At 39.5% G+C, this 57,671-nt stretch carries 58 protein-coding genes (2 of these 58 running past the window's edge); 44 read left to right on the top strand and 14 right to left on the bottom strand.

Annotation, left to right across the window (positions count from 1 at the left end):
- The 3 genes from UN64_RS04305 to csaB all read left to right on the top strand — a co-directional run.
- On the top strand, positions 1-341 hold the end of the coding sequence (locus UN64_RS04305) for a glycosyltransferase family 4 protein (protein WP_077360030.1). Its footprint begins 730 nt before the window's first position; 341 of the gene's 1,071 nt are visible here — the last part of the coding sequence; its start codon lies beyond the left edge, outside the window; it ends in the stop codon at positions 339-341.
- Between the two features lie 130 nt (positions 342-471).
- Positions 472-2,400, top strand: a complete 1,929-nt coding sequence (locus UN64_RS04300) for a DUF5693 family protein (protein ID WP_077360028.1) — start codon at positions 472-474, stop codon at positions 2,398-2,400.
- Positions 2,397-3,470 carry a polysaccharide pyruvyl transferase CsaB gene (gene csaB / locus UN64_RS04295; RefSeq protein WP_077360026.1) on the top strand — a complete coding sequence of 358 codons (1,074 nt, stop codon included), beginning with the start codon at positions 2,397-2,399 and terminating at the stop codon, positions 3,468-3,470. The genes UN64_RS04300 and csaB overlap by 4 nt, the downstream gene beginning before the upstream one ends.
- A gap of 236 nt (positions 3,471-3,706) precedes the next feature.
- Here the strand turns inward: csaB and UN64_RS04290 are convergent, their stop codons facing one another.
- Positions 3,707-5,593 (bottom strand): LTA synthase family protein, encoded by a 1,887-nt coding sequence (locus tag UN64_RS04290; protein WP_077360024.1) that lies wholly within the window; start codon positions 5,591-5,593, stop codon positions 3,707-3,709.
- Positions 5,594-5,779: 186 nt separating this feature from the next.
- On the opposite strand from UN64_RS04290, the gene UN64_RS04285 reads away from it, so the two are divergent.
- Entirely contained in the window at positions 5,780-7,648 is a 1,869-nt protein-coding gene (locus UN64_RS04285) for an FAD-dependent oxidoreductase (RefSeq protein ID WP_077360022.1), read from the top strand.
- A gap of 227 nt (positions 7,649-7,875) precedes the next feature.
- On the opposite strand, the gene UN64_RS04280 is transcribed toward UN64_RS04285, so the two are convergent.
- The 3 genes from UN64_RS04280 to UN64_RS04270 form a co-directional block, all read right to left on the bottom strand.
- Positions 7,876-9,045, bottom strand: a complete 1,170-nt coding sequence (locus tag UN64_RS04280) for an acyltransferase (RefSeq protein ID WP_077360020.1) — start codon at positions 9,043-9,045, stop codon at positions 7,876-7,878.
- Between the two features lie 212 nt (positions 9,046-9,257).
- Positions 9,258-10,313 carry an LCP family protein gene (locus UN64_RS04275; protein ID WP_077360018.1) on the bottom strand — a complete coding sequence of 352 codons (1,056 nt, stop codon included), beginning with the start codon at positions 10,311-10,313 and terminating at the stop codon, positions 9,258-9,260.
- Between the two features lie 189 nt (positions 10,314-10,502).
- Positions 10,503-11,135, bottom strand: coding sequence for a YigZ family protein (locus UN64_RS04270; RefSeq protein WP_077360016.1), 633 nt, complete (start codon positions 11,133-11,135; stop codon positions 10,503-10,505).
- A 294-nt stretch (positions 11,136-11,429) separates the two neighbouring features.
- On the opposite strand from UN64_RS04270, the gene UN64_RS04265 reads away from it, so the two are divergent.
- Positions 11,430-12,578 (top strand): sensor histidine kinase, encoded by a 1,149-nt coding sequence (locus UN64_RS04265; protein ID WP_077360014.1) that lies wholly within the window; start codon positions 11,430-11,432, stop codon positions 12,576-12,578.
- Between the two features lie 11 nt (positions 12,579-12,589).
- Positions 12,590-13,321 carry a response regulator gene (locus UN64_RS04260; protein WP_066292901.1) on the top strand — a complete coding sequence of 244 codons (732 nt, stop codon included), beginning with the start codon at positions 12,590-12,592 and terminating at the stop codon, positions 13,319-13,321.
- Positions 13,322-13,376: 55 nt separating this feature from the next.
- Here UN64_RS04260 and UN64_RS04255 read toward each other — a convergent pair whose 3' ends face one another.
- On the bottom strand, positions 13,377-15,176 hold the full coding sequence (locus UN64_RS04255; protein ID WP_077360012.1) for an ATP-binding protein: 1,800 nt from the start codon (positions 15,174-15,176) through the stop codon (positions 13,377-13,379).
- Positions 15,177-15,325: 149 nt separating this feature from the next.
- Between UN64_RS04255 and UN64_RS04250 the strand changes: the two genes are divergently transcribed.
- The 15 genes from UN64_RS04250 (at position 15,326) to UN64_RS21480 (ending at position 26,429) form a co-directional block, all read left to right on the top strand.
- Entirely contained in the window at positions 15,326-16,249 is a 924-nt protein-coding gene (locus UN64_RS04250; protein WP_077360010.1) for an ROK family protein, read from the top strand.
- A gap of 139 nt (positions 16,250-16,388) precedes the next feature.
- Entirely contained in the window at positions 16,389-17,237 is an 849-nt protein-coding gene (locus tag UN64_RS04245; protein WP_077360008.1) for a DegV family protein, read from the top strand.
- A 48-nt stretch (positions 17,238-17,285) separates the two neighbouring features.
- Positions 17,286-18,782, top strand: a complete 1,497-nt coding sequence (locus UN64_RS04240) for an ATP-dependent helicase ComFA (protein WP_077360006.1) — start codon at positions 17,286-17,288, stop codon at positions 18,780-18,782.
- Entirely contained in the window at positions 18,779-19,489 is a 711-nt protein-coding gene (locus UN64_RS04235) for a ComF family protein (protein ID WP_245801956.1), read from the top strand. The genes UN64_RS04240 and UN64_RS04235 overlap by 4 nt, the downstream gene beginning before the upstream one ends.
- 80 nt (positions 19,490-19,569) lie before the next feature.
- A complete protein-coding gene (locus UN64_RS04230; protein ID WP_077360002.1) occupies positions 19,570-19,965 on the top strand; it encodes a TIGR03826 family flagellar region protein in 396 nt (131 codons plus the stop codon).
- Between the two features lie 88 nt (positions 19,966-20,053).
- Complete coding sequence (flgM, locus tag UN64_RS04225) at positions 20,054-20,320, top strand: flagellar biosynthesis anti-sigma factor FlgM (protein WP_077360000.1); 267 nt, start codon at positions 20,054-20,056, stop codon at positions 20,318-20,320.
- A 10-nt stretch (positions 20,321-20,330) separates the two neighbouring features.
- Complete coding sequence (locus tag UN64_RS04220; RefSeq protein WP_171978790.1) at positions 20,331-20,789, top strand: flagellar protein FlgN; 459 nt, start codon at positions 20,331-20,333, stop codon at positions 20,787-20,789.
- Positions 20,790-20,807: 18 nt separating this feature from the next.
- Positions 20,808-22,268, top strand: coding sequence for a flagellar hook-associated protein FlgK (flgK, locus tag UN64_RS04215; protein ID WP_077359995.1), 1,461 nt, complete (start codon positions 20,808-20,810; stop codon positions 22,266-22,268).
- A 9-nt stretch (positions 22,269-22,277) separates the two neighbouring features.
- Entirely contained in the window at positions 22,278-23,156 is an 879-nt protein-coding gene (gene flgL / locus UN64_RS04210; protein ID WP_077359993.1) for a flagellar hook-associated protein FlgL, read from the top strand.
- Between the two features lie 65 nt (positions 23,157-23,221).
- Positions 23,222-23,776, top strand: coding sequence for a DUF6470 family protein (locus UN64_RS04205; RefSeq protein WP_077359991.1), 555 nt, complete (start codon positions 23,222-23,224; stop codon positions 23,774-23,776).
- A gap of 27 nt (positions 23,777-23,803) precedes the next feature.
- Positions 23,804-24,247, top strand: a complete 444-nt coding sequence (gene fliW, locus UN64_RS04200) for a flagellar assembly protein FliW (RefSeq protein ID WP_077359989.1) — start codon at positions 23,804-23,806, stop codon at positions 24,245-24,247.
- Between the two features lie 3 nt (positions 24,248-24,250).
- Positions 24,251-24,478, top strand: coding sequence for a carbon storage regulator CsrA (gene csrA / locus UN64_RS04195; RefSeq protein WP_077359987.1), 228 nt, complete (start codon positions 24,251-24,253; stop codon positions 24,476-24,478).
- A 155-nt stretch (positions 24,479-24,633) separates the two neighbouring features.
- Complete coding sequence (locus tag UN64_RS04190; protein ID WP_077359985.1) at positions 24,634-25,362, top strand: flagellin N-terminal helical domain-containing protein; 729 nt, start codon at positions 24,634-24,636, stop codon at positions 25,360-25,362.
- Between the two features lie 221 nt (positions 25,363-25,583).
- Complete coding sequence (locus UN64_RS21995; RefSeq protein ID WP_425590088.1) at positions 25,584-25,820, top strand: flagellin; 237 nt, start codon at positions 25,584-25,586, stop codon at positions 25,818-25,820.
- 507 nt (positions 25,821-26,327) lie between these two features.
- Entirely contained in the window at positions 26,328-26,429 is a 102-nt protein-coding gene (locus UN64_RS21480; RefSeq protein ID WP_077359983.1) for a putative motility protein, read from the top strand.
- Positions 26,430-26,455: 26 nt separating this feature from the next.
- Here the strand turns inward: UN64_RS21480 and UN64_RS21475 are convergent, their stop codons facing one another.
- From UN64_RS21475 to UN64_RS04165, 3 genes are all read right to left on the bottom strand, one after another.
- Positions 26,456-27,004 carry a hypothetical protein gene (locus UN64_RS21475; RefSeq protein WP_077359981.1) on the bottom strand — a complete coding sequence of 183 codons (549 nt, stop codon included), beginning with the start codon at positions 27,002-27,004 and terminating at the stop codon, positions 26,456-26,458.
- An 11-nt stretch (positions 27,005-27,015) separates the two neighbouring features.
- The gene (locus tag UN64_RS04170; protein ID WP_077359979.1) at positions 27,016-27,345 is read right to left on the bottom strand and encodes a hypothetical protein; all 330 of its coding nucleotides are present in this window, start codon (positions 27,343-27,345) and stop codon (positions 27,016-27,018) included.
- A gap of 570 nt (positions 27,346-27,915) precedes the next feature.
- Entirely contained in the window at positions 27,916-29,769 is a 1,854-nt protein-coding gene (locus UN64_RS04165; RefSeq protein WP_077361138.1) for an acyltransferase family protein, read from the bottom strand.
- Between the two features lie 341 nt (positions 29,770-30,110).
- On the opposite strand from UN64_RS04165, the gene flaG reads away from it, so the two are divergent.
- From flaG to fliT, 4 genes are read left to right on the top strand one after another with little or no spacing between them, the layout of a single operon-like run.
- Positions 30,111-30,449 carry a flagellar protein FlaG gene (gene flaG, locus UN64_RS04160; protein ID WP_245801955.1) on the top strand — a complete coding sequence of 113 codons (339 nt, stop codon included), beginning with the start codon at positions 30,111-30,113 and terminating at the stop codon, positions 30,447-30,449.
- 21 nt (positions 30,450-30,470) lie between these two features.
- On the top strand, positions 30,471-31,943 hold the full coding sequence (locus UN64_RS04155) for a flagellar hook-associated protein 2 (RefSeq protein ID WP_077359975.1): 1,473 nt from the start codon (positions 30,471-30,473) through the stop codon (positions 31,941-31,943).
- A gap of 31 nt (positions 31,944-31,974) precedes the next feature.
- Positions 31,975-32,376: a flagellar export chaperone FliS gene (fliS, locus tag UN64_RS04150; protein WP_077359973.1), complete on the top strand. Its 402-nt coding sequence runs from the start codon at positions 31,975-31,977 to the stop codon at positions 32,374-32,376.
- Positions 32,376-32,726 (top strand): flagellar protein FliT, encoded by a 351-nt coding sequence (fliT, locus tag UN64_RS04145; protein ID WP_077359971.1) that lies wholly within the window; start codon positions 32,376-32,378, stop codon positions 32,724-32,726. The genes fliS and fliT overlap by 1 nt, the downstream gene beginning before the upstream one ends.
- Before the next feature lie 48 nt (positions 32,727-32,774).
- On the opposite strand, the gene UN64_RS04140 is transcribed toward fliT, so the two are convergent.
- Together UN64_RS04140 and UN64_RS04135 are read right to left on the bottom strand one after the other, a co-directional pair.
- Positions 32,775-33,062, bottom strand: coding sequence for a hypothetical protein (locus tag UN64_RS04140; RefSeq protein ID WP_077359969.1), 288 nt, complete (start codon positions 33,060-33,062; stop codon positions 32,775-32,777).
- Positions 33,063-33,149: 87 nt separating this feature from the next.
- Positions 33,150-33,413: a YqhV family protein gene (locus UN64_RS04135; protein WP_171978819.1), complete on the bottom strand. Its 264-nt coding sequence runs from the start codon at positions 33,411-33,413 to the stop codon at positions 33,150-33,152.
- 333 nt (positions 33,414-33,746) lie between these two features.
- On the opposite strand from UN64_RS04135, the gene UN64_RS04130 reads away from it, so the two are divergent.
- The 7 genes from UN64_RS04130 to UN64_RS04100 all read left to right on the top strand — a co-directional run bounded on the left by UN64_RS04130 (position 33,747) and on the right by UN64_RS04100 (position 40,320).
- A complete protein-coding gene (locus tag UN64_RS04130; protein WP_066245425.1) occupies positions 33,747-33,944 on the top strand; it encodes a cold shock domain-containing protein in 198 nt (65 codons plus the stop codon).
- 306 nt (positions 33,945-34,250) lie between these two features.
- Positions 34,251-34,805 carry a ribosome hibernation-promoting factor, HPF/YfiA family gene (hpf, locus tag UN64_RS04125; RefSeq protein WP_077359967.1) on the top strand — a complete coding sequence of 185 codons (555 nt, stop codon included), beginning with the start codon at positions 34,251-34,253 and terminating at the stop codon, positions 34,803-34,805.
- A gap of 120 nt (positions 34,806-34,925) precedes the next feature.
- A complete protein-coding gene (locus UN64_RS04120; RefSeq protein ID WP_245801954.1) occupies positions 34,926-35,408 on the top strand; it encodes a DinB family protein in 483 nt (160 codons plus the stop codon).
- A gap of 121 nt (positions 35,409-35,529) precedes the next feature.
- Positions 35,530-36,309 carry a hypothetical protein gene (locus UN64_RS04115; protein ID WP_077359964.1) on the top strand — a complete coding sequence of 260 codons (780 nt, stop codon included), beginning with the start codon at positions 35,530-35,532 and terminating at the stop codon, positions 36,307-36,309.
- Positions 36,306-37,535 carry a glycosyltransferase family 2 protein gene (locus UN64_RS04110; protein WP_077359962.1) on the top strand — a complete coding sequence of 410 codons (1,230 nt, stop codon included), beginning with the start codon at positions 36,306-36,308 and terminating at the stop codon, positions 37,533-37,535. Before UN64_RS04115 ends, UN64_RS04110 begins: the two co-directional genes overlap by 4 nt.
- The gene (locus UN64_RS04105) at positions 37,532-38,551 is read left to right on the top strand and encodes a hypothetical protein (protein ID WP_077359960.1); all 1,020 of its coding nucleotides are present in this window, start codon (positions 37,532-37,534) and stop codon (positions 38,549-38,551) included. The genes UN64_RS04110 and UN64_RS04105 overlap by 4 nt, the downstream gene beginning before the upstream one ends.
- A gap of 143 nt (positions 38,552-38,694) precedes the next feature.
- Positions 38,695-40,320: a long-chain fatty acid--CoA ligase gene (locus UN64_RS04100; protein ID WP_077359958.1), complete on the top strand. Its 1,626-nt coding sequence runs from the start codon at positions 38,695-38,697 to the stop codon at positions 40,318-40,320.
- Positions 40,321-40,699: 379 nt separating this feature from the next.
- Here UN64_RS04100 and cspC read toward each other — a convergent pair whose 3' ends face one another.
- Both cspC and UN64_RS04090 read right to left on the bottom strand, forming a co-directional pair.
- Positions 40,700-40,900 (bottom strand): cold shock protein CspC, encoded by a 201-nt coding sequence (gene cspC, locus UN64_RS04095; RefSeq protein ID WP_077359956.1) that lies wholly within the window; start codon positions 40,898-40,900, stop codon positions 40,700-40,702.
- Positions 40,901-41,051: 151 nt separating this feature from the next.
- A complete protein-coding gene (locus UN64_RS04090; protein WP_077359954.1) occupies positions 41,052-41,645 on the bottom strand; it encodes a hypothetical protein in 594 nt (197 codons plus the stop codon).
- Between the two features lie 209 nt (positions 41,646-41,854).
- Between UN64_RS04090 and secA the strand changes: the two genes are divergently transcribed.
- Positions 41,855-44,371, top strand: coding sequence for a preprotein translocase subunit SecA (gene secA / locus UN64_RS04085; protein WP_077359952.1), 2,517 nt, complete (start codon positions 41,855-41,857; stop codon positions 44,369-44,371).
- A 128-nt stretch (positions 44,372-44,499) separates the two neighbouring features.
- Positions 44,500-45,598, top strand: a protein-coding gene (gene prfB / locus UN64_RS04080) for a peptide chain release factor 2 (RefSeq protein WP_242611818.1) whose coding sequence is annotated in 2 segments (ribosomal slippage) — positions 44,500-44,562 and positions 44,564-45,598 — 1,098 coding nt in all. Because the reading frame shifts where the segments join, the coding sequence is not laid out codon by codon here.
- Positions 45,599-45,946: 348 nt separating this feature from the next.
- On the opposite strand, the gene UN64_RS20775 is transcribed toward prfB, so the two are convergent.
- Positions 45,947-46,099, bottom strand: a complete 153-nt coding sequence (locus UN64_RS20775; RefSeq protein ID WP_171978789.1) for a hypothetical protein — start codon at positions 46,097-46,099, stop codon at positions 45,947-45,949.
- 356 nt (positions 46,100-46,455) lie between these two features.
- Between UN64_RS20775 and UN64_RS04075 the strand changes: the two genes are divergently transcribed.
- From UN64_RS04075 to tatC, 3 genes are all read left to right on the top strand, one after another.
- Positions 46,456-48,087, top strand: coding sequence for a PhoX family protein (locus UN64_RS04075; RefSeq protein WP_245801953.1), 1,632 nt, complete (start codon positions 46,456-46,458; stop codon positions 48,085-48,087).
- A gap of 30 nt (positions 48,088-48,117) precedes the next feature.
- Positions 48,118-48,303: a twin-arginine translocase TatA/TatE family subunit gene (gene tatA / locus UN64_RS04070; protein ID WP_066292809.1), complete on the top strand. Its 186-nt coding sequence runs from the start codon at positions 48,118-48,120 to the stop codon at positions 48,301-48,303.
- 97 nt (positions 48,304-48,400) lie between these two features.
- Positions 48,401-49,147 (top strand): twin-arginine translocase subunit TatC, encoded by a 747-nt coding sequence (gene tatC / locus UN64_RS04065; protein ID WP_425590094.1) that lies wholly within the window; start codon positions 48,401-48,403, stop codon positions 49,145-49,147.
- Positions 49,148-49,184: 37 nt separating this feature from the next.
- On the opposite strand, the gene UN64_RS04060 is transcribed toward tatC, so the two are convergent.
- Positions 49,185-50,168: a nuclease-related domain-containing protein gene (locus UN64_RS04060; protein ID WP_171978788.1), complete on the bottom strand. Its 984-nt coding sequence runs from the start codon at positions 50,166-50,168 to the stop codon at positions 49,185-49,187.
- A 422-nt stretch (positions 50,169-50,590) separates the two neighbouring features.
- On the opposite strand from UN64_RS04060, the gene UN64_RS04055 reads away from it, so the two are divergent.
- From UN64_RS04055 to UN64_RS04020, 7 genes are all read left to right on the top strand, one after another.
- On the top strand, positions 50,591-51,454 hold the full coding sequence (locus UN64_RS04055) for a YitT family protein (RefSeq protein WP_077361130.1): 864 nt from the start codon (positions 50,591-50,593) through the stop codon (positions 51,452-51,454).
- A gap of 469 nt (positions 51,455-51,923) precedes the next feature.
- Positions 51,924-52,610: a cell division ATP-binding protein FtsE gene (ftsE, locus tag UN64_RS04050; RefSeq protein ID WP_077359946.1), complete on the top strand. Its 687-nt coding sequence runs from the start codon at positions 51,924-51,926 to the stop codon at positions 52,608-52,610.
- A complete protein-coding gene (gene ftsX / locus UN64_RS04045; protein WP_077359944.1) occupies positions 52,600-53,493 on the top strand; it encodes a permease-like cell division protein FtsX in 894 nt (297 codons plus the stop codon). Before ftsE ends, ftsX begins: the two co-directional genes overlap by 11 nt.
- Before the next feature lie 64 nt (positions 53,494-53,557).
- Positions 53,558-54,769 (top strand): murein hydrolase activator EnvC family protein, encoded by a 1,212-nt coding sequence (locus UN64_RS04040; RefSeq protein WP_077359942.1) that lies wholly within the window; start codon positions 53,558-53,560, stop codon positions 54,767-54,769.
- Between the two features lie 135 nt (positions 54,770-54,904).
- Positions 54,905-56,362, top strand: a complete 1,458-nt coding sequence (locus UN64_RS04035) for a S41 family peptidase (RefSeq protein WP_139343011.1) — start codon at positions 54,905-54,907, stop codon at positions 56,360-56,362.
- A 386-nt stretch (positions 56,363-56,748) separates the two neighbouring features.
- A complete protein-coding gene (locus tag UN64_RS04025) occupies positions 56,749-56,928 on the top strand; it encodes a DUF4083 family protein (RefSeq protein ID WP_077359938.1) in 180 nt (59 codons plus the stop codon).
- Positions 56,925-57,671: the 5' portion of a PDZ domain-containing protein gene (locus UN64_RS04020; protein WP_077359936.1), read on the top strand. The gene runs 453 nt beyond the window's last position; the window shows 747 of its 1,200 coding nt (coding positions 1-747); its start codon is at positions 56,925-56,927; its stop codon lies off the right edge, out of view. The genes UN64_RS04025 and UN64_RS04020 overlap by 4 nt, the downstream gene beginning before the upstream one ends.

Raw genomic sequence — 57,671 nt, 5'->3', positions numbered from 1 at the left:
TTTCAGATACACTGTTTGCGATCATCCGCAGATTCTTGAACAAGAAGCCATTATCTGCACCAGACAAATCGCATTTGCATCACTGCTTATTAAACAGCGGTATGTCTCACCGTCAAACGGTACTTGTAATTTATGCAATGAGTGCACTGTTCGGACTCGCAGCGATTCTTTTCAACTTAACAACACTTTGGGGATCACTCTTAATCCTTTCCGTGTTGCTGCTGATTACTCAGTTTATCGCTGAACGAATCGGTTTAGTCGGAAAAGACCACGCTCCTGTAAATAAATTTTTAAGAAAGATTTTTTACGGACTTAAAACGAATCCGAGAGTAGGAAAATAAAAATGAAGAAGGACATCAGTTAGCTGGTGTCCTTTATTTTATGGGTATCTCTTTCCGCTCTTTATAAGAATGCCGATATTAAGGTAAAATAAAAGCACCAAGACCTGAACCGAGAAAGGAATGTTCTTTGTTGAAAAAAGTATTATTCGGCCTATTGATTGTATCCCTGCTGCTCACCAGCCCCATGATCTACGAACGTATCCAAACTGAGTCGGTAAACAATACATATGAAGTGATGGTCCCGTATACGGACCTTGAAATTTTGAAAAGTGAAGATGTTTCTACTAAAGAAATTTATAAAAAATTAAAAGATGCAAAAGTCCATTCCATCACGCTGGAACCTGAAAATATAAGCTCACTGGAGACTCAAGGTGTGGTAGCAGTTCTTAGCAAAAGTGACATTCAAAATTATTTTGCTTTAACAAACAACTTAAATACAAGCAAGCTTCCTGCAAATGAAGGGATTTTTGTCAGTTATCTTAAAGAAGGCCATAAATCAGAAGAATACTTGCAGCGTGCTTTTAAAGGTAAAATAACTACCATAACTGCTAACGGTCAAAAATTTTATTTTATTGAAGGAAAAACAGATGACGATCCAAAAATTGAGGATAAATCATTAGGCTATTTTAATACAGACACTTACGAAGAGATTGTGTCTAACGGTTTTCAGGTGGTTCCTCGTATAAAAAATGATTTTTCATCATCTGATGAAAAAGATGGTCATTCCAGTAACGACACAATGGTTAGACAGTTATTAAAATTCCCTAAAAACGAAGTAGATAAAGTAGTGTTTATTGGCAAAGAGGTAGTTGGTTATGATGGTACGGGTAAAGAAAAATTAATTGAATATGCAAAGCAATTAAAAGCTAATGACTATGATGTAGTTGTTATCGAAGGAACAGAGCAAAAAGGGATGCAGACTTTTGCGAAGGAAATGAATTATGATGCGGAAAGACTCTACTCTGAAAACAGAACGAGTGAAAACGCCGCCTCTGAACGATTATCACGAGGAGTAAAAGAACGTAACATTCGAACGCTTTTAGTGAAAGTTGAGAAGTTAGACGACAAAACGGCCGAAGCAGAATTTAAACAAATGATTAACGAAATTCAGGATTTCCATGCAGAAGTACCTGGTTATTTTAAAACAGGTGAAGCTCAGCCGTTTAAAGATATGAAGGACTATAAGCTTTTACAGCTATTTGCTTTCTTGGGTGGATCAGTGTATCTTGCACTAGCTGCTGCATCTGTTCATAAAAAACTAACAATGCTTGCTCTGATCGGCGGATTGGCTATTTCAGCAGGTTACCTCTTGTTTGGAATTGGAATGTTATTAAAAGGATTTGCTTTATTAGTGGCTGTAGCAGGTCCAATCTGGGCAGTTCTTAGAGTTCGTCATGCTGGAAACATGAATAAAATAGTTCTTAATTATGTGATGGCTGCTTTAATTGTTTTAGCTGGCGCTTGGCTTATGGTGAGTTTACTTTACGGAGATCCATATTTGTATAAACTTGAAGAATTCCGTGGCATTAAAGTGCTGCTTGCTTTACCAATTTTAGTAACGGCAATTGTTCTTGGTCTTCAGATTAACCATGCTTCATCTCTTAAAAAGTTTATCACTTACATTAATAGTCCTGTTCGTTATTGGCATGTCATAGTACTGGGAGTTGTAGCTGTTATCGGTGCATATTACTTAAGCCGTTCAGGAAATGCAGGAACAGCAAGTGCACTTGAATTAACGTTACGAAGCAAGCTTGAAGAGCTCATGTTTGTACGTCCGCGTACGAAAGAATTCTTAATCGGCTTCCCGTTCTTTGTGTTTGGACTCTATTTATTCCGCAGATATGCAGGAATCGCAAGTGCTTTCTTAGTAGTGGGTGCGATTGGATTTGCATCTATGATGAACACATTTACACATCTGCACATTCCTTTACTATTGTCCGTTCTGCGTTCCGTGTACGCTCTTGTCATCGGACTTGTAATCGGACTTGTAATGATCGCAGTTTATAAAGCAATAAAAGATAAGTTGTACCCGTACGTACGTGAAAGGTGGATACAATGAAATTAGTTTTATCAGGTTATTACGGATTTAATAATATCGGGGATGAGGCGATTCTTCTATCGATCATCTCCGCTTTGAAGGAACAGAAGCCAGATATCGAGATCGTTGTGTTGTCTAACGATCCTGAATTTACAAAGAGAACATACGGTGTAGATGCCATTAACCGCTGGCAAATGAAAGATGTTTTTGCAGTGCTGAAAACTTCTGATGGACTGATTTCAGGCGGGGGTAGCTTGCTTCAGGATAAAACAGGCATGAAGAGCATTCCGTATTATACAGGGATCATGATGCTTGCTCGAATGGCAGGGAAACCATTCTTTATCTATTCGCAAGGAATGGGGCCGATTGATAAATCAGTGAGCCAGTTCTTGACAAGAATGATGCTGAAAAAAGCCGGGAAGATTACACTTCGTGATACTGGGTCGATTCAGCTTTTGAAGGATATAGGATTGCGTAATGAGATGGAGCTCGTTCCGGATCCGGTGCTTGGTTTCCATTTAAATGAAGCGAAGTCTGAGTGGTACCAGCAGCAAGGCTTTACGAAGCCAGTATTGACGATTTCTGTTCGTGAGTGGCCGACGACAACCGATTTTAAAAAGAAGATTGCTGAAGCTTTGGATAATTTTATACGCAAAGGGAACGATGTAGTGTTTATCCCGATGCATGATAAACATGATGATGATACGTCTCGTGAGATTTTAGAGATGATGAGTGAGAAGGCTCATGTTGCGCCTTATGATGCTTCAATTGAGGAGAAAGTATCGATTATTGGTCTTTCCGATATGCTTTTAGCAATGAGGCTTCACGCATTGATTTTTGCAGGGATTATGAACACACCGTTCCTGGCATTGTCATATGATCCAAAGATTGACGCATTCTCAGAGCAAGCAAATCAGCCTGTGTTTGCCCATGTTGATGGTGAGTGGACGAGTGAAGAGTTAGCTGCAGCGCTGGGTCGCCATTTAAAGGCTCTGCCGCAAGAGAAAGAGAAATTGGCTGCAGCAGTTGGTCCATTAACCGCGAAAGCGAAAGATACGGCGAAACAAGCGATTGAGCTGTTTTCGAGGTAGTTTAAACCCTGTTAGGATACTTAAAGGTGTTCTGGCAGGGTTGTTTATTTGTCATAGAATGTCGACTCGCGAGTATAAAATTATTTTTGTGAGATTAATCAAAAACTCGTGAAATTAAATTGTGTTTTCGAGAGATTAAACCTAAATTCTCGTGAGATTACATTAAAAAAGCTCTGCAAAGAATTCTTTGCAGAGCTTTTTATACCTTAATGGGTACATCTACACATCAGTTCTCTCTATTTTTCCGGTAACGACTTTAAATACTGATCAGATAAGCCCAATAGCTTCAAAATCCTGTCATAATCTTCCCTGTACGGCGCATGAGGTACCTTAGTTGCGGTCTCGAGCGTCAGTGCCTCTCCATCATCAAAAGATTTTTCCGGTTGAAACACTACTTCTCCATTAAAGAAAGAGCCAGCAGGCATATAATAGCGCATACCAATTAAGTTTTCTTTATGATTCAACAGATCTTGACCAAAATGAACATAATCAATCAATGACACTCCTAATAAGTTAGCCAGTGTTGGCATCATATCAAGCTGACCAGCGAGCTGATCGGAAGTCATTCCCTCATCTGTTATTCCAGGTGCTGTAATAACAAACGGAACATTGAAGCGGTCAATTTTCGTATACTCATGTCCTAAGAATTCTTTCAAAATTTCAGGATCTTTTTCCTTAAACATTGTGTGGTGCATCCCCATGTGATCCCCGTAAAACGCTAGGACCGTGTTTTCCCACATTCCTTCAGCTTTTAACTGATCGATCAACTTTCCTAACACCATATCGTTGTAGCTGATCGCTCGAATATACTTTCCAACAATCGAACTCTTATACTTTGCTGGAAGCTCAAACACTTCTTTATCAGCCGGAATTTCGTAAGGGTGATGGCTTGTCATTGAGATGAAATGGGCATAAAACGGTTTGTTTTTAGCATGTAAGTCCTTTAACAGCGGCATTCCTTTTTTAAACATCACTTCATCAGAGGGACCAAGTCCAATTAGGTCATCCTTACCGAAAAACTCTAAAGCATAGTACTTATCAAAACCCAAAGAAGGATACAGCTCTACACGATTCCAAAAATCAACCTTATCGGCATGAAGCGTAAAGGTTTCATAGCCTTCTTCTTTAAGAAGCTTCGGCATACTCGGAAAAGCCTTTGTCTCAAAAAACGTTGATGTCGCAACCATACCTGCAGGGTAGAGGGAAGTATTTGCGATAAACTCTGCATCCGAAGTATTACCAGCGCCAGTTTGCTGGTAAAGGTTATTAAAATAAAAGCTGTTTTGAATCAGCTTGTTCATGTTCGGAGTTACTTCTCTACCATCGATCTTCAAGCCGATAGGGAAGTCTTGCATGGACTCGAACTGAATTAAAATCAGATTGCGGCCTTTTGCAGCCCCAAAGTATTTTCTTTCTGAATCAGAAATTTCTTTTATCCCTTTAATTTCATTGATTTTATCTTGAATCGTTTCTTCATTCTTTAACTCTTTTTCTGTAAGAGCAGCAGCTTGGGGAAGTCCTCCGTTTGGTCCGTAATAAGCCTGCAGTGCTTCGAAATTAAAGATTCCTTTCGTTTCTGCAGCTAGTGCAGAGTTAGTGATGATCTCATCTTTATGAAGAAATAAATTGGCTAAACAAACTGCAAAAGAAAGCGCTAAAATCGGACCGATTAGCTTAGTTTTAGAAAGTTTTAAGTTCGTATATAAGGGAAGTTTTCTAGTTAAGAGAACGATTATCATGACAATAAAGTCAGCGTACAACAAGAAATATTCCGGCTTAATCAACTGTGTCACACTATCTTTCACAGCACCTACTTGTCCAGCTTGCATTAGGGCATAATAGGTTGGAATATTGCCGAAGTAAGAGTGGTAAACAGCAATTCCAAAAAATAGAGTGGATAGCAGCAAATTTAACATCAAAAAAAGAGGAAATTTTAGCTTGTTTTTTGCTATGTATTCGATAATACAAGCAAAAAGAAGGATATAGCTTAGTTCAAGCGAAATGGTATCTAAGAAATTAATATTTTGAAATAATATATATCGTGTGAATAAGGCTTTTAAAGCCATTGAAAATACAAATATGAAGAAAAGAGATCCAAAAAATGCAGCTCTTCGTTGTTGCAAATCGACACCCCCGTTAAACAATTGTTTAATAAATTATACCCAGTCCGCTTTTCTTTTGTAAAGAAACTGTATATTTCTTGTAAAGCTCAATTCGGCAAAAATCGACAAAACTAGAAGTGTACTGGGTAAAAATTGTCTGATATACTAATTTTATGTTAAATTTTCGTTACAAAGGATGTTGTGGGGATGAGTAATAAAGGTTGGGTGAGATGGGCTGTATCAGGAGGATTGCTAGTTGTTCTGGTACTGGCGTTTATTTTTATAAAAAAGATATATCCATATCCTTCTACGGTTGCAAAGATGGATATACAGCCATATGAAGCGCCGGATTTACAGGACCAATATGACGTTATTGTCGTTGGCGGAGAGCCAGAAGGTGTGGCAGCAGCCGTTTCTGCTGCAAAGAACGGTTCAAAAACACTTCTTATTGAACACCGTGACGGATTGGGTGGTCTTTTTACATATGGAGCATTAAACTTTTTGGATGTTAGTTATGATAAAAATCAAAAATGGGCAAATCAGGGTGTATTCCTTGAGTGGTTCAAGCTGACAGGAAGCCGGATCGGATTTGACTTAGAGGATGCTGAAACAGCGTTTATGCAGCTAGTTCAAAATGAAGAAAACTTGACGTTATCACTAAATACAAAAATGAATAATGTTGTGAAGAACGGCAATGCTTTAACAGGCATCGTGCTGACTGATGAGAGTGGAGAACAACATACCATTTCTGCTAAACGCTTTATCGATGCGACTCAAGACGCAGACTTGGCGACAGCAGCAAGTGCACCATTCTTTAAAGGCGGAGCAGATATTGGCTTAGAAGATCGTAAAATGGCTGTGACGCTTATGTTGCACTTTAGCAATGTGGACTGGGATAAAGTTCAAAAAGCAGCGAAAGACGGTGTGTTTGGCGGCGGGGAAGTTACGAGTAATGTAGCTTGGGGCTTTTCTGACTTGCATTATGACTACAAACCAGTGAACCCGCAAACACGTCTGCGCGGTTTGAATGTCGTACGCCAGGATGATGGTTCGATTTACATTAATGCGCTGCAGGTTTTCGGTATTAACGGTTTAGATGAATCCGACAAACAAAAAGCCATTAAAATTGCTAAAGAAGAAACTAAACACATTTTAGCTTACTTACAAAAAGAGTTCCCTGGCTTTGAAAAAGCTGAGATCGAAAGTTTTCCGCCAGAATTGTATGTTCGTGAGACACGTCATGTAAAGACTGAATATCAGCTTCCGATGACAGATATTTGGGAGAACAAAGATCACTGGGATTCCATTGGGTTTGGAGCATATCCGGTTGATGTTCAGGCTACATCACCTGGAGATTATGGCTATGTGATTTCAAAACCTGAGCAATATGCGATTCCTTTCCGGTCATTGATTCCGTTAAAAGTGGATAACTTGTTGATTGCGAGCAAGGCTGCAGGTTACAGCTCAATTGCTGCAGGAAGTGCACGTGTAGTTCCGACAGGGATGACACTCGGAGAGGCAGCTGGGGCAGCCTCAGCGATTTCAATTAAGAATGAAACAACTTTCCGTGAGATGTCTGAGAACAAAGACTTAATTAAAAAACTTCAAGATACGTTGAAGGAACAAGGCGCGAACCTATACGCTTTTGATATAAAGTTTCCTTATGAAGGGGATTGGTTCTACGAAAACACGAAGCCGTTGATTAACTATGGTCTTGTGGTTGGAGGATATACGAACGAATTCCCTGTAAACAAACCAATTAGTGAGCAATCCTTCAGCAACTTGTTGACAAACGGGATTAACCGTATGGTGCCAGATCAAGCGAACCAATACAAGATGCAAGAAATGAAAAAACTGATTGATGAAGGAAAAGATATCTTAACTGGTCAGCAAGCTGCTCAAATGCTGTTAGTGTTAAATGGTGTTTCAGTATCTGAAGAAGAGGCTTGGAATACAGCCGTTGAAAAAGGATACATTGACGAGACATTGCAACAACGTATTAAACCAGATAGCAAGTTAAAGGGCAGTGAGGGTTATTACCTTGCAGGTCATATGCTAAAACAATTAAATAAATAAAGCTGAAGCTGATACTCTTGTATCAGCTTCTTTTTATGTTATTGAGATATGACTTTGTCGACTCGTGAGTATTTTGAATTATTCGTGAAATTACTAACAAAATCCGTGAGATTATCGTTCGTTTTCGTGATTTTGATTTTCGTGAGATTAACTGAGTTGAGCTCTCCAAAGCAACTTTCAAATTAAAAAAGGAGTTGACTCGGTCACGAGTCAACTCCAAATTATGATTACGATGCTTGATACGCTTCTTTTTTAGTAGATGGTACATAAGGGTTCTTTGGTTTTGGACCGAATAGTACCCAAGATTCCTTGAACTTCATGATGTTTCCTACGATAATCCATGAACCGATCAATGCAAATAAGAACATAACTGCTATCGAAACGTGGTACAGAATCGGATCTGATGTCACAAGCACTTTACGTGCAATCAATAACAAGATCGGGTGGATCAAGTAAACACCGAATGAAACAACACCTAAGTGAATCATGACGTTCAATACTTTTTCATGAAGGTTACGGTATAGCCAGTACGCAATCTGCATTAGGACTAAAGCAGACGTAAAGGTATGAACGTTCCATAATAATTCATAGATCTTAGAGTCAATCATCGCACCATTTGCACGAGTCACATACCATACACCAACGTGACCGGCAGAAGTAACAATCCAAATAGCCCAAAGCGGAATCCAAACAAGAGCTTTCTTAGAAAAAAGCTTCTCTCTTGTCACAATCAGATAATCATGAATCTGTTGATAGTGAATACCCATAAAGGCACCTAGGAAGTAGTAAGACATATAAGAGAATGAAATACTTCCTTTTAACGAATACTGCCAATAGTAGTGGTTCAGCAATACGAATGCCCATTGAAGGACAAAACCAATCCAGATTGTGTGCTTCGTTACCTTAGGGAACTTCTTCAAGAACATTAAGATAAACGGGAACAGAATGTAAAGCTGGATCGAGATAAACACAAAGTATAAATGTGTGTATGCTTTCCCTGTTAAAAAGTCCATAACGAACGCTCTAATCATCTCACCTGTACTTGCATAGCCTTGAACTGTTGCCGTCATCGCAAAATACAAGAATGAAAAAATAAAGTAAGGAATGATAATGAACAATAATCGCTTCTTATAGAAGCTTGTTATGCGCTCTTTTGTTAACGGTTTGTGATAGTAATTAAAGAAAAGTACAAAACTAGATAAGAAAATAAATGTCGGTGTACCAAATTTAAAGAAGATGTTTAAAAAGTTATACACTCCATATAGTGATGAATCTGGGTTGAAAGCTGCTACCACGCCAGAAGTGGAGTGGACCATAATTACTCCGATAATAGCCAAGGCACGAACCAAGTAAATTTCACGAATTTGTTGAGGTCGCTGTAATGTATTGTTTTTCATGTCTTTCACCTCGATTTTAATTGCATGGATAAATCTTTTACGATAATAAAAATTTCATAATAACAACGTTCGTAAGTGTAACATGTTTTGTTGGGATACTTAAACCATCACTTATTTCCAGTTATTTTACAATTCGGTAACCTCTCTAAAAGCATACAAAAAAAGCTTCCCTAAAGATAGGGAAGCTAAACTAAGATTTTGTAAAGATATTATTAAGGTGTTTCTGTATCTTCAGAGCTGTTTTCCTCTGACTCATTTGTTGAACTTTCTTTACTTGGATTGTACTCGTATCCAGGAAGTTCTAAATGAGACTTAAGCTTTTCAGATACTTCTTCAACTGAAGTTTCATCAAGCGCATAGTAATAAGCGCCGGTGCTTGTATCGTCGAAACCTTCAAGCTTCAAGTTCTCAATGGTATCAATTGATTTTGAATACTTGAATAAAGCCAAGATATTGCCAAACGTAAAGTTCGTTGCCATGTTGTCGCCAACCGAATCAATTACGGTACCGTATTTCGGGATTGACTCCATTTTTGCAGATTTCTTAATGATGGCTTCAACTAGCTGCTTCTGACGATCACCACGATAAATATCTGAATCAAGCTTACGTGTTCTTGCATAAGCAAGTGCTTCTTCAGGACCTAGTTCTTGTAAACCAGGCTCTAAATGAATAGCTCCTGCTTCATCTTTACTGTTTTGCTCAGTGATTTCTTTTTCTACATTAATTTCAACGCCGCCAAGAGCATCAACGATCTCTAGGAAAGCATCAAAATTAAGTTTTACATAATAATCGACTGGAACATCGAAAAGGTGCTCAACCGTTTCAACTGTCAGATCCATACCGCCATATGAATGAGCATGTGCGATACGGTCTGTGTTTCGTCTGCCAGGAATCTCAACTTTCGAGTCACGAGGCATGCTGACCATCTTCACTGATTTATCTTCGCGGTTGAATGTAGCTAAAATCAAAGCATCCGTTCGGACACCCTTATAATCACCATTCGCACTAAAGCCACGTGTAGAACTGTCATCGACTCCGGCTAAAAGCACTGAGAAATGATCTTCCGAAGGGTCAACTGCCTGTTCACGCTTTTCGGATTTCCCGCCGCGACCTAGTTCTTCGTTCGCATTAGAAGTTGCATTTGCTAATTTATATGTTATATAAGAGCCGTAACCTACAGATGCCAGAACAATCACCAGCAATGGAACAAAGATAAAAATTATACGACGTCGTTTTTTTCTCCTTTGGCGCATAACTTTTCTATTCATAATGGAAAACTCCTTTATCATTCAAAGAAATAAGGGCCTATACCCATAGTATAAATCTTTCGTACCAAATATATATAATGTTGGTGTCAACTTTACCGTAATTTTTTGGCAATAGTTTAATGTTAAGAGACGATAAGGAAAATAGCAACAAAATTATTGTTACATTTTGTTGAATATAGGGAAATAGGACTATATATTTTTCTCAAGATATTCCTGTTCACCAAATTGAATTTCACTCTGAGCATTTGTAAGATCTGTAATCCAGTCCCTAAATGAGTTTGCTTCTTTTATCGGTACATACATTTGAATTTCTACTTTCTCTAAGTAGTTTATTTCTTTTATGGTGTAAACCGAGTTGCGAAGTTCGTTTTCCATTTTTCCTAGAAGTGTGTAGTCGACCGTTATGTGGTTGATCTGATGCAGCTGGCGCTGAACAACACCGATGTGGTTGAGGCCTTCTGAAACAGATTTGCCATATGCACGGATTAATCCGCCTGCGCCAAGTTTGATTCCGCCGAAGTAGCGGGTTACAACGGCAACCGTGTCTTTCAATTCCCTTTTTTTGAGAACTTCTAACATCGGAACACCCGCTGTGCCGCTTGGTTCTCCGTCATCGTTTGCTTTTTGGATGTTGTCTGTTTCGCCAATCAGATAGGCAGAACAGTTATGTGTGGCACTGCTGTGTTCTTTCTTTATAGATTGGATAAAAGTAATCGCTTCTTCTTCTGTTGTGGCTCTTGCGATATGCGCAATAAAGCGGGATTTATCGATTACAATTTCGTGCTGGCCAGTTTCTTTGACAGTAAGATAGTCGGATAACATATATAGAAAAGCTCCCTTTAAATGATGTCATTAAAAATTTATAGTCAAAATTGTCGAAAAATCTTCAATCCTGTAAAGTAACATGATATTCTTCATTATAAGGTATTTTAAAAATCCTTCAAATTTCTTTAAATATTTTTAGCAAGAAAAGTCATAAAATTCCACTTCTTGGCGAATGTAGTATATAAGAAGGATTTATGGCTTATGGATAAGAAGTCCTATATGAAAATTAGGCTAGATGGTTCTAGAACTTCCGTTTGTACTTCTTTATCGTTTTAATTGGGGGAAATTTACATGTCTGCAGCTAAATTAACGATAGATCCACATTTGCTGGACGGAATATTAAATAAAACCATCGATACGGTAACCGAAAGCCAATCGCAGATCTTTGAAATCAGTGAGCATTCTCGCCAGGAATTTCAGCAGCTGCATCGTGAACTTGAATTGGTTAAGCAGCAAGTGATCGAAGTGATTTATAAAGCTGACAGAACAGAGGAATCGGCGAAATTAGCACGAACCCGCCTGGCAGAAGTAAGCAAGCATTTTCAAAAATACAGCGAATCAGATATTCGTGATGCTTATGAGAATGCCAATAAGTATCAGATTGAGTTATCAATTATTCGGCAAACCGAAAAACAGCTTCGTGAAAAAAGAGATGAACTGGAGCGGCGGATTCTGGCATTGAATGAAACCGTTCAAAAAGCTGAATCTCTGGCAGGTCAGATTTCTGTTGTGCTGAATTATCTGAACGGGGATTTAAGAAAAATCAACGAACTTGTTCAGGATGCAAAGCAAAAGCAGGAATTTGGCTTACAAATCATTGAGGCACAGGAAGAAGAGCGGAAGCGGGTATCCCGTGAAATTCATGACGGACCTGCTCAATTGATGGCAAATGTCCTAATTCGCTCGGAGCTTTTAGAGAAAATCTATACCGAAAAAGGAACTGATGCCGCCCGTGCCGAAATAAAAGACTTAAGGGTTATGGTTCGCGACTCTTTAAAAGAAGTTCGCCGGATTATATATGATTTGCGCCCTATGGCATTAGACGATCTTGGTCTTGTCCCGACACTGGATAAGTATTTACGCAACGTGAAGGAACGATCAGGGAAGACAGTTGAACTGCATGCTCTGGGTCAATCCAGGCGTTTTCCGACAAAAATGGAGATTGCTATTTTCCGTTTGATCCAGGAATCTGTCAGCAATGCAGTTAAACATTCAGATGCAAACTTAATCGAGGTTAAACTGGAGTTTACTCAAAAATTCATTTCTTTATATATTCGAGATGATGGCAAAGGATTCGACATGTCTAAACCTGCCAAATCCAATTCCTTTGGTATGATGGGGATGCGGGAGCGGGTTGAACTCCTTGAAGGTACATTAAAAGTTAAATCCCGCTTGAACTACGGTACAAGTGTTTACATTCAAATTCCCATTCAAGACTAGGAGGGTCACACATGAATAATGTTAATGTGTACGAAAATAACGCCTCAGCGCCTGAGAAAACGAGAATAGCTATTATTGACGACCACCGTTTGTTCCGTGAAGGAGTAAAACGCATTTTAGATATGGAAGATCAGTTCTCTGTTGTAGCTGAAGGTGATGATGGTTCAGAAGCGGAAAGTATCGTCCGCGATCACAATCCAGATGTAGTGCTGATGGACATCAACATGCCGAACATCAACGGTGTTGAAGCAACTCGCCGTCTTGTGGAGAAATCTCCTGATACGAAGGTAATCATCCTTTCTATCCATGATGATGAGACATATGTATCCCATGCGGTTCAGACAGGAGCATCAGGCTATCTTTTAAAAGAGATGGACGCAGATTCACTAATTGAGGCAGTTCGCGTGGTAGCTGATGGTGGAGCGTATCTTCACCCGAAGATTACGTATAACCTGCTGAACGAATTCCGCCGTTTATCTACTACGAACAAAACACAGCAAAACAAAGCTGGATTTGTAGAAGTGGAATACCGCAAGCCATTGCACATCTTAACGCGCCGTGAGTGTGAAGTTCTTCAGCTTTTGGCTGACGGGCGCAGCAACCGTACGATTGGGGAAGAGTTATACATCAGTGAAAAAACAGTTAAAAACCACGTGAGTAACATTCTGCAAAAGATGAATGTAAACGACCGTACACAAGCAGTAGTTGAAGCAATTAAAAACGGCTGGGTAAAGGTACGTTAATTTATGAGGATAGAGAAGACCTTCTATTGAGAAGGTCTTTTTTGTATGTTTGGATTTACACTCCGCTCGTTTCGAGGGCTTTTTCTTGAGTCGGAACACTGATCGGAAAGGTTAATGAGACCGTCGTTCCACAGCCCTCTTGTGATTCGATGTTCATCTTGCCGCCATGATGCTGTGCGATTTGATAACAGATTAGAAGCCCAAGGCCAGGATTACTTTCCTTGGTCGTATAAAAAGGCTTTCCGAGCATGGGTTTTATGTGATCTGGTATGCCAGGACCATCATCTTGTATGGAGACATGAATGTTTTCACCGTCTTGTTTAAGGCTGACGGAAATCGTTCCCCATGAAGGGATGGCTTCCAGTGCATTTTTTAATATATTTAAAAATAGCTGGGTCATCAGGTTTTCCTCACATTTGAAAAAGACAGGATTATCGGGCAGATCAAGCTGAAAAGTTGTTGTATGAAAGTCTGCTTCATCATCTAAAAATTTCACCGAACGTTTAAGTACTTCACTCAAGTCATGCTTTTTTTGAATAATCATGTGAGGTTTAGCTAAAATCATAAGCTGGCTGATGATGAAATTAATTCGCTCTGTTTCTCGAAGCATAATTCCTAGGAAGTGATTTTTTTCGTTAAGGAAATCTTGTGAAAGAAATAGCTGTGCAAAACCTTTTATCGATGTGAGAGGGTTTCGTATTTCATGGGCAAGACCGGCAGCAAGTTCGCCGACATATGCAAGTGTTTGAGCTTTTTCCTTAAAAGCCTGTGCCTCATAAAATGAAGTCATATCTTTTGCGATTCCAATAACGGCTGTAATGGAATTATTCAGCGAATAAGGCAGGCTCGTGATTTCAAGCTCCACTTCATGGCCATCCTTATGATAAATCGTTAGTGGGTGTTTAACGGTTTCACCTTCCATGACTCTTTTTAAGAAGTTTAGTGAATTTTGGATTTGGTTGTCTTTTAACAAGTTCGTGTAAGGCATTCTTCGAAGTTCTTCGAATGTATAACCTGTAATGGTTTCAATGGATTTGTTTGCTTTAATAAAATTCCGATCAGGACCGATCACAAAAACACCCTCTGGATTAAGATCAAAAAGTGAATTGTACCGATGCTCGCTTTCAAGAAGTTCGATTCGTTGCTGAACGATTTTTTTCTGATCAAGCTGCTCTAATATATATAGAATTAATACAATAATCGTTGCCCCTAATACGAGTAAGGTTGAAAGAATATTTATGTTTGTTAGAGGGAATTCGTTATGCCAATTAAACGTAGGTGTCCCTCCAACTAAAGCCATCTCACCGATATAATGCATAAGGCTGACTCCGCTTGTCAGTGATAGGCTGGCTATTATCAGTCTAAACTTAAACGCTTGTAAAAGTAGAATTCGAAAACCAATCCAAGAAAAAAGGAATGCAGAGCTGACGGATAAAAGAATCAAGGGTAAGTCTGTCTGAAGAGGCATATGGACATGCATGGATAGTAAACCGATTGAATGAACTAAAATTAATCCGGATCCAAAAGTAATAACAGGTGCCCAAAGTTTTTTTGGAAGCTTTTGCGCGTTATACTGAAGAAGGTAGAAAGATGCATAAGAAAATATTACCCCTGCAGCAAAAGCAAGCAACATTGTTTGGAGATCATAATACATAGGAACAGGACTTTGAATGGACAGCATGCCCATGAAGTGTGTCGCCCACACAGCGATCCCCATTGTAACGGAACCTAAAATTAAAAAACGGTGTGGTATTTTTTGCTCTTCTGACCGCTTTTGAGCCCAATCTATAGAGACTAGTGCGAAAAGAAAGCAAACGCATAGAGATAATATGACGATGTATAGATTATGATCCAATGTACTGACCTCCTTTTTACCTATGTCACATTGTAATTTCTTCCAAATACGACAATATCCTTCTTCATTCGAAAAAAAATTTTTAAGAAGTTTAAACTTTTTTATAGTGAATTAAACAGCGTGTTATATATTGAACGGTGGTGTAAAGCTTGAAAAAGAAATACATATTAGCAGCAGATGTTGGTGGAACTTCGATTGAATGTGGATTGTTTAATGCTGATGGAGAGCTATTAAATGCCAAAACGTTAATAACGAGTGAAGTCATTTTGTCAGATGTTGCAGAGTGTCTGGCAGAAGAAATGAAACGGAGAATGATTGAACAAGGAATAACAATGGAAGAAGTGTGTTGTATTGGACTAGGAGTTCCAGGGTTAGTTGATACTGAAACAGGTACGGTTTTGAAAGCACCAAGTCTGAAGTGGAATCGTTATCCGCTTGGTAAAAAACTGCATGATATTCTTGGGATCCCTGTTTTCGTTGGAAACGATGTGAATACAGGTCTATTAGGAGAAGTTGAAAAAGAAAGTCTGCAAAATGTGAAGCACGCTCTATATTTTATGATTGGTACAAGTATTGGAGCAGGATTGCTCATTAACGGAGAAGTTTATGCCGGAAGCCAGTTTTCTGCAGGTGAAGTCGGATATATGGTGACAGATAACGATGTCTTGGTTGATGGATTTCAGCCAGCCCGTCCTGGATATGGATATTTAAGCACACAGGCCGGCGGGTTTGGGATAGCTCATAAGTATAAAGAAGAGACGGGAAATCCCGTAACAACTAAACAATTGTTTAAGTTAGCGGAAGAAGGAGATCAAGCTGCGAAACAGATTATTGATGAGGCGGTGAGACATCTCACAACGGCTATCATAAATGCAGCAGCAATTCTAAATCCAGAAGTGATCCTATTAGGTGGAGGCGTTGGCAGCGAGCTTGTTCCATACTTAAGTAAAATAGATGAGAATCTCGAAAAATATGTACCTGTTAAGCCGGAATTGAGAATTTCAACTATGCAAAATCGATCTGTTTTGTATGGTGCTTATGCGTTATGCAGCAAACACTTAAAAGACCTTTAAATTCGTTAAAGGATACACTATAGAAAAGGCGAATACAAAACGAATGAGAAAAGTGAATTTGGTGAATTACTTTTCCTGATGGTGTACACTGTAAAAGGTAAAGAAAACGAGATTTTTGCATAAGAGAGGATTAAAAAATATGAGCAAGGTAGCCGTCATTACAGATAGTACTTCATACATACCCGAGCATATCCGCAGTGAAAAGAACATTGTAATGATTCCGCTCAACGTGATTTTTGACATTGAAACATACAAAGAAGAAGCAGAAATAAAAGTAGATGATTTTTACGAAATGGTCAGCCGTGAGGAGAAACTTCCCAAGACATCACAGCCCGCGATCGGCGAATTAGTCGAACTGTTAGAAGAGCTTTCTAAAGACTACGACGAAGCAGTTATGATTACATTATCCAGCGGAATTAGCGGTACGTATCAGAGTGCAGTTGCAGCTGGTGAAATGGTGGAAGGCATTTCTTTGCATGTGTTCGATTCTGAAATCAGCTGTTCACCTCAAGCGTTTTACGTATTGAAAGCGGCAGAGCTTGCATCTAAAGGTGCTAATGGATACGACATCATGAATGAACTGCTGCAGATGAAAAATAATGGAATCCCAGCGTACTTTTTAGTAGATGATTTGAATCACTTGCACCGCGGAGGCCGATTAAACATAGCGCAGCTTTTTGTAGGCAATCTATTGCAAATCAAGCCGATTCTTCATTTCGAAAATAAAATGATCGTACCCTTTGAAAAAGTACGTACAAAAAAGAAAGCGTTGAAACGCATTTTCGATCTGATGGATGAAGATCTGAATACTGATGATTGGGCAACGATCAGTGTCATACATGCGAAACGTGAAGACGATGCTGTAGAGATTGCAGAAGAACTTCGCGGGAAGTTTGTGAACGCAGATGTGTCGATCAGCTATTTCGGTCCTGTAATCGGTACTCACCTGGGTGAGGGATCACTCGGAATCACATGGATAAAAGAATAATATTGGAGAGATGACAATGCATTCTCTAACACATCAGGAGACAACTCAATGAGGTTTGTCTCCTATTTTTTAAACGATCGTTTAATAATTGCACCTGAAATACTAGTAGAAAACCCCGATTTAAAGCCAGTTCCTTTTGGTGAACTTCCTGATATAGAACTCCGATCTCTGAATTATTCTTTTAAGTATAGTGAAAAACTCCAGCAAATCCTCTATGGTAAGATGCTCCTTCTTGATGAACTCCAATTTCCTTTAAAAACAATACAAGAACATTATGAGAATGGTTTTGTCATGTACAACCCCGGTGTTAAGAAAGCCAAGTACGGGTGGCAATGCAATCGATGCGGTAATGTGAATGATCATTTATTTGCTTCATTTTCTTGCTTCCGTTGTAAAAGTGAGAGCTGTGTTTATTGCCGGAACTGTATCATGATGGGTAGAGTAAGTGTGTGTATGCCTCTTTTATCTTGGACAGGTCCAGATATGAAAGATAAATCCAATCATAATTTAATGTGGCAAGGAGAACTTTCGGCAAGACAACAAATCGCTTCTGATCGTTTTGTTGAACAAGTCGGCAAAAGTGGAGAGCTCTTGATTTGGGCAGTATGTGGAGCGGGGAAAACCGAGGTTCTATTTCATGGAATAGAAAAAGCATTGAAGATGGGTTTCCGCGTTTGCATCGCAACACCACGAACAGATGTTATTCTAGAACTCGCACCCCGTTTAAAAGAAGCTTTTCCAAACACCATAATCGCCAGCTATTATGGTGGATCTGAAGAAAGAGAAACCCCGGCACAATTAGTCCTCTCAACCACACATCAGCTTTATAGATTTAAACAAGCGTTTAACCTAATGATCGTCGATGAAGTCGATGCGTTTCCATATTCCTACGATAAAACCCTTCAGCATGCTGTCTCTACCGCCTCAAACCCAGATGCTCTTCGTATTTACCTTTCAGCAACTCCCTCTCGAACGATGAAAAAAGAAGTCATTCAAAACAAACTCCCATGTGTAAAAATACCGATCCGATTTCACGGATTTCCTCTACCTGAACCAAAAATGGTATGGAGTGGGGAGTGGAAGAAGCGTTTAGAAAGAGGAAAGTTACCTCCTGCTTTTTTGAGATGGATTAAGTCCCAAGCTGTCAGTGGAAGGCGGGCAATGATTTTCGTGCCTTCTGTATCTATTATCGAAAAAGTAACTGAACTTATAAGAGGACATGTAGAAGTCATCGTCGATTTTGTACACGCAGAAGATTCACTTAGAAAAGAAAAAGTAGCGCGTTTCCGACAAGGGGATATAATGCTTTTAATCACAACGACGATTTTAGAACGTGGTGTAACTGTCCCCTTTTTAGATGTAGCCATTTTGGGAGCTGATCACGAAGTGTTTTCTGAAAATGCACTCGTTCAAATGGCAGGGAGAGCAGGAAGAAGTAAAGATGATTATAATGGACAGGTGCTTTTCTTTCATTACGGGAAATCTTTAAGCATGCTTAGTGCAATAAAACATATCCGGGATATGAACAAGGAGGCTGGATTTTGAATTATTGCCTGTATTGTCATCAATTTTATTCTGAGACATGGTCTTGGTCAGCATTATTCGGATTAAAAGCTGAACCTTTATTATGTCAGTCGTGCACGGCGAAACTTGAGTTGATTAGAGGGGATATTTGTAGAATATGCGGAAGACCATTTTCATTATTTCCCGAGCAATATCGACAGGGTGATTCTTGTTACGACTGCATTCGGTGGGAGGAAGATGAAGAATGGGCAGGACTCCTGCAGCAAAATCGGTCACTTTATGTCTATAATGATTTCCTGAAAAAAGTGATAGCAAAGATGAAATATCGTGGCGATGCTGAATTAATCAAAGCATTCTATCCACTTTCTCGTTCAAAGTTTAAGAGCATTACCCAAAATTCCCTTCTTGTGCCGATACCATTAAGTAAAGAAAGACAATATGAGAGAGGATTTAACCAAGCGGAAATATTCGCTAAAAGTTTAACTGGTAATGTTCAACCTCTATTAAAGAGGGTAACTCATGAAGAAAAACAAAGTAAGAAAACGCGTAAAGATAGAATGGCGAAAAAGAATAACCCATTTATAGTTATCGATGAGGACGGTGTAAAAAACAAATCAATTTTATTAATCGATGATGTTTATACAACAGGCAGCACATTACGGTATGCGGCGAAAGTCATGAAAGATGCTGGAGCTGATCAAGTATCATCAGTCACTCTTGCCAGATAAATAAAGCGAATGTCCCGTTAAAACCTTTCTTTCATTTTCCGATATATAGAGAAGAGAGAATGCTAAGGAGCGGAAATGGAATGGGTGATCTATTGAACTGCCCGCAATGCGGAAAATTGTTTATTAAAGGAATTCGAAAAACGTGTGATGCCTGTTTTAAAGAAGAAGAACAGCAATACGATAAAGTATATCGTTTCATAAGAAAAAGTGAAAACCGCAACGCTACAATTGTGGATGTTAGTGAAGCTACAACTGTATCTGAAAATAAAATAATCTATTTTATCCATCAGGGAAGAATTCGTGTTAAAGGGTTCCCGAATTTCACTTATCCATGTGACGGGTGTCAAAAGCCTATTAATGACGGACGTCTATGTCAGGTGTGTAAGGAAAAATTAAAATCGGAACTCTCTATTGAAGACTTTATTATGAAAAAACAACAAGAAGCATTACCTTCTTACCATACGGATGACAATTAACCTAATTTCGTTTCATAATTTAAAGAATTTCAGGGCTTAGCCGATATATAAAGTAATAAAAAACAGTCTCTAAATGAGGTGACTAAACATGCGTATTAACCATTTTAATTCTATACAAAACAACCCTTACAAAAATCAGGTGCAAAATATGAAACATGAAAAAGTGCAGTCTGGATATAAGAAAGATGAACTTCAGATTTCGGATGAAGCTAAGAAGTTATTGTCGTCTTCAAAGTTTGAATCAGACCGTGCTGAAAAGATAACTGAAATTAAGAGTCTAGTAGATAAAGGAACATACAAAGTAAATGTTTCTGAAACAGCGAAGTCTATCATTAACTTCTGGCAAAAGGGTTAGGAGGTCATTCATGGAAACGGCACAAATGACATCATTGCTTGAACGATTGTTGAAATCTCATGAAGACCTTCTAGCTTTAGGAGAACGTAAAACAGAGGTTCTGAAACTTGGAGATATGAAGGCATTAGATGTTCTTTTAAAAGAAGAAGACCTTCAAGTGAAAAAACTGCAGATGATCGAAAAAGAAAGAATGCTTAAGTTTGCGAACGTAACTCTTGGAGACATTCTGAATCAATCAGAAGCTCCTGAAGAAGAAAAACTTCTTCATCTTCAAGAACACCTTGTCCAGGCTTATGGAGCTCTGAAAAGCAGGAACGAATTAAACCAAGAGTTACTTGAGCAATCATTGCAATACGTGAACATGTCTTTAAGCATGGTTCAGCCGCAAAGTGAACCATCTACATACAGCAATACAAAAAAGAATCCTTACGCGAATCACTCATCTTCACTTTTTGATTCGAAAGCTTAACCCTACGGAGGTATTATCATGCGCTCAACTTTTCATGGATTGGAAACAGCTCGCCGGGGAATGTTTACTCAGCAATCCGCATTGCAAACGACAGGACACAACATAGCCAATGCGAATACGCCGGGATACACTCGTCAACGGGTTAATTTTGTGCAAACTGAACCATACCCTGCAGCATCTAGAAACCGGCCAAACATTCCGGGACAATTGGGTACAGGTGTAGAAGCAGGTTCTATTCAACGTGTGCGCGAAAGCTTTTTGGATGTTCAGTTCAGATCAGAAAACAATAAATTCGGACATTGGGAAACCAGAAGCAATGCTATAGCAAAGATGGAAGACATTTTAAATGAACCTTCCGACACCGGTTTATCAAAAACAATGGATCGTTTTTGGCAATCACTACAAGACTTAGCGGTACATCCTGAAAATGAAGGAGCGCGTTCTGTAGTTCTCCAACGAGGTATCGCACTTTCCGAAACTTTTAACCACATGTCAACTTCTCTAGACGGAATCAGAAAAGATATGGGATACCAGGCAGATGTAACAGTTAAGGAAATCAACTCTATCATTGATAAAATCAATGATATTAACATCCAGATTTCAGAAGTTGAACCACATGGATATTTACCGAATGATTTATACGATAAAAGAGACAACTTAGTAGACCAGCTTTCAGGTCTGGTCAATATTAAAGTTGAGCGTGTTGAGACAGTCGATCCTAGTTTAATTGATCTCAATTTTAACCCCGATGGTAAGTATAAGATTCACCTGTTAGATGATAAAGGTGCATCACTTGGTTTATTAGTAAATGCAGACACGAATACCATTTCAAAAATTGACAGTGTAATAGATTCAAGTACAGGTGAACTAACAACATTAACATTTGAAGGAAAGAACCTTTTGGATGGAAGTGTAAAAACACAAGGTAAACTCCAATCTTTAAGAGATGCCTATCAAGAAACTTATCCTAATATGATGAAGAATTTGGACGATTTAGCTTATAAGTTTATACAAGCGTTTAATACACAACATAGTTCTGGTGTAGGTTTAGATGGTGTTGCTTCTGGGAACTTTTTTGATCCTGGAACACAAATAGGCGCTGCAAAAAATATGAAAGTTATCTTAACCGATGTGAAAAAAATAGCTGCTGCATCATCAGGAGAGAAAAATGGTGATGGATCTAATGCATTGAAGCTCGCTGATGTAAGGGAAGATGTTAACTTCCAAAGTACATATGAAGGATATATCGGTTCCATGGCAGTTGACGCTCAAAAAGCTGTAGGGATGAGTACAAACTCGATCGTTTTATTAGATTCTGTTGAGAAAAGACGACAGTCAATTAGCGGTGTTTCACTGGATGAAGAAATGACAAATATGATTCAGTACCAGCATGCGTATAATGCAGCTGCAAGAAATATTACTGTAGTAGATGAAATGCTAGATAAAATAATTAACGGTATGGGTGTCGGAGGAAGGTAGGTGTAAGTAATGCGTGTAACACAAACAATGTTATCAAATAATATGCTCCGTCATATTAGCCAAAGCTATGAAAGAATGGCTAAGACACAGGAACAGCTTTCGACCGGTAAAAAAATCAGCCGTCCATCAGACGACCCAGTTGTAGCCATGAAAGGGATAGCATATCGAACAGATTTAACAGAAGTCGAGCAATATAAAAGAAACTTATCGGAAGCATACAACTGGATGGAAAATTCGGACGCTGCTATGGATAAAGCAACAAGTGTACTTCAACGAATCCGGGAACTAACTGTCCAAGCTAGTAATGGAACTCTTGAAGAAACACAAAGAGGCATGATAGGGAAAGAAATTACTCAATTAAAAGAACACTTAGTTTCTATCGCAAATACAAAAGTTGCAGGGAAATATATATTTAATGGTAACGATACAACGAATCCTCCAGTCTTAATAACAGGAGGAACGGTTACTGTTTCAAATAACGATAAACCTGTAAATATTGAAATGTCTAATGGGATTGAAGTTCCTGTTAATATCGATCCAACTAAAGTATTTAATGATAGTCTATTTAATGATTTAAAGAATCTAGAAGATTCACTAAATGGGGACAACACTATGCCTATTGCAGACTTTCTCGATAAACTAGATAAAAATATTAATAATCTTGTAGCAGAGCGTGCTGAGTTAGGTGCCCGTTTTAACAGGGTGGAGCTAATTGATGCCCGTGTGAGTGAGCAAGAAGTGATTGCAAACCGTATACTTTCAGATAATGAGGACGCAGATATTGAGCGAGTGATCACGGACTTAAAGATGCAAGAGTCCCTTCATCGTGCAGCACTTGGAGTAGGGTCGCGAATCATGCAGCCAACCTTAATGGACTTTTTACGATAAAAATTTAGAGCTATCCTTGTGATAGCTCTTTTCTTGCAATTATTACTCTTTAGGAGGGAGTTATGATGAACGTTCCTCAACTTAGACTAGAATCAACAACTGCCAGGATTGGACTAGATATAAAGCAGCCCGTTCAAGAAATTCAGCAAACTCCTGCAGATTTACAAATTAAACAGCCAAAAGCAGAGCTACAAGTGAATACAACACCAAGTCAATTAACCATTGATCAAACAGAGGCTTGGGCAGATATGGATTTAATACACATCTCACGCAGAATTGAAGAGTTTGCACAACAAGGATATGAGGATTGGCTAACAGGTTTAGCTCGAATGTCTCAAGAAGGCGACGACTTGATGAGAGTTGAGAACGGTGGCAATCCAATAGCAGAGCACGCAAAAATGAACAGTGAAAGTCCGATGTATGAGTTTAACATCGGTTTTATTCCAAGTGCCAACAGTGTGAAAATCAATTATCAACCGAGTGAAGTGCAATTAAATTGGCAGATTTACAAACCAGAAATCGATGTTAAGATAAATAGACCTCAGCATCAGTACACTCCTGGTAAGGTAAACGTTAGTATGGAACAAATGCCTTCTTTAACAATTAACTGGACGACATAAGAATACAAAAAGTAAAGGATGATTGCGATGATACTTCATACGAAATTTGAAGAAATAATTAAGATATCTGAGAAAGATATTTTACATTTTGAACAAGGTTTACCGGGTTTTGAAGAGGAAAAACAATTTGTACTTTTACCAATGGAAGGAACTCCATTTTCAACTCTGCAATCGGTGTTCACTAAAGAATTAGCTTTTATTACAACAAATCCATTTTTATTCTTTAAGGATTATGATTTTGAATTAGTAGAATCAGTGCAAAAACAATTAAATATAAAAGAAGAATCTGATGTGTTGGTTCAAATCATCTTAACTATGCAAGAACCGTTAGAAAAATCAACAGGTAATCTTCAGGCACCTGTAGTGATAAACGTAAAGGAAAACTTGGCAAAGCAAGTAGTACTAACAGATAACAAATACCGAACAAGACATGAATTATTAGAATCTAGCTTTAACGGATGGGAGGGTTAAAGAATGCTAGTATTAACCCGGAAGTTACAGGAGGCTATTAAAATTGGTGAAGACGTTGAATTAACAGTGCTATCTATAGACGGAGATCAAGTGAAAATAGGAATTTCTGCACCTAAACACATAGAAATTCATCGTAAAGAAGTCTTTCTTTCCATCCAACAAGAGAACAACCAAGCAGCAAGTACTTCACTTAACACATTCCAAGCATTAAAAAAGTTAAAAAATACGTAAAATCTATTAAAGATGTTTCTAATTACTCCGATATAATTAATGTAGGAACAAGCAGTACTTTTAACGGCCGTAAACGTCTGCAAGCTTCCCATAAAACAAAACACATCCAACCAACCACAAGGACGTGGGCGGACACATTCAAGGAGGAAATTATAATGAGAATTAATCACAATATTGCAGCTCTTAACACTCATCGCCAGTTAAACAGTGCATCAACTGGACAATCAAAATCCATGGAGAAATTATCTTCTGGTCTTCGTATCAACCGTGCTGGAGATGATGCTGCAGGTTTAGCAATCTCAGAAAAAATGCGTAACCAAATTCGTGGTATGGAACAAGGAAGCCGCAATGCTCAAGATGGTATCTCTCTTATTCAAACTGCTGAGGGTGCTTTAAACGAAACTCATTCTATGTTACAACGAATGGCAGAATTGTACACTCAAGCTGCTAACGGAACACAAACAACAAACGATAATGCAGAAATTGATAAAGAAATTGGTCAATTATCAGCTCAAATCAATGATATTGCAACTCAAACTAAGTTCAATACTAAAAACCTTCTAAACGCAACAAGCACGATAGACTTTCAAGTTGGGGCAAATTCAACTGAAAAGATAACTTTAACTTTATCAGACAATACTGCAGCAACGCTAGGCGTTGATACTGCTGCTGGATTAACAGCATTAGATGGAACTAATGCAACAGCTACAGCTAACTTAGCTAAAGTTCAAACTGCAATTAATACAGTGTCAAGTAACCGTTCAAATCTTGGAGCTGTACAAAATCGTCTTGAGCATAGTATTAACAACCTTAATAATGGCGCAGAAAACCTAACTGCTGCGGAATCTCGTATCCGTGACGTTGATTATGCTTTAGCTGCTTAGTCAGTGACAAGCACAGTCGTCCTGGCTGGTAACGGCTAGTGAGTATTATCGGGTGAATTGCTGGGAAACCCTTAGAGCTTTTCTTGCCACAACGTAGTTGGAAACGAAAAGCGTGAAGGCTTGAAAAAAGAAAAGATTGGGTAATCAGCAGCCAAGCTCCTGTCTTGAAAAAGTGGAGAAGGTTCAACGACTAGGATAGACCATCTAAGGCGCAAGCTATGATGATGAAATCCGTAGGTGAAACAATGTACATCAGCATTGTGAATCCGAAGTGCCCGGCCCCTACTAGAATACTAGAGGGTGAAGATATAGTCTGGTCATTTATGAAAGTAAATGTTCGCACGATGGCGAAAGAAATGATGAACCAAACAAAGAATTCTATTCTTTCTCAAGCAGCACAAGCAATGTTGGCTCAATCTCAACAAACACCTCAGGGAGTTTTACAACTCTTAAGGTAATAATGAGAAGGGCGTCTAACTTGGTAACGAGTTAGAGTACCACTGGGTGAATTGCTGGAATTTCCTTAGAGCCTTTTATCCCACAACGTGACTGGAAACGGTGAGCGTGACGGGCTGAAAAATAAAAGGATTGGATAATCAGCAGCGAAGCTCCTAAGAGGAAACTCTGGAGAACGTTCAACGACTAGGAGATACTGTCTAAGGCAATCGCTATGACAATGAACTCCGTAGGGCGGTAAATCCGTTCGAAGTGCCCAGCCCCTTAAAAGCTAAGGGTGAAGATATAGTCTATTCTATGATCGAAAGACATAGTCGCGAAGCAAGCGAACCAACAACCACAAGGAGTTCTTCAACTTCTTCGTTAATTTTAAGTTTTAAAAAGAGATCTTAGCTCGTCTAAGTTCTCTTTTTTACTAAAATTAGGAGGGTTTCTATGGACATTCCTGCTCTATCCATCATGCTAAACCAATCCCAAGTTCAGCAACAAACTAATTTTTCCGTTATGAAATGGCAATGAACACAGCTCAGCAAAACAGTGCAAACTTTACAAAGATGCTAGAACAATCTGTTACACCTCACTTAGGCAGCCAGATTGATCTGAAACTTTAAAAAGATCTCTTTATAGAGGTCTTTCTTTATTTTAAAAAACACCAATGGACGATCTCGCTTACTTTCAACCCTGTTAAGGAGCGACATTTCAATATGTCAGTAATGATGTTTGGCTGTAAAGTAACTTGATAACTAAAATTAGTGTGTTTCCTTATATCTAAGTTCCTTAATACAGAACAATACAAATCAACATATTTTGTTTCGTCACTTAAAATATTTATCTTTTCTTTTAATAAGGTTAAAGCTTCATGAATTTGCTTAGTTGGAGAGGTTAGTTTAATGGGAAGGTATATGGTAGTTCTCTTTGGATTCGTAACATTACAAATTGAACTTTTTAATATTGTCTTTCGATACATGCAACTTACGAGGTAGGGTTGTACCAGCTTCAAGAAATAGTGTATCTGCATCTTGTTATAGATGACTAAACGTTTTGCTTTATCAATTTTAAATTCAAGGAGAAATTTTTCTTCTAAAAGAGAGCATAGATTTTGTAATTCTAGAGGGCTGAATGATTCTGTTGAGAGTATAATCTTTGAAGGTTGGTCGTTTACTCTTTTCAAATGACCGTCGTCCATAAATCACCAGGCTAATGAGGTTCTCGTGAAGTGAGATTGTAAAAGACAAAAGGGGATGGTTGTGTAAGAGACTGTGCATAGTAGATTTCTGTAAAACCATCTTTTACTCGCGCACCGTTCACTTTTCTATATTTAATAGGAGGAAAAGAAAGAACGGTTGTTAGCTGGTTTCTCGAATGTTCACACCACTGTTTATCTTGCCATTTATGTGAAAAACGTAACCTCGGTCGTTTGTTTTTTTCAATGGTTAAATTTCCATCTCCTAACAACTTACCGATTACCATAGAAATGACTTTAGAAGGTAAAATTTTATTTATTTCTTCGACTAATTCAGCTTCCATACAAACCTCCTTTAAGTTCCTTTTTCTATATTTTACTAGATTTTGAAACCACCTGTCATATTTTTTACATTTCAACACTTTTTCTAATCGAGGTACAGTTGCTGTTAAGAGGCGGAACGTAACTGAATCCGATTAGGTGTACCTCTATACACCTTATTACTGACAATAGGAATCGGCTCTACCTTCATTTGAAAAACTAAGTTTTATCGGACAGTGTTTCGAACATCTAATCAGCTTACTTATGAAATTACCATCTCAGCTTATTACCTGCCTGTGCTTACGGATTTTAAAAGATCTGCCACAAGTGGAATTCCCTGAGCAGTAAGGAAAAGAAAATCCGCTAACAGGCGGAGATGAAGAAGAATAGAAGACAGGGGCTGACTCTATGGTCAAGCCCTTTCTTTATTTTTGTTTGGTTCAAAACATGTATGTTTCGACTCATAGACTCTTAAGTTTGACTCATAGAAATTACTTTATGTTCATAGCCCCGTTACAAAGACTCATAGAGAGTGGATAAAGACTCATAGATCTCTACTTTGACTCATAGAACTCAAATTTCGACCCATTGACTCACTTTATATGGTTTATCAGATACTCAGCGTAAACTCTTGCTCCAGTCAGCGTAAGATGCACACCATCATTTCCAATGTACTCAAGGTGTGATTTACTGAACGAGAACCAGTCTACTACCTGCACATTGTTATAATCTCTCGCAACTTCTTTCATGGTATCGTTGATTTCATTTTGCCATGGTTTTGGTACACGTGTAGTAATCATATACACATCACGGTTTGTTCCGATATCTTTAATTAATTCAGCGAGTTTTTCCTCAGAAAGCGGTCCATTTGCTCCAAGCTCGATGACAACAATCTCTCCTAAGCTGCCATTGTTTTTCTTTTGCTGCACGATATCTTCGGCTTCTCTAAATTGACGTCCGATTTTTGCATCAACCTCTACATTCTCGAAAGCTTCTTCAAGGTGTGGCGTTACATCGATCATGACGGAATCTCCAATAACTGTTACTGACTTGTTTGCCCATGCAGGAGGCGTTTCGATCTGGGGTGTTTCTTCTTTCGGCTCCTCTTTTTTAGGCTCTTTTTTTGGTGTTTCAGGTTTAGTGTCCTGTTCGTTTATCTTATTCTCTGTTGGCGGTTCTTCTTTTCCGACTTTTTCTTGTATCGTATTGATCACGTTGTCTTTACTGAGCGCAACAGATGTTGTTGTGAGACCTATAGTAGAGATCGTTAAAAAGACGCAAAGGATACTTGCTGTTGTGACAAAGCGTCCAATAAACGATTTTTCCCGTCTCCACTCTCCGCATTTCACAACTCGGCAGAATCGGGTTAACGCTCCTTTTCGTATTGGATTTTCGATGAACGTCCAAGATAGGCTTGCAAAACTCAAAATTAAGCACATCTGCAGCAATGTTCGAATTAAACTGGGTGCATCTGCTCCCCATTGCGGGCTAGTAAGCACAATCACCGGAAAATGCCATAAGTAGATTCCGTAAGAACGAACACCAATCCAGCGCAATGGTTTGAAGCTTAATATGGTGTTCAGCTTACTGGATGGATGCACGATTACAGCCACTACGAGCAGTGAAGCAACAGACATCGCCACCATACCGCCTTGATACAGGAAGTCTTGATACTGGTCCGTACTATAGAACATGTAGAAAATGAAACCTAAAGCAAATAAACCGACAAAATCTAGTTTCCAGCGAATCTCAGATGGCAAGTTCGTTGATAGTTTTCGGCTCGGCCAGATAACTGCTAAGCTAGCACCAAGTAATAGGGAAAAGATTCGTGTGTCTGTTCCATAATAAACACGGCTCGGATCAGTTCCTGGTTCATACAAAAGCGTCATGGCTGCAGCTGAAGCGATTGCTCCAAGCAGCATAAGAGAGAACAAAGATCCTTCTTTCGCCTTCATTTTCAAGACTAGTAAAATCACAAGCGGCCATAGGATATAGAATTGCTCTTCCACCGCGAGGGACCAAAAGTGAGTTAAGAGGGAAGGTGGGCCGAAACTTTCAAAATACGAAAGCTCTTGGAAAATATACCACCAGTTGCTGACGTATAGAATCGCTGCGACCGTATCCTCTTCTAATCGATCTAACATAGACTGTTCAAAGATTGTAACCCATGTGATAACGACTAGTAGCATTGTGAACATAGCAGGCAGCAATCTACGTGCCCGGCGAATCCAAAAGTTTCTAAAATTAATCCGATCGGTTGTAACAAATTCAGTGATCAATAGATCGGTAATTAGGTATCCTGATAAAACAAAAAAGACGGTAACTCCTAGTAAGCCTCCAGCAGCCCAGTCAAAGTTTAAATGATAGGCGATGACGGCAAGAACGGCAATCGCCCGTAATCCGTCAAGACCCGGAATGTATCTGTTTTTATGTAGAGGTTGTTCAATGGCTGCATTCTGTTTGGAGCCAGCTTTAGGGGACTGGCTGCGTTTCTTTGGCTGTTTTTTCTGTCTATCTTTCATTATTGCCATTATCCTCTCATTAGTTTTATTTTAGGATTTTATTTTTAGTAGTTTAATTTTTTGTATTTATAAGATTGGTGTTTATTGTTAATTTTATTTCATTAATCTTCTTCAACATCAACTATTTTACAATAAAAAACCGTGTATGAGAGCAGTTTCATAGAATTGTAATAAAGTTTCTTCTATTTTTCTTTTCCCCTTCTTCCTTAACAATTATATGTACAATCCGATATAAGATTTAGAGAAAAATTAAAGGGGCGATGAAGGTGGAACTACAATCTATTAGTTCTCCTGTTATTCAAAAATCTGAGCCTGTGCTTAAAAGCCAAAACACACAAGAAACTACTCCTCAAGCCGAAGCTTCAGTACAAGCAAAACCAAGTAAAGAGAAGTTAGAAAAAGTAATTAGTGCGATGAACGATATGCTGGAACCGGCACATACTTCGTCAAAGTTTGTTCTGCATGAGAAACTGAACGATTATTATGTGCAGATTGTGGATGAAGTGACTAAGGAAGTTGTAAAAGAAATTCCGAATAAAAAGTTCCTTGATATGTATGCAGAAATGATCGACTTTATGGGTATCTTTGTAGATAAAAAAATTTAGGGACGGTGATGAACCGTGAGCATGAGAATTGGTGGATTAGCGAGTGGAATGGACATTGACTCACTCGTTAAAGATTTAATGAGAGCTGAGCGAATTCCGTTAGATAAGTTATCACAGAAGAAGACCACTTTGGAGTGGCAGCGCGATGATTATCGGTCGATGAATAGGCTATTAAAAGATCTAGATAATTTGATTTTCAGCGGTATTAATATGCAGGGGAGTTTTTCAAAGAAAGCTGTTACAAGTTCTAACTCCAGTGTTGTTTCCGCAACTGCGAATGGGAATGCGGTTAATACATCGACAGCAATCAATGTAACAAAACTCGCAAAACCTGCAATGTGGGTAACAGAAGGGACTCTTGCAGAAGGGTACACAGCTGCTGCTGATGTTAAGCTGTCTTTTTCCGTTAAAAGTGGTGATGGATTAACTACTTCCACGCAAACAATTGATATTGTTAAAGGAGATAGTATTGACACTATTGCTTCTAAGTTTAATTCTTCAGGCCTTGGAGTAACTGCTTTTTATGATGAACAACAAGATAAATTTGTTATTACTAAAAAAGATACAGGTGATCAAGCTTCCATCATAATAAATGACACGGGACCCGGAACTGAAACTTTTATGAAGAGTTTAGGTTTTACAAACGCAGTCACTAATGGAGAAATTGCCACTACAGGTAAAACGCAAGGTGGTTTGGCAGAATTTACGATTAATGGCTATGCAACGAAAAGAGCGACGAACTCATTTCCAATTAGCGGTGTCACGTATAATCTCCAGCAAATTGGGTCTGCAAATATTTCAGTTTCAAGCGATACAAATGCAACCGTAGATGTTATTAAGAGTTTTGTTGATAAGTACAATGAAACAATTGAAGCCATTAATAAGAAGACAAGTGAAACAAGATATCGTGATTTTCCTCCTTTAACCGATGAGCAACGTAAGGATCTTTCTGAGAAAGAAGCTGAACTGTGGGATGAGAAGGCAAAGAGTGGTATGCTGCGCCGCGATTCCATTCTTTCCAGCGGATTGAACGCCCTGCGTCAGGATATGTATTCAACGATTAATACCGGAGATACAAAATATGATCAGCTTTCTGAAATCGGAATTACCACGACTAGTATTTATCAAGATAAAGGGAAGTTAGAGATTGATGAAAAAAAGCTTCGGGAAGCGTTAGCAACGAATCCTGATGCTGTAATGAAGCTATTTACTGGCACTACTTCTGACGAGGGAATAGCTAAAAAACTTCGGGCAACGATTGAAGCTACTAAAAAGAAGATTGAATCAAAAGCTGGAAATACCGGGGGAACAAATGCAACATTCACTCTCGGCCGTGAATTAACAGATGTAGATAAACGAATCTCAGCATTCGAAGATCGTTTAGTTCAGGTGGAGAACCGCTACTGGAGACAATTCTCTGCTATGGAGCAAGCTATCCAACGTTCTAACCAACAAGCCATGTACTTAATGCAGCAGTTTGGCGGCGGACAGTAATCTTTAAACCAAAAAGGAGTGTTACCTTTACATGTCCATACTTAACGCGAACAAGGCGTATCAGAATAACTCAGTCCAAACGGCGTCTCCCGGCGAGTTGACGCTCATGCTCTATAACGGATGTTTAAAATTTATTGGTCTCGCTCGTACGGCGATCGAAATGAAGAATACAGAAGAGAAGAATAAGAATCTCTTAAAAGCACAGAAGATTATTCAGGAATTAATGGTCACGCTGAACATGGATCTGGAAGTTTCGAAGTCTTTGATGCAGATGTATGATTACATTAACCGCCGTCTGATAGAGGCGAACATTCAAAGTGATGTTGAAATCCTGGATGAAGTGGAAGATTATGTTCTGGATTTCCGCAATATGTGGAAAGAAGTGATCCAGATTAACCGCCGCATTCAGCACGGCGAGGCTGGACGCGTGTAATGTCCGCCGTTAAGATCTTGCTGGAGATTACGAAGAACCTGTTTGACCATGTGAGGAGCGGGCTTCCAAAAGAGGAACGCGAACCTTACATCGAGCGGTTGAACGAGCTACTGGATCAGCGTCAGACGATTATGGGTAAGCTACCTGCTACGTATTCAGAGGAAGAGCAGCGTATGGGGCAGATGATTGTGAAGATGAACGAGACAATTGAACCTTTGCTGGTGCGCCAGTTTGAAGAGATCAAGCACAATCTCTCTATGATGAAGAAAAAGAAAGAAACAAACGTTCAGTATGCGAACCCGTATCAGACGCTGTCGGCGGATGGTATGTATTTTGATAAGAAGAATTAAAAAGTGGTTTACATTTAGATCTCCTTTTGTACTCTAAAGGAGATCTTTTTAGTTATCGTTAAACGGTTTTGGTTTTCTAAATGCTATTGCACCAGAGGCAATAAAAAGAATTCCAGGAATTTTTAAAAAAGGTATAAAAAAAGAAATCAAACCAATAAAGATCATGACACAAGCATATATTTGATGATCTATTTTGAGTACAAAACAACTCATAATAATAGCAAAAATCATCAGAATAATTGGTCCGGGACCTAAAAGAAAAATGGAAGGTATGCTGATTAATAGACCCATTATCCCCCCTGTAATTCCAAGACGTAATTCAGTAGTTCTTTTCATATCTAATACTCCCTTATATTACTTACCTTATACTTCAATATAACTTAAAAAGTCAGCTGATGGTTAATCTGCTAGCTATTTTCCCAATTATCTTTTTATCCCATAAACAATACAAATAATCCCTAGCATGATCCATAACAAGCTTGAGAATGAAAGTTTGGTAGATAACCCATAGATTCCTATTGTCATCGTGGAGAAAAAGATAATGGGTCCGACCATAGAGAGCAGGGAATTGATAACGAGTGCACGTTCTACGGTATTGTAATGCAGCATGAAAAGGGCTGCAGTGATTTCGAGGGTTCCAGATAAAATGCGGATTACTGCCATGCTGAGGACGACTTTTTCAATCATATGCAGCAACGTCCATTGCCTCCTTTTTAAACACTTGTTTAAGTTTAAGTTACATAGCTTATATATTGCATTATATGTGGCCAAGCCTGAATTAGAAGTGTGAAAATTGCTGAGTATTAACCAAGCAACCTCATGTGAACTAAAAATAGCATAATCGAATAAAATACGAATAGAATGTATGTTTATTCATTTTAACCAACTAAGATTTTTCGACAAAACTTCTTATTATTCGCTAATCTTAAGCCTTTGACAACTTTTTTGGGTATGTGTCATACTATGAAGTGTATAGATTTACTATACAAAGATTCGCATGATGAAGGGATTGTGAAAGGCATGTTAGGAAAAGTAAAATGGTTTAACGCAGAAAAAGGTTTTGGATTTATTGAGCGCGAAGACGGGGACGATGTGTTCGTACATTTCTCCGCAATCAACACTGATGGATTCAAAAGCCTTGACGAAGGTCAGCAAGTTGAGTTTGATATTGTAGATGGCGCACGTGGGCCTCAAGCGGCTAACGTAACTAAACTATAATTCAAAGCATTAATGACCAAACATTAGATCCCGCCTGTATTTTGCAGGCGGGTTTTTATTTTGCTTTGAGACGATAAATAATTTTAAAATAGCGATCTTTGTGTACAAAGTAATGAACTTCTTTAATTTAATTATTTTATTATGAAATTCTATTCAAATTCCTTTATATCTAAAGTTGTATTGAGTCGCTATATTAAGAAAATGTCGAGATTGTAAAGAAATTGTCAACATATTTTAAATGTTACGGAGGAATTCTTTTAGGGTACATAGAAATATATATACATCACCGAAAGGAGGAGTTAAGTTATGCATTTTAACATTCGCGGAGAAAACATCGAGGTGACCGAAGCCATTAGGGCTTACGTGGAGAAAAAGGTAACTAAACTCACAAAATACTTTAACGAAACTCCGAACTCTGAAGTACATGTCAATTTGAAAGTGTATAACAATGAACAATCCATTGAGGTTACGATACCGATGAAGGGACTCTTGCTTCGTGCAGAGGAACGTCATTTGGATTTATACGCTGCGATTGATTTGGTGGTAGAAAAATTAGAGCGTCAAATTCGTAAACACAAAACAAAAGTAAACCGCAAATTTAGAAATGCTGAAGGCACAAAGCACATGTTTGCTAACGGAACAGAAGGTGTATCCACTGCTCTGTTAGAGGAAGAAGATGACTTCGAGATTGTCCGTGAAAAACGGTTCGACTTTAAACCGATGGACACAGAGGAAGCGATCCTTCAAATGGGCTTACTGGGCCATAACTTCTTCGTTTATAATAATGCCGAAACTGGTGAGATGAACGTCGTGTACAGACGTAAAGACGGCAAATATGGACTAATTGCTGGGGATATGTAACTTAATAAAAAAATGATGAAAGCACGCTCTGCATAGGGCGTGCTTTTTTGTACGGAGAAGGGATTTTCGAACATTTAAGCGAAAAAAGTAACTAACAGAGAAATGAAGGAGGTTATTAAGTTGAGAAATGAAATTTTATTAAAACAGCTCGCTGCATTCCGTCATAATACACTCAGCGCAGTTGAAGGAATAACAGAAGAGGAATCGGATTTTGTGCCTGAGGGCTTCAACAACAACATTCGCTGGAACTTAGGGCACATTTATTTGGATCAATATGATTGGCTATATCATAAAACGCGTGAGGATAATCCTGCGCCGCGTCACTATCGCGAGCTATTCGGTTACGGAACGAAGCCGGAGAACTGGCAGCAGACGCCTCCAACACTTGAAGAACTGCGCAATCGTTTGATGGAGCAGGTTCAGTTTATTGAACAGGAATTCGGTCACCGGCTTGATCAGGAGTTAGATGAACCGACTGAACTTGGCATGAATACCTTTGCGGAAGTGTTGCCGCGAACGTTTTATCATGAAGGTCTGCATATGGGAACGATCATTGCGATCCTTAAAGCAATTGATTTACAAAAGACATGTAGAAAAATATAGTGAATAGTTGCTTCCTTATGGGAGCTTTTTTTATATAAGAAATTAAAACTAAATAATACAAAATATGATAAAATTATCCTAGGTAAATTCGACTAATACGATATATGTATAAGGGGTTCTAATGAAAAAATATTTAGCAACTATTGTTATGCTGTATATCAGTCTTATATTTTTTATTACCGGGATAGCTTTTTTTGCAGATGGAAATTTGTACGTAGTTGACTTAATAATTGTTATTTCTTCAGTTGTAATAATGGGACTGTTAAATGGAACCAAGAACTTTTTGTACATATTAACAATTAGTCTTATTTTAGGTTTTTGTTTTTTAATTTACAGTTTTGTCATACAGAGTAGTCAGTTACTACAAATTGATCTTATCGTTCATCATTTATTCGTAACAATTTCCCTGATTTTTCTATGGTTATTCTTTAATCAAATAAAAAAAATTCACGAAGAAAACATACAATTACATACAAGAATTACAGAGCTGAAAAGGTTCGAACAAACTCCAGGTTTGTTGTACTTTCCAGAGTTTATTATCCGTGCAAATGTCATTCTAACTGGCACAAAGAGAAGAAATGAAACATCGCATTTAATTAAAATTGCACCTAATGTTTCAAGTGAAATCTTTGATTCTGTTTTTTATTTGTTAATGGAGTGTGCACTACAAGCAATCCGCGCAGATTATGATTTAGTTACAAAAAAGGATCAATCTTTAATTATTTTCCTCCAAAATACTGACCAATCAGGATGTAAGATTGTATTGGATAGATTATTCTTACTTTTACGACCAAAAATAAACTTATTGAATTTACCTTTTAAATGGGAAGAAATCAAAATGGCTAGTAGTCTAGAAGAATCATTGGCAGAACTTGATAATAAATGGAGGATTAACAATTGAAGATAATACTATTGTTAATAATGATTTTCTTTTGGGCGCTTCTAATTTTTTATTCTGTTTTAACAATTTGCGGGGTAAAAGAGAGGTTAAAAACAAAAAAGAAGTTCGTAATACAAACATATCCTTCCGTAGCTGTATTGATACCTGCTCATAATGAAGAGGTTGTTATTCAAGAAACTTTGAAAGCAATGGTTAAACTCTATTATCCAGGTCAGTTAGATATTTTTGTTTTAGATGATTCTTCGATTGATAGAACTGAAGAAATTGTAAAGTGTTTTAGTAATATGTTTTCAAATATCCATTATATTAAAGTGCCGAATGGATATCCAAAAGGCAAATCACGTGTGTTAAATTATGGTTTGTCGATTACCTTTTCTGACTATTTTCTTGTATATGATGCTGATAATCAACCAGAAAAAAATGCAGTTACAGAGCTTGTACATGCAGCAGAAGAAACCAAGGATTCTGCAGGTGCAGTAGGGTATGTCAGAACTATTAATTCTGAACGGAATTTGCTTACAAAAATGATTTCTATAGAGTTCCAAGTCTTCCAATTACTTATGCAAAGTGGAAGATGGAATTTGTTTAAAACAGGTTCTTTAGCTGGAACAAATATGTTATTAAAAAGATCTGTGATTGAAGAACTAGGTGGTTACGATCCTTACGCTTTAGCAGAGGATGCTGAGTTAACTATTCGTATTACAGCAATGGGGAAAACTCTACCAGTAGTATCTACATCACAGACTTGGGAACAGGAACCAGAAAAACTATCAATATTTATTAGGCAACGAACAAGGTGGCTTACGGGGAATATTTATTTATTAGAAAAATCATTTAGAGAGATTTCCTATTGGAAAGGTAAAACATTTATACATAGTATCCAACATACACTTACATACTTTTTATTTGTAATATTATTATTATTTTCTCATGTTTGGTTTGTATTAGGTTTATTGGGATTAGAACTTCCTAACTTTTCATCCCCTTTATTATTATTTTGGTTTATGAGTTATATAGTTTATACGTCGCAAGTTTTAAGTGCTATGGTGTTAGATCGTAATATATCCCCATTCAATATATTTGTTGGATGTATTATGTATTTTACTTATGCTCAACTATTTATTGTTCTCTTAATGAAGAGTATTTTTTCTTATGTAATAAGTAGGGTTAAAAAGAAAACAATTACGTGGGATAAAACTGTTCGCTTTAGAGGAGAACCAATGTGAGAAAGTATAGATATTATTTATACCCAATTTCATTGTTTTGTCTAATTATTACATTTATTTTGTTGGTAAATAATAATAAACCTTCCGATAAAACAAATATTATTAACCAGTATTATTTAACTAATAATAGTCTTGTTAAAAATTACGGGAGATCCAATGACCTGGAGTTTTTAAGTGAAAGTATGGGCCTATACCTGGAGTATCTGCTACTCATTGAAAATGAAAAAGAATTCAATAAAATCTTTAATGTCTTTGAATCTAAATTTATATTAAAAAAAGATGGATTATACCATATTAAATGGCGGTTAGAAGACTATCAATCTACAAATGCATTAATAGATGATCTCCGTATAATACGTGTACTTAAAGAGGCTAGTGTTATTTTTGACAATAGAAACTTCTTGGAAATTGCAAATAAACTAAGTAATAGCCTTACTTTTACACATATGAATGGCGGATATTTTACAGATTTTTATGATTGGAATTACAAACAACATGCTAATGAACTTCATCTAAGTTATATAGATACAGAGGCTTTAACCCAAAGTAGTCAAAATATCGATTTTCAATCATTACAACAAAAGGGGAATGACGAAACCTCTCCTTTTTTTCTAGAGGTACTACGAATACAAAAAAATAAATATGAGCCTGCAAATCCACTAACTGTTAATATGATTGATCAGATGTTAATTGCTATACAAGTACTAAAGATAACTGATCAACCACCGTTTAAATTTGATCAATGGTTAAAGTCTGAATTACTAAATAATAAAAAAATATATGGTCAATATAAAAGAGATAGTTTAGTACCTCTAGATTTTAATGAGTCGAGCGCTGTTTATTCATTATTAACTTTGTATTTTTTAGAACAAAAAGATAAACAGTTAGCCAAAAAATCATATGAATTATTAAGAAGACAATTGCCGCTTCAAAAAGAACCAAATTATGAGGAGATTCACTTTTTTGATTTTATTCATTCTGTAATTGCGGATTATAAATATAAAAACCAGAAATAACTATAGCTTCTAATTTGATAATACAAAACCCTCCAAAAAATGTGTTTCCAATGCAGGATTTCCTCCTAGGTAAGGTGAACTAGTTGAGTAGTGATAGCGCTTACAACATTGGATTTGTTTATATTAAAGGAGGAGTAGCAGTTATGATGATGAATGTGCCATTTCGAGTAACGAGTATGATGGAGCATGCGGAACGTTATTTTGCTAAAAAAGAAGTAACGAGCCGCACAATGTCAGGGATTCGCAAGTTCAGTTACCGGGAAATCGGGGAACGGACCCGCAGGTTGTCGAGTTCGCTTAAGCGGCTTGGTGTTCAAAAGGGTGAGCGCGTTGGTACGCTCGCATGGAACCACCACCGCCACCTAGAAGCATATTTTGCCATCCCGGGTGTGGAGGCTGTACTTCACACGATTAATATCCGACTTTCCCCTCAGCATATCGCATACATTATCAATCATGCCGATGACCAGATTTTATTGATCGATCAGGACATTCTTCCTCTTGTTGAAGCCATAAAAGACCATATTCCGAACGTAAAAGCATTTATTTTAATGACTGATGAAGATGAGCTGCCAAAGTCACCGCTTCAGCCGCTTTATCATTATGAAAAACTTCTAGAAACAGGTGACCCAGCTTATGAGTTCCCTCAAAATATTGATGAGAACGACCCTGTTGGAATGTGCTATACGTCTGCAACTACTGGAAATCCAAAAGGTGTAACGTACACGCACCGCTCGACTGTACTTCACTCCATGTCACTCGGACTTGTTGATGGCGGTTCTGTTTCAGAAAGTGATGTTTGTATGCCGGTTGTGCCGATGTTCCACGTAAATGCTTGGGGACTTCCGTATGCGGCAACCTGGTTCGGTACGAAACAAGTGATGCCTGGACCGAGATTCACGCCACAGCTTTTAGCGGAACTGATCGAGATGGAAAAAGTAACCTTTGCGGCAGGTGTACCAACGATCTGGATGGGTCTTCTACAAGAACTCGAGCAGAAAAGTTATGATACTTCTAGTCTTAGAGCTGTTATTTGTGGGGGATCAGCTGCGCCTAAAGGAATGATTAAAACGTTCCAGGAAAAACATAACATTCCGTTCATGCACGCCTATGGAATGACCGAAACGAGTCCGCTCGTAATTGCAACGCGTCTGAAAACTTATCAAATGGATTTGGACGAAGAAACGAAATTAGATTACAAAGCAAAACAGGGCTATGTAGTCCAAGGTGTTGAGATGAAAGTAATCGGCGCGAACGGTGAAGTGAAGTGGGACGGTAACGAGATGGGTGAGTTGCTGCTCCGCTCCAACTGGATTGCTGATGAGTATTATAACGATGACCGGACGGAAGGGACCTTTGTCGATGGCTGGCTTTATACCGGAGATGTTGTAACCGTTGATGAAGAGGGCTTCGTGAAGATTGTAGACAGAACGAAGGATCTGATCAAGAGCGGCGGGGAGTGGATCTCGTCGGTAGATTTAGAAAATGCGATCATGGCTCACCCGGATGTTTTTGAAGCATCTGTTATCGCGGTTCCGCACCCAGAATGGCAGGAGCGCCCGCTAGCGTGTGTGGTCTTGAAACCTGAAGCAAAAGGAAAAGTGCAAAAAGAAGATATTATGGAATATTTGAAGCCGCAATTTGCGAAGTGGTGGATTCCAGACGATATCGTGTTCATGGAGGAGATCCCGAAGACATCGGTCGGGAAGTTCTTAAAGCGAACATTACGTGACCAGCTGAAAGATCATTATATGACACCGGCTACTTAAGAAAAAAAGGCATTGCTCCCATCCAGTTTGGAGGCAATGCATTTGTAATAACACTATTAAAGTACTTAGTATGTTATACTAGGTATAACCTTTAATGCATTAAATTTTTTATTTTACCTGTACCATGTCCCTGCTCAACTTTTTGAGCGGGGTTTTTTATTTATCATTTTGAGCACTTTTGTTTTTGAGCCCCTTCATTGACAAGTTGATTGGAGCGCAAGGTGCGAGACTCCGGCGGGCTCACCGCACGCCCCGCGGAAAGCGAGCATCTTGGAGCGGAAATCAACCCTTTCAAATTCCAACAGTTTACGAAAACAGCTTTTTCAAAACAACAAAAAAACAGACCCAAAAGAGGGTCTGTTCATATAATCATATAAGATTATGCTTTTTGAACGTTAGCAGCTTGAGCTCCACGAGCACCTTGCTCAACTTCAAAAGTTACTTTTTGACCTTCGTCTAAAGACTTGAAGCCATCAGTTTGGATTGCAGAGAAATGTACGAATACGTCGTCTCCGTTTTCGCGTTCGATAAATCCAAAACCTTTTTCTGCGTTAAACCATTTTACTGTACCTTGTTCCATGTTTGTTGCCTCCTAGTGCGTTACCACACAATGTATTACTATCCTTGCCCAAATCTATTCTCAAGAAGAAAATTATATTTCAAACTATTGATTACACCGAACAAAAATAACTAGATTTATCATAACAGCTATTTTATAAAGTTGCAAATCATCAATGTGCTTTCTGAAACCATTCCCACGTTTCGGTTACTTCCCAATACACACCATCTTGTTTATAGCCGTTCAGTGTAATATCAAGATCATGAAAAATGCGGTGAACTCCTTTTAGCGGTTCAACACTATCAGATTTCATGCTTGAATCTATTTTTATAATGGCAGTTTCCATATCAGCTTTCAATGGGCCAGACACGAAAGGATAGATTTTGTTTTGTATATCTTCCTTCACATCCATCAGTTCTTCCTTATTTCTAGCAATACTATAGTTATTCCAAGCATTAAACCCTAGTTCGCGGTTCCAGAACTCATGCATGACATTAATCCGCCGCCGGATTTCCGTAACGGGAACTTCTAAAGTGGGCTTGTAGATCGAAGTACCGCTCGTTTTTTCCGCATCCATCACTTCTTCATTTGAAGGAAGATCAAACTCTGATGCTGATTTTGTACCAAAAAGCTCATAATACCCCCACGTTCCGAGACCCCCAATAATAAAAAAGCTCAAAACAAGCGTCAGAATAATTGTTTTGTTTTTTTCGCTGCGCACCTTTTGTTCGCTGGCGCTATTCCTTTCTAACTCCGCTTTTTCCATTAAGAACCTCCCAGCAACCTTTTTATTATTTTACCAAAATTTAGGTTTTGTGTCTTCTTAAACTATAGAAAATTTCACATAAATAGGAATTAACATACTAGTGGATGCTACAATTCAGATGAAAAGATTTGGGATTTCTTGTGGCTCGTTTCACAAACTGGTAGAATAGAAGTGGTATATAATTCTCGAGAACAGGGAGCGTTTATCGGATGATTAGCATTTTGAAAAAGATTTTTCCAAGTTCCAATGATCGGACGCTAAATAGATATGAAAGAATCGCTGAAAAAGTAGAAGCGTTAGCAGAAGAGTTTAAAGCGTTAAACGATGAAGCTCTTGCAGGTAAGACGGCTGAATTTAAAAGCCGCATTGAAAAAGGCGAGTCTTTAGATGACTTGCTGCCAGAAGCATTTGCGACTGTGCGCGAAGCGTCAGCTCGTGTATTGAACATGCGCCATTATCCCGTACAGATTATGGGTGCGGTTGCACTTCATGAAGGTAATATTGCTGAGATGAAAACCGGTGAAGGTAAAACGCTCGTAGCGACCATGCCGGTCTATTTGAATGCGCTTGACGGAAAAGGCGCTCACGTTGTAACCGTCAACGAATATTTGGCTCGCCGTGACTCTGAAATCATGGGGCCGTTATACAATTTCTTAGGTTTGACGGTTGGACTAAACGTTTCTGACCTTTCAAAAGAGGAAAAGCGTGAAGCGTATGCGGCAGATATCACATATGGTACGAACAACGAGTTCGGCTTCGATTATCTGCGTGACAACATGGTGGTTTACAAAGAGCAAATGGTTCAGCGCCGCAATTTTGCGATCGTCGATGAAGTTGACTCCATCCTAATCGATGAAGCGCGTACCCCGCTGATCATTTCTGGCTCTGCACAGAAATCTACCCAGCTTTATCAGATGGCAAACATGTTTGTGCGCCAGCTGAAAAAAGATACGGATTATACAGTAGATGAAAAGACGAAGAACGTACAGCTGACGGAAGAGGGAATCAATCGTGCTGAGCAGATGTTCTCGATTGATAACCTTTATGATTATCAGCATGTAACACTAAATCACCACATCAACCAAGCGTTAAAAGCGAACATCATCATGCAACGCGATGTGGATTACGTTGTTCAAGACGGCGAAATCGTAATCGTTGACCCGTTCACAGGACGTTTGATGGCTGGACGCCGTTACAGCGACGGACTTCACCAGGCGATTGAAGCGAAGGAAGGTCTTGAAATCCAGCGCGAGAGCATGACACTTGCGACGATCACGTTCCAGAACTACTTCCGTATGTACAACAAGCTTTCGGGTATGACAGGTACGGCGAAAACGGAAGAAGAGGAATTCCGCAACATTTACAACATGGATGTAATCGTGATTCCAACGAACCGTCCGATCGCACGTGATGACCGAGCAGATTTAATTTATAAAACGATGCAAGGGAAGTTCAAGGCGATTGCCGCTGAAATCGAAGAGCGCCATAAGACTGGCCAGCCGATTCTTGTTGGTACGGTTGCCGTTGAAACATCTGAATTGCTTTCACAGCTTTTAACAAAGCGTAAAATTCAGCACAACGTCTTGAACGCGAAAAACCATGAGCGCGAAGCAGAGATCATCGAAAACGCGGGTCAGCTTGGCATGGTTACAATCGCGACAAACATGGCCGGTCGTGGTACGGATATCAAGCTTGGCGAAGGTGTTATTGAAGTTGGAGGTCTGCACATTTTAGGTACAGAGCGTCACGAATCACGCCGTATCGATAACCAGCTTCGTGGACGTGCTGGTCGTCAAGGAGATCCAGGTTCATCTCGTTTCTACATCTCTATGGAAGATGAATTGATGAAACGTTTCGGTTCTGATAACTTGATGACGATGATGGAGCGTCTTGGCATGGATGAAGATACTCCGATCGAGTCTAAAATGGTTACAAAAGCTGTTGAATCTGCACAAAAACGAGTGGAAGGTTCAAACTTCGATGCTCGTAAGCAGCTTTTACAATATGATGATGTTATGCGTCAGCAGCGTGAGATCATCTACGCTCAGCGTCAGGACGTACTGGATGCTGAGAACTTGAGCGATATTGTACTGCGGATGATCGATTCTACAATCGACCGCATCGTAACGGTTCACACGCCTGAATCGGAAGTTCAGGAAGAGTGGAACACGAAAGAAATCACGGATTATGTGAATGGGGTGATGTTCACAGAGCCTGTGTTTACGGAAAAAGATTTCTACGGTCTAGATCGCGAAGAAATCATCGAGAAGATCCAAACGAAAGTTCATGCGGCGTTTGCTGAAAAAGAAAAGCAGCTGCCTGCAGAGCAGATCGCTGAATTCCAAAAAGCGGTTATCCTTCGTTCGGTTGACAGCAAGTGGATGGATCACATCGACCAGATGGAACAGCTTCGTCAGGGGATTCACCTTCGTGCTTACGGCCAGACAGATCCGTTGCGTGAGTACCAGTTCGAAGGCTTCGAGATGTTCGAAGCGATGGTTGCTGCGATCGAAGAGGAAGTTACGACTTACATTCTAAAATCGCAGATCGAACAAAACATGCAGCGTGAACAAGTGGCTGAAGGTAAAGCTGTCGTTCCAAGCGACAAGGCTGAAGCTTCTAAAAAGAAACCAGTACGCAAAAAGCAGGACATTAAGCGTAACGATCCATGTCCTTGCGGAAGCGGTAAAAAATACAAACAATGTCATGGTGCTGAGCAGGAATAATTCAGTTCTGTGAGTGAAGAGAGTCTCTTCGGGGCTCTCTTTGCGCATGTTTTCAGCCCAAAGAATTTTTTACATTCAATAGCATACGTTAAAAAGTAGCTACAATCATAAAATGAGGTGCAGAGATTATGGATTTAGTAGAAGTAAAGCAAGAACTCAACGTTATTGAAAAACGTATCAACGACTTTAGGGGGTCTCTTTGACCTCGATGCAAAAAAAGCACGCATTGCTGAACTAGACGAACAGATGAGTGCACCAACGTTTTGGGATGACCAAAATGCAGCACAAGTTGTTATTAATGAAGCGAACGGATTAAAAGAGCAGGTAAATGAATTCGAGGAACTGGCTTCTTCCTATGAAGACCTGGAAATCGCACACGAGCTTGTGAAAGAAGAAGCAGATGCTGACATGCAAAAAGAGCTTGTTAAAGATACAAAAGAACTGATCGCAAAACTGAACGACTTCGAGCTTCAGCTTTTATTAAACGAACCTTACGATAAAAACAACGCGATCCTGGAACTTCACCCAGGTGCGGGTGGTACGGAATCTCAAGACTGGGCGTCCATGCTGCTTCGCATGTACACTCGTTATGCTGAGCGCCAAGGCTATAAAGTGGAAACACTGGACTATCTTCCTGGTGACGAAGCTGGTGTAAAATCCGTAACGTTGAGCATTAAAGGGCATAACGCATACGGCTATTTGAAGGCAGAAAAAGGGGTTCACCGTTTAGTTCGTATTTCGCCGTTTGATTCGTCAGGCCGCCGTCATACATCATTCGTTTCATGTGAAGTAATGCCTGAGATCACGGATGATACCGAGATCGAAATCCGCACAGAGGATTTGAAGGTCGATACGTACCGTGCGTCAGGTGCGGGCGGTCAGCACGTTAACACGACGGATTCTGCCGTTCGTATTACACATACACCAACGAACACGATTGTTTCCTGTCAGACAGAGCGTTCTCAGATCAAGAACCGTGAACGTGCGATGAAGATGTTAATGGCAAAGCTTGTTCAGCGCCGTTTGGAAGAACAGCAGGCACAATTGGCTGAAATCCGCGGCGAACAGAAGGAAATCGGCTGGGGAAGCCAGATCCGCTCATACGTTTTCCACCCGTACAGCTTAGTAAAAGACCACCGTACAAACACTGAGGTAGGTAACGTGCAATCCGTAATGGATGGCGAGATCACGCCGTTTATTGATTCTTATCTACGTTCTAAACTGTAAAATGCTTACGGTTCTTATTGCTTTTTATCTTTAAGACTTCATCTGCAAGTTGATTGGAGCGCAAGGTGCGAGACTCCTGGGGGATCAGCGTGCCAACTACCTGAATATTCTTCTCGCAGGGCATGCGACGAGGAAGCTCGCTTCGTTAGGAGTTGCTTTTAGACGCAGGAGCACACATGCTTCATTGAGACTCCTATCGGCGTAAAGCGACGAGTGGGCTCACCGCACGCCCCCCCCCCCCGGAAAGCGAGTACCTGGAGCGGAAATCAACCACTCTTAGTTGTAACGAAGCTTACAAAAACAGCCAAATTTAAAAAACTTCCGAGCCCCATGCTTCGGAAGTTTTTTTTAGTCTAATTTTGTGAGAGCATTCTTTGTAACAAGGTCAATCTTATTTTGCTGCCCCTTTTTTGCAATCTCCACATTCCCATTCTCGTAAATCCACACCACTTGGTACTCAACACCTTTATAAACGACACGACTTCCTACTTCTATATCCATCGCTTCACCTCAATAAAAGTACCTTATGGTTAATTATACCTATAAACAGAAGGAAGTATATTGGGAAAATCATAGGATGCTGATATCATTTAGCGTTACATTTATAAAGCTATTTTCCCAACTTAGAAGTTTTACAAACGATACCTTCATGTGTAGATATATTTTTTTAAACAGTTGTTCAATGGTTAATCCAATGCTATCGCAAACAGTTCGGAATTTTTGACCGCCTCTTCACAATTTTTAGAAAAATCTAGAAAACCTTAAACATTTGTTTAAATGCCCTACATAGTGGCTTAACAATTCCGCTTTATCCTTAAAGGTGCAAGATAAATTATTGGTCCTAGGGGGAAAACGGAGTGGAAAAGAAACCATTGGATAGAAGAACCTTTTTAACGTATTTAGGAACAGGGGCAACAGCACTTGCAGCAGCAACTTCTGGTTTAGGAGTGCTAACAGACAAAGCGAATGCTCAATCAGACAGCTTAATGCGCATGAAGCCTCGCAAAAAAGGATTTAAGTTTCACCCGATCGCACCAACAGATAAAGACGACCTAGTTCTTCCAAAAGGTTATAAATATGAAGTAATCGCATCTTACGGTGATGTGATCAATAAAAAAGGCGACACATTTGGATTCAACAACGATTTTACAATGTACTTTCCGATCGAGGACTCAAGCGAACACGGTTTGCTTTGGGTGAACCATGAATACACGAACCCTTTATATGTAGAAGGCGAAAAAAATGGCGACAAATATACCGCAGCTCAAATCGAAAAAATGCTATACAACCAAGGCGGTTCCATTATTGAAGTTCAAGTTAAAAACGGCAAGTGGACGCTGAACAAAGATTCTGAACTTGCACGCCGTGTAACAGGTTTAACACCTTTCGCGTTGACGGGGCCAGCTAAAGGAAACGCTGCCGTATCTGGAGCCACTTCTGTACAGGGAACATTTGCGAACTGTTCAGGCGGACGTACACTTTGGAACACGGTCATGTCATGTGAAGAAAACTATGAAGATACTTCAGAAGCGGCTGGTTTAGACCAAACTCACTACGGCTGGGTGATTGAAGTAGACCCGTTCGACCCGAATTTCAAAGTAAGAAAGCACACAGCTCTTGGCCGCTTCAATCACGAAAATGCGAGCATGGGCCTCGCGAAAGACGGACGCGTAGTCGTTTATATGGGTGACGATAAAAAAGATGCGTGCGTGTACAAGTTTGTGAGTAAAGGTAAGTATGTGGAAGCGAAAGGCAAAGAAAACAGCAAGCTTTTAGAAGAAGGAACACTTTACGCAGCTGATCTGCAAAAGAGCAAGTGGGTAGCAATAACGATTGAAGCTGTTCGTGAAAAAGCAGCAGGAAACGCTGAACTTCTAGAAAAGTTCAAAACACAAGCTGATGTCGTTGTGAATGCACATGACGCTGCCATCTTACTAGGCGCAACACCAACAGACCGTCCGGAAGATGTTGAGATTTCACCACTAGATCAAACAGTGTTCATCGCACACACAAACAATGATAAGCACGGAAACATTCACGGACACATCACACGCTTTTTTGAAAAAGACGGAGACCATGGCGCAGAGGAATTCGACTTTGAAATCTTTGCAGCTGGCGGACGCCAAAGTGGATTCAGTGCACCAGATAACCTAACGTTTGATTCAAACGCGAACCTTTGGACCGTAACTGATATTTCATCCAGCAAACTGAACTCTGCTGCGTGGACGAGTTTCAAAAACAACGGCATGTTCATGATTCCGACAGTCGGTCCAGACAAGGGAGTTGCATTCCAGTTCGCATCAGCTCCAAAAGAAGCAGAATTGACGGGACCATCTTTTACACCAAATGAAAGAACACTATTCCTTTCTGTGCAGCATCCAGGTGAGGAAACAGAAGATAAAGCAAATCCGACAAGCACATGGCCGCAAGTTCGCGGAGGCAACCAACCGCGTCCATCAGTAGTGGCGATCACTGGCTTTAAGTTTTAATGAGTAACAAATTCTAAGGAGGCGATCCACATGGGTTTTACTAACATCGGAGTACCAGGCTTGATTCTGATCTTAATCATCGCGCTTATCATCTTTGGGCCATCAAAACTGCCGGAGATCGGACGCGCATTCGGAAGCACGCTTCGTGAATTTAAGAGTTCTGCAAAAGATTTAATGTCTTCTGATGAAAAAGAAGAAAAACCGCAGTCAAAATAATGAGATTTAGTGAGGGAAGATGCGGGCCGCAATAGCAAGCTTGCATCTTTTCTTCATTAAAAAGAGGAAGGAGGCAAAAGTTGTGAAACCAGAAGAGATGTACTTTGTGGAACATCTGGGTGAACTTCGAAAACGGATCATCATAACGCTCGCTATGTTCATGACGGTTCTCGCAGTGTCCTTTTTCTATGTGGAGCCGATCTACAGCTGGCTGATTCGCGATCTGGACCAGCAGCTTGCGGTCCTCGGACCAAGTGAAATTCTTTGGGTCTATTTCATGATATCCGGCGTAATTGCGATCGCACTCACCATTCCGGTTGCTGCTCATCAAACGTGGATGTTCATTAAGCCGGCATTGGATAAAAAAGAACAAAAGGTGACGCTGTCGTACATTCCCGCTTTGTTTCTATTATTTTTGCTAGGGTTGTCATTTGGCTATTTCGTGGTTTATCCGATGGTGCTAAACTTTTTGCTCGGACTATCTGAAGGGAACTTCCAAACCTTTTTCACATCGGAAAAATATTTCAAGTTCATGCTGAACTTGACACTGCCGTTTGGATTTCTGTTTGAGATCCCGCTCGTGGTGATGTTCCTGACTTCACTCGGAATCATCAATCCTATTATGCTGGCAAAAGCACGTAAGATCTCATACTTTGCACTCGTCGTCGTGGCCGTGTTGATCACACCGCCAGACCTTGTGTCAGATTTTCTCGTGGTGATACCGCTTCTCGTCCTGTATGAGATCAGCATCATGCTATCAAGGTGGGTGTACCGAAAGAAGCTTGTAGCTGAACGTTTAGAGGAACAGGAAGAAAAAGTTGTACAGATGAAAAGACCTTCATAATAAATAAGGAGCGGAGTGTCCAGCAGCCACTCCGTTTTTATTCGTCTAAAAGGGGTTTTAAGTCGTACTTAAGCGATTTTGTCGATCCAGAGTAAGGGAGATAAAGTGCCTTAAGTAAATGATAGGCTTGACTGCTGGTTGGAAGATTGAGAAAATCCTTAAACTCTTTATTTGTAATTTCAGTTGAGATCAACAGGGCATAATCTTTTAAAGCATGGATGTGAGCATCTTTATAATATTGATTGCAATTTATACAATACCAGCTTCTTTTTGTTCGTACTAAAGTAATATGCTCACAATCTAAACACAGCACACCTTTGATAAGTTCGTTTTTATCAATCTTAAACAGACTACAAACATCAGGATTATAAGGTGTGTGCAGTTTTGTAAGAACCCTGCTAACTTTTTTGATATCTTTTTTAGACAGCACTTCTTTCGCATGTTTTCTATTCAGATCATCAAACTTCCATTTTAAATCACCACTTTTAATCACTTTATTAATAGCTTCCTTATGACCGGGTGCGCTTTCAACAAGCGTTTTAGGATTGGTAATTACAACTAATGCTTCTATTGGAATAAACGGAACTTTGTTATGCAATAAAATTTCTGATAAGTGGTAAGCTTGTCTTTCTGTTTGTTGAATTGGATCATCAAATGACTCTTTTCTGCCATCATTTAATCTAATAACCTGTGAAAAGAGATTATCAAAGTAAATATGCCCTGCGATATTTTTAATTTCTAATATGAGAAAAAATTTTGAAGTAATAATAAGGGTATCAATCTGAAAATAATAATCTTGATGAAGAATTCTAATGTTATGGAGGAATTTAACTCCTTCTTGGGGGAGATAACGATAAAAATAATCCATGGAGAGTTCTCCACGTATACCAGCCATCTGTTTTGCGAGAAATTCCTCTACATCTTTTCTTTTAAACTGCTGAAGAGGTATTCTTTTTAATAAAGTGTTCATTTTTTTTATCAAAATAGGAGATTTCCGCTTATTATTTTCTATACCATCCAACTCCTTTCAAATGTAAATAGATAATGCCGCATTCTTACGTTTTAGTAAAAAGCCAGTTTACCCGAAAAGTTAGCAGTTAGTTGATAATCCCACGGAAAAGACAATTAATCCCACGTTAAATGGATTAATTCCTGGCTTAATTTTGAGAATCCCACTTAAAATGAAATATAACCACGAGTCGACACTCTACGACAAAATCGAGACTCCCCATAGTTAAACAAAACAACAAAAACGACCGAACTGGCCCCGCCAGTTCGCACCTATTCAATTTCCCATCCATAAATCACCCACTTCACCCCATCACCGCGGCACTAAGGTCTCATTTACAAGGGCATACTAGGCTTGGTATACTTTTTGCGTTTGAAAGAAATCTGAAATTCCTTATGAAAGTTTGAGGTTTATAGACAGCTATGATGATGGCAATGAGAAAAAGACGTGGTGGAATCTTGCACCCGACAGTGGAACTTATTTTAGAATATATTTATGTTGTAATCGGCTCAGGGCTTGTGGCTCTGGCATTCTCGGTGTTCCTGCTACCTAACGAAATCGCTTCGGGTGGAGTGAGCGGTATCTCAACAATCCTATACGGACTCTTCCAATGGAAACCCTCTTATGTGCAGTGGAGTCTCAACATACCGCTGTTCATCGCAGGACTTTTCTTCCTTGGAAAAAGATTCGGCGCAAAAACGCTTGTCGGAACACTTGTGCTGCCATTCTTCGTTTTTATCTTTGAAGAGTGGGGAGCGGCTACACAAGAACCCCTCTTAGGTGCGATCTTCGGTGGTCTTGGAATCGGTGCGGGACTTGGGATCGTGTTCCGAGGAAAAGCATCAACAGGGGGAGTGGACCTCCTCGCACAGATCATCCACAAATATATCGGGGTCTCACTCGGTACGATTATCCTATTTATTGACGGAACGATCGTACTTGCATCAGCTTTTATCTTCGGAATCGAACAAGCACTTTACGCGCTAATCGCGATGTTTATTACTGCAAAAACGATCGATGTTGTGCAGATTGGACTGGGGACGTCAAAAATGGCGCTTATCATTTCTGATCAAGAAGAAGAGCTGCGTCAAGGCATCCTTACTCACATCTATCGCGGTGTTACGAAGATCAATGCATTTGGCGGTTACACGCAGGATGAGCGGCCGATGCTGATGGTCGTTGTTGCACAATATGAAGTTACGAAATTAAAACAATATGTAAAAAGCGTTGATCCTTCAGCCTTCGTAATCGTTGTAAATGCGAATGAAGTACTTGGAGAAGGGTTCAAGCGCGGATAATCACCCATAATTCCATAAGTCGAATCTTGCCAGCCGTTGACACACACGGCTGGCTTTTGTATGTTTTTGTAGGACTTATGACATAAATCAGCCGTTCTTACTACAAATTCTGTAATATAAACCGATGTTATGTACCGTATGCACAGTACAAAAGTGCCTAATTTTCATTTCGATGGTCGACTTTAGCCACCGAATGTCGAAAAGTTTACTTGCAGGTTTTATGTGATTGTGAAGGATTTCAGCGAATCGTGTCGTATTTTAACTATCACAGCAACAAGAAAACACGACCAAGGTCCCTTGTTTGAGACAAGATGAAATACAATTGTAATAAAATTGTCAGTTCGAGATGTTATAATAGTTATTGCGGAAAAAAACTGACATTTATCGCGTGATTGTCGAAAAGACTTTATAAATAGATTGTTGATTGATTAGGGAAATATTTTTTGGGGTAGTAAGGAAGTGATTTAGTTTGATAGAAATGATTGATGTTTGGAAAACATACCCGAATGGTGTTATGGCATTAAACGGGATTGACGTCTACATAGAGAAAGGTGAATTTGTTTATGTAGTTGGACCCAGTGGTGCCGGAAAATCTACATTTATAAAATGTATGTATCGTGAAGAAAAGCCGACACAAGGATCTATTATTATAAACGGTACGAACCTTGCGAAGGTAAAAGAAAGACAGATTCCAAAAGTCCGCAGAAAAATGGGCGTTATCTTCCAGGACTTTAAACTTTTACCGCGTTTAACGGTTTACGAAAACGTAGCGTTTGCGCTGGAAGTTATTGAGGAAACACCAAAAGTGATCAGAGAACGTGTTATGGAAGTTCTTGATTTAGTTAAGTTGAAAAATAAAGCCCGCATGTTCCCGGATGAACTATCCGGAGGAGAACAGCAGCGTGTATCGATTGCGCGTTCTATCGTGAACCGGCCGCCAGTTGTCATTGCGGACGAGCCTACGGGGAACCTGGATCCAGAAACCGCGTGGGAAATCATGGACATTTTTAAAGAAATTAACGACCGTGGCACGACAGTTGTCATGGCGACTCACAATAAAGAAATCGTTAATACAATCACAAAGCGCGTAATTGCCATCGAAGGCGGCCGAATTGTACGTGATGAGGCGAAAGGGGATTACGGCTATGAAGATTAGAACAATAAAACGTCACTTAGTAGAAGCATTTAAAAGCATGGGACGAAACGGCTGGATGTCTTTCGCTTCGATCTCTGCAGTAACCGTAACACTGCTATTAGTAAGTGTATTCTTGGCGATTCTATTGAACATCAACCATATTGCCAGTCAAATAGAAGATGATGTACAAATCAGAGCTTATATTGAAAGAACAGAGAAATCCGAGAACTATGATGCCTATCAAAAACAGCTCGAGAACCTTGAAAAGGTAAAATCAGTTAAGTATCAGTCAAAAGAAGAAGGGCTAGATGAATTAATTGAAAGTCTTGGAGATGAAGGAGAAGCATTTTCTTCACTAAAAGATGAGAACCCGCTTCGTGATGCTTTTATCATCTATACGGACAAACCGCAAGATACGGCTGCGGTAGCTAAAGAAGTAGATAAACTTAAATTCGTAAATAAAGTTGAGTATGGACAAGGGACAGTTGAAAAACTCTTTAAAGTTACAGATGCTGCCCGAAACGTTGGAATCGTGCTCGTTCTAGGACTCGTATTTACAGCGATGTTCCTGATCTCAAATACTATAAAATTAACCATTGTTACGCGTCGCCGCGAGATTGAAATTATGAAACTTGTTGGTGCGACAAATGGATTTATCCGCTGGCCGTTCTTTATTGAAGGATTTGCATTAGGTGTTATGGGCGCTATCCTTCCAATAATCGTAATTGCAGTAGGATATCAAGCGATATTTGACATCGTAAACCAAAAGCTTGGGACAGTGTTTATCGAGCTGCTTCCAGTAACACCGCTTATTCCTCAGTTGTCATTGTTGATGCTGCTGATCGGCGGAGTTATCGGAGTATGGGGAAGCTTGACGTCTGTTCGTAAGTTCTTAAAGATTTAATAGATCGCAGAAGTAAAGATTCAAGAAAACGAAACAAATTAATAGGGGTTAGGGAGGAAAACGAATGAAAAGCAAAGTGTTTGGTACAGTGCTGTCTTTAAGTTTGGCACTGAGCGCTTTTACTGTGTATCACTCTGAATCCGTCGTTCATGCGGAATCTTTATCAAGCATCAAGAAAAAACAACAAGAGAATGAAAAAAAAGCTAAGGATTCACAGTCTAAGCTTGATGAAAACAAAAAAAGCCAGGCTTCACTGGAAGCAGAGGTTGAGCGTCTTGATAAGTTAACAACTGCAACTGATGAAAAGATTATCCAAAAGCAGGCAGATATTAAAGAAACAAAAGAAGAAATCGCACAGTTAAAAGCAGAAATCACTGTCGTTCAAAAGCGAATCGATGAGCGTGACAAGCTTTTAAAAGAACGTGTTAACTCCATGTACGAATCGGGTGGAGCTGTTTCGTACCTTGAAGTTGTTCTAGGTTCAAAGGATTTCGGTGATTTCCTTGACCGTGTTCTTGCGTTGAACATGATCGCAGAACAAGACCGTCAGCTTTTAGAAGAACAAAAGAAAGATAAAGAGCTTCTTGAGACTAAAATGGCGTCTGTTGAGAAAAAACTTAGCAATCTGCAGAATGCAATGAAAGACTTGCAAAAGCTTCAAAAGCAGCTAAGAGCACAAATGGCTGAAAAAGACCGTTTGATGGCTTCTCTTCAATCAGAAGAAGAAGAACTGCATAAAGAAGCACACAAGATTGAAAACGAAGGTGCGATCCTGAAAGCTCAGGAAGAAGCGTTCCGTGCTGAACAAGCTCGTGCAGCTGCACGTGAAAAAGCACGTAAATCTTCATCAGGCGGATCAGCTCCATCAATGGGACCTGTTTCAGGCAATGGCTTGATTATTAAACCTGCAGCTGGAGCTGTTACTTCAGGATTTGGTATGAGAAGCAGCGGTATGCATGAAGGAATCGACATCGCACAAGGCGGAACAGTTCCAATCTATGCAGCAGCTGATGGAACGGTAATTAAGTCCGAGTATTCATCTTCATACGGTAATGTGGTTTATATCTCACATTCAATCGGTGGACAGCAGTGGACAACCGTTTATGCTCATATGAGCAGCCGTGCTGTATCAGGCGGTTCTGTATCAAAAGGACAGTTCCTAGGAAACATGGGGAACACTGGTCGTTCTTCTGGTCAGCATCTGCACTTTGAGCTTCACAAAGGACCTTGGAATGCAGGGAAAACAAATGCTGTAAATCCTGCGGCATATTGGTAAAATAAACTCATAAAGTAAACAAGCTATTCATATAGTGAAGTAGGAGACAGGCTTCTTTCGTCGAATCTCTTACAATGGAAGGCATCGCACTTTGCAGGGTGTGATGCCTTTTCCTGCAAAAATGAGGTGAGCAGAATGAACGTAAATAAAAAGATGTTAGCCCTGCTGATTGTTGTGTCGTTGCTTGTTGGTGCTGGTGGAATGTATGGCTCAATGGCACTGTTTGGGAACGAATCAAAATTTGTTCAAAACGATGGTGTAAGCGATCTTCCGAAAACGAAGACGAAAGTTAACAGCGATGAAGAGTTTGCAAAGCTTCAAAAAACGTACGAGATTATTTCATCTCGATATGTAGAAGATGTAGATCGTGAAAAATTGCTTGAAGGCGCTATTCAAGGAATGGTAAAAACGCTGAAAGATCCTTATTCTGTGTATATGGATGAGGATACAGCAAGCCAGTTCACGCAGTCATTGGATTCTTCTTTTGAAGGAATCGGTGCCGAAGTAAGCATGGTGGACGGCAAAGTAACGATTGTTGCACCGTTTAAAGATTCCCCTGCCGAAAAAGCTGGCTTAAAGCCGAATGATCAGATCGTTACGATCGACGGAAAAAGTGTTGAAGGATTGGACCTTTATAAAGCCGTACTGAAGATCCGCGGTGAAAAAGGCTCTGTCGTCACTTTAGGTGTTAAGCGAAGCGGAGTGAACAACGTCATGCCGATCAAAGTCACACGTGACGAGATTCCGATCGAGACCGTTTATTCGGATATCGAAAAAGTAAACGGCAAAAACATTGGCGTCATCGAGATTACGTCTTTCTCTGAAAAAACAGGATCAGACTTTAAGAAGCAGCTGACCGAGCTTGAAAAGAAAGAAATCGACGGACTTGTTATTGATGTCCGCGGTAATCCAGGAGGATATCTTGAGGCGGTAGACAGCATTCTTCGCCAGATCATTCCGGAAAATAAGCCGTTTGTTCAGATTGAAGACCGAAAAGGAAACAAAGAGCGTTATGTTTCCACGCTTAAAGAAAAGAAAGATTATCCGATCGTAGGATTGATTGATAAAGGCAGTGCTTCAGCATCTGAGATTCTAGCTGCCGCCCTTCAAGAAGCTGGCAGTTACGATCTTGTCGGCGAGAAATCATTTGGTAAAGGAACGGTTCAGCAGTCCATCGACTTAGGTGATGGCTCAAACATTAAGCTGACACTGTTTAAATGGCTGACACCTGACGGAAACTGGATTCATAAAAAAGGTGTGAAGCCAACGTATGAAGTGAAACAGCCTGAATACTTCTACACGAATCCGATCTCAATCGAAAAGCCGCTTGTGTATGACATGAATAACGAGCAAGTTAAAAATGCTCAAATAATGCTGAACGGATTAGGTTTCCAAACTGGACGTGAAGACGGTTATTTTGATGAGAAGACCCAGGCTGCTGTAACAGCGTTCCAGCGTGCGAACAGCTTATCAGCAACAGGTAAAATCGATCAAAAGACAGCAGGTAAGATGGAAGCGAAAGTAATCGATTCGATCCGTAACGAGAAAAACGATGTTCAGCGTAAAACGGCCATCGAATTACTTGCAAAATAAGGCTTTATGGCAGGAAAAAAAACCGAAACACGAATACTATCCGTAGAGGAAATATTCTCTGCGGATTTTTTTGTAAGCTTGTTATAAAAGTATGAAACATTTGAAAGAGGTTGATTTCCGCTCCAGGCTGCTCGCTTTCCGGGGGGCGTGCGGTGAGCCTCCTAGCGCTTTGCGCTTTTAGGAGTCTCACATTCATAGGAGTTAGTGTGCTCCTGCGTCTACTAGTAATTTCTGACGAGGATGTTCCTCGTCGCATGCCTTGCGAGAAGAATAATCAGGTAGCAGGCACGCTGATCCCCCAGGAGTCTCACACCTTACACTTCAATCAACTTTTCAATGAAGAAATGAAATAAGCCACTAGTGTACTTTCTAAAGGGGAAAACAAAATGGGATCACTAAATGTTGGAGACATACTGTTTCAGCTTATGGCTTTCTTAGTTCTGCTCGCTATCATTAGCGGAATCGGGATGCTGATTAGACGAGCTGTATCAAGTGATAGAAGACTTAAAAGAATTGAAGAAAAAGTGGATAAACTGCAAGAAGAGAAGAGGAGAGAACGCCCATGACAGACACCTTTGTGAACGAACTGATAGAAGGCATCGGGCTGCTTTTTTTACACCCGCTTTTTTATGGATTTATATTCGTAGCATTCTTGATCGGGCTCAAACGAGTAAAACGGGAACGAAAAGAATTTAAAGTAAAAGTTCACCCCGTGATCGATAACCTAATATTTTCATTGCTGCCTGGTATTTTAATTGGACTCATAGGATCGGTTATCTTTATTGCTGCTGGCGTGACTTTGCCGATTGGAATGATTGCTTTAATCGGCTTGATGTATGCAGTTCTGGCACTAACCATGAAAACCCGCTTTATGGCACCGGCATATGCGGTAAGCTTAGCTGCGATCGCAGGTCTTTTACTGCCTAAGCTAAATACCGGTATGGCACTCGTAGATAAATGGATTGAAGATATTCAAAATACACCGCTTGATTCATTAGCTGTCATTCTAGGCGTGCTTTTGATCCAAGAAGGGATCTTGATTTTATGGAAAGGTGCAGACCGTACTTCGCCGCGTCTTTTTAAAGGAAAAAGAGGACATTATGTAGGAGCGCACGAAGCAACACGATTCTGGATCGTTCCTCAATTTCTCGTTCTTCCTGTTGGGTCGATCCCTGTATTAGACTGGTGGCCATTATTTCCGATGGGAGCTGTCGGGTTCTCGTTTTTCCTAGTGCCGTTTGCAATCGGTTATCGCCAACTTGTTACACACACGCTGCCTGTTGAAGCGATTAAACATCTTGGTAAGCAA

This window comes from Fictibacillus arsenicus (assembly GCF_001999465.1).
In the GTDB taxonomy this organism is placed as follows: domain Bacteria; phylum Bacillota; class Bacilli; order Bacillales; family Fictibacillaceae; genus Fictibacillus; species Fictibacillus arsenicus.
This window is presented reverse-complemented; position numbering and strand designations above follow the sequence as displayed.

Bases quoted from the DNA above. Each gene is read 5' to 3' on its own strand.
- csaB (WP_077360026.1), top strand. From the start codon at position 2,397: ATGAAATTAGTTTTATCAGGTTATTACGGATTTAATAATATCGGGGAT.
- UN64_RS04285 (WP_077360022.1), top strand. From the start codon at position 5,780: ATGAGTAATAAAGGTTGGGTGAGATGGGCTGTATCAGGAGGATTGCTA.
- UN64_RS04280 (WP_077360020.1), bottom strand. From the start codon at position 9,045: ATGAAAAACAATACATTACAGCGACCTCAACAAATTCGTGAAATTTAC.
- UN64_RS04275 (WP_077360018.1), bottom strand. From the start codon at position 10,313: ATGAATAGAAAAGTTATGCGCCAAAGGAGAAAAAAACGACGTCGTATA.
- UN64_RS04270 (WP_077360016.1), bottom strand. From the start codon at position 11,135: ATGTTATCCGACTATCTTACTGTCAAAGAAACTGGCCAGCACGAAATT.
- UN64_RS04265 (WP_077360014.1), top strand. From the start codon at position 11,430: ATGTCTGCAGCTAAATTAACGATAGATCCACATTTGCTGGACGGAATA.
- UN64_RS04260 (WP_066292901.1), top strand. From the start codon at position 12,590: ATGAATAATGTTAATGTGTACGAAAATAACGCCTCAGCGCCTGAGAAA.
- UN64_RS04245 (WP_077360008.1), top strand. From the start codon at position 16,389: ATGAGCAAGGTAGCCGTCATTACAGATAGTACTTCATACATACCCGAG.
- UN64_RS04240 (WP_077360006.1), top strand. From the start codon at position 17,286: ATGAGGTTTGTCTCCTATTTTTTAAACGATCGTTTAATAATTGCACCT.
- UN64_RS04230 (WP_077360002.1), top strand. From the start codon at position 19,570: ATGGGTGATCTATTGAACTGCCCGCAATGCGGAAAATTGTTTATTAAA.
- flgM (WP_077360000.1), top strand. From the start codon at position 20,054: ATGCGTATTAACCATTTTAATTCTATACAAAACAACCCTTACAAAAAT.
- UN64_RS04220 (WP_171978790.1), top strand. From the start codon at position 20,331: ATGGAAACGGCACAAATGACATCATTGCTTGAACGATTGTTGAAATCT.
- flgK (WP_077359995.1), top strand. From the start codon at position 20,808: ATGCGCTCAACTTTTCATGGATTGGAAACAGCTCGCCGGGGAATGTTT.
- flgL (WP_077359993.1), top strand. From the start codon at position 22,278: ATGCGTGTAACACAAACAATGTTATCAAATAATATGCTCCGTCATATT.
- UN64_RS04205 (WP_077359991.1), top strand. From the start codon at position 23,222: ATGAACGTTCCTCAACTTAGACTAGAATCAACAACTGCCAGGATTGGA.
- fliW (WP_077359989.1), top strand. From the start codon at position 23,804: ATGATACTTCATACGAAATTTGAAGAAATAATTAAGATATCTGAGAAA.
- csrA (WP_077359987.1), top strand. From the start codon at position 24,251: ATGCTAGTATTAACCCGGAAGTTACAGGAGGCTATTAAAATTGGTGAA.
- UN64_RS04190 (WP_077359985.1), top strand. From the start codon at position 24,634: ATGAGAATTAATCACAATATTGCAGCTCTTAACACTCATCGCCAGTTA.
- UN64_RS21995 (WP_425590088.1), top strand. From the start codon at position 25,584: ATGATGAAATCCGTAGGTGAAACAATGTACATCAGCATTGTGAATCCG.
- UN64_RS21480 (WP_077359983.1), top strand. From the start codon at position 26,328: ATGGCAATGAACACAGCTCAGCAAAACAGTGCAAACTTTACAAAGATG.
- UN64_RS21475 (WP_077359981.1), bottom strand. From the start codon at position 27,004: ATGGACGACGGTCATTTGAAAAGAGTAAACGACCAACCTTCAAAGATT.
- UN64_RS04170 (WP_077359979.1), bottom strand. From the start codon at position 27,345: ATGGAAGCTGAATTAGTCGAAGAAATAAATAAAATTTTACCTTCTAAA.
- UN64_RS04155 (WP_077359975.1), top strand. From the start codon at position 30,471: ATGAGAATTGGTGGATTAGCGAGTGGAATGGACATTGACTCACTCGTT.
- fliS (WP_077359973.1), top strand. From the start codon at position 31,975: ATGTCCATACTTAACGCGAACAAGGCGTATCAGAATAACTCAGTCCAA.
- fliT (WP_077359971.1), top strand. From the start codon at position 32,376: ATGTCCGCCGTTAAGATCTTGCTGGAGATTACGAAGAACCTGTTTGAC.
- UN64_RS04140 (WP_077359969.1), bottom strand. From the start codon at position 33,062: ATGAAAAGAACTACTGAATTACGTCTTGGAATTACAGGGGGGATAATG.
- UN64_RS04135 (WP_171978819.1), bottom strand. From the start codon at position 33,413: ATGATTGAAAAAGTCGTCCTCAGCATGGCAGTAATCCGCATTTTATCT.
- UN64_RS04130 (WP_066245425.1), top strand. From the start codon at position 33,747: ATGTTAGGAAAAGTAAAATGGTTTAACGCAGAAAAAGGTTTTGGATTT.
- hpf (WP_077359967.1), top strand. From the start codon at position 34,251: ATGCATTTTAACATTCGCGGAGAAAACATCGAGGTGACCGAAGCCATT.
- UN64_RS04115 (WP_077359964.1), top strand. From the start codon at position 35,530: ATGAAAAAATATTTAGCAACTATTGTTATGCTGTATATCAGTCTTATA.
- UN64_RS04100 (WP_077359958.1), top strand. From the start codon at position 38,695: ATGATGATGAATGTGCCATTTCGAGTAACGAGTATGATGGAGCATGCG.
- cspC (WP_077359956.1), bottom strand. From the start codon at position 40,900: ATGGAACAAGGTACAGTAAAATGGTTTAACGCAGAAAAAGGTTTTGGA.
- UN64_RS04090 (WP_077359954.1), bottom strand. From the start codon at position 41,645: ATGGAAAAAGCGGAGTTAGAAAGGAATAGCGCCAGCGAACAAAAGGTG.
- secA (WP_077359952.1), top strand. From the start codon at position 41,855: ATGATTAGCATTTTGAAAAAGATTTTTCCAAGTTCCAATGATCGGACG.
- UN64_RS20775 (WP_171978789.1), bottom strand. From the start codon at position 46,099: ATGGATATAGAAGTAGGAAGTCGTGTCGTTTATAAAGGTGTTGAGTAC.
- tatA (WP_066292809.1), top strand. From the start codon at position 48,118: ATGGGTTTTACTAACATCGGAGTACCAGGCTTGATTCTGATCTTAATC.
- tatC (WP_425590094.1), top strand. From the start codon at position 48,401: ATGTACTTTGTGGAACATCTGGGTGAACTTCGAAAACGGATCATCATA.
- UN64_RS04055 (WP_077361130.1), top strand. From the start codon at position 50,591: ATGAGAAAAAGACGTGGTGGAATCTTGCACCCGACAGTGGAACTTATT.
- ftsX (WP_077359944.1), top strand. From the start codon at position 52,600: ATGAAGATTAGAACAATAAAACGTCACTTAGTAGAAGCATTTAAAAGC.
- UN64_RS04040 (WP_077359942.1), top strand. From the start codon at position 53,558: ATGAAAAGCAAAGTGTTTGGTACAGTGCTGTCTTTAAGTTTGGCACTG.
- UN64_RS04035 (WP_139343011.1), top strand. From the start codon at position 54,905: ATGAACGTAAATAAAAAGATGTTAGCCCTGCTGATTGTTGTGTCGTTG.
- UN64_RS04025 (WP_077359938.1), top strand. From the start codon at position 56,749: ATGGGATCACTAAATGTTGGAGACATACTGTTTCAGCTTATGGCTTTC.